The 43700-nt window shown below is 68.9% G+C and carries 36 protein-coding genes and 1 pseudogene; 18 read left to right on the top strand and 19 right to left on the bottom strand.

The genetic code is table 11. The features are described from left to right. From FAZ79_RS08130 to FAZ79_RS08100, 7 genes are all read right to left on the bottom strand, one after another. On the bottom strand, positions 1 to 723 hold a 723-nt coding region (locus FAZ79_RS08130), incomplete at its 3' end, for a helix-turn-helix domain-containing protein (protein ID WP_136867477.1). After that, complete coding sequence (pilW, locus tag FAZ79_RS08125) at positions 720 to 1499, bottom strand: type IV pilus biogenesis/stability protein PilW (RefSeq protein ID WP_136867476.1); 780 nt, start codon at positions 1497 to 1499, stop codon at positions 720 to 722. The genes FAZ79_RS08130 and pilW, both read right to left, overlap by 4 nt. After that, positions 1496 to 2626 carry a 23S rRNA (adenine(2503)-C(2))-methyltransferase RlmN gene (gene rlmN, locus FAZ79_RS08120; RefSeq protein WP_136867475.1) on the bottom strand — a complete coding sequence of 377 codons (1131 nt, stop codon included), beginning with the start codon at positions 2624 to 2626 and terminating at the stop codon, positions 1496 to 1498. The genes pilW and rlmN overlap by 4 nt, the downstream gene beginning before the upstream one ends. 40 nt (positions 2627 to 2666) lie before the next feature. Then, positions 2667 to 3092, bottom strand: a complete 426-nt coding sequence (gene ndk, locus FAZ79_RS08115; protein WP_136867474.1) for a nucleoside-diphosphate kinase — start codon at positions 3090 to 3092, stop codon at positions 2667 to 2669. Between the two features lie 189 nt (positions 3093 to 3281). Continuing rightward, positions 3282 to 3782, bottom strand: a complete 501-nt coding sequence (locus tag FAZ79_RS08110) for an Rrf2 family transcriptional regulator (protein ID WP_136867473.1) — start codon at positions 3780 to 3782, stop codon at positions 3282 to 3284. Positions 3783 to 3908: 126 nt separating this feature from the next. Next, the gene (gene cysE, locus FAZ79_RS08105; RefSeq protein WP_136867472.1) at positions 3909 to 4745 is read right to left on the bottom strand and encodes a serine O-acetyltransferase; all 837 of its coding nucleotides are present in this window, start codon (positions 4743 to 4745) and stop codon (positions 3909 to 3911) included. A 24-nt stretch (positions 4746 to 4769) separates the two neighbouring features. Continuing rightward, complete coding sequence (locus FAZ79_RS08100; protein ID WP_136867471.1) at positions 4770 to 5588, bottom strand: RNA methyltransferase; 819 nt, start codon at positions 5586 to 5588, stop codon at positions 4770 to 4772. 174 nt (positions 5589 to 5762) lie between these two features. On the opposite strand from FAZ79_RS08100, the gene FAZ79_RS08095 reads away from it, so the two are divergent. Then, a complete protein-coding gene (locus FAZ79_RS08095) occupies positions 5763 to 6587 on the top strand; it encodes an inositol monophosphatase family protein (RefSeq protein ID WP_247709528.1) in 825 nt (274 codons plus the stop codon). A gap of 81 nt (positions 6588 to 6668) precedes the next feature. On the opposite strand, the gene secF is transcribed toward FAZ79_RS08095, so the two are convergent. The 6 genes from secF to FAZ79_RS08065 form a co-directional block, all read right to left on the bottom strand. Continuing rightward, positions 6669 to 7613, bottom strand: coding sequence for a protein translocase subunit SecF (gene secF / locus FAZ79_RS08090; protein ID WP_136867470.1), 945 nt, complete (start codon positions 7611 to 7613; stop codon positions 6669 to 6671). A gap of 40 nt (positions 7614 to 7653) precedes the next feature. Continuing rightward, a complete protein-coding gene (secD, locus tag FAZ79_RS08085; RefSeq protein ID WP_136867469.1) occupies positions 7654 to 9519 on the bottom strand; it encodes a protein translocase subunit SecD in 1866 nt (621 codons plus the stop codon). 125 nt (positions 9520 to 9644) lie between these two features. Beyond that, positions 9645 to 9980, bottom strand: coding sequence for a preprotein translocase subunit YajC (yajC, locus tag FAZ79_RS08080; RefSeq protein WP_136867468.1), 336 nt, complete (start codon positions 9978 to 9980; stop codon positions 9645 to 9647). Positions 9981 to 10351: 371 nt separating this feature from the next. Beyond that, positions 10352 to 11497 (bottom strand): tRNA guanosine(34) transglycosylase Tgt, encoded by a 1146-nt coding sequence (gene tgt, locus FAZ79_RS08075; protein ID WP_136867467.1) that lies wholly within the window; start codon positions 11495 to 11497, stop codon positions 10352 to 10354. Next, positions 11494 to 12573: a tRNA preQ1(34) S-adenosylmethionine ribosyltransferase-isomerase QueA gene (gene queA / locus FAZ79_RS08070; protein WP_136867466.1), complete on the bottom strand. Its 1080-nt coding sequence runs from the start codon at positions 12571 to 12573 to the stop codon at positions 11494 to 11496. Before queA ends, tgt begins: the two co-directional genes overlap by 4 nt. A gap of 895 nt (positions 12574 to 13468) precedes the next feature. Beyond that, positions 13469 to 14311 (bottom strand): alpha/beta fold hydrolase, encoded by an 843-nt coding sequence (locus FAZ79_RS08065; RefSeq protein WP_136867465.1) that lies wholly within the window; start codon positions 14309 to 14311, stop codon positions 13469 to 13471. 243 nt (positions 14312 to 14554) lie between these two features. Here FAZ79_RS08065 and FAZ79_RS08060 point away from each other — a divergent pair, with 243 nt between their 5' ends. The 6 genes and pseudogenes from FAZ79_RS08060 (at position 14555) to FAZ79_RS08035 (ending at position 21056) form a co-directional block, all read left to right on the top strand. Continuing rightward, positions 14555 to 15886, top strand: coding sequence for an RsmB/NOP family class I SAM-dependent RNA methyltransferase (locus FAZ79_RS08060; RefSeq protein WP_136867464.1), 1332 nt, complete (start codon positions 14555 to 14557; stop codon positions 15884 to 15886). Positions 15887 to 15997: 111 nt separating this feature from the next. Beyond that, a pseudogene (locus tag FAZ79_RS11720) lies at positions 15998 to 16099 on the top strand (lipoprotein); the annotation flags it as partial. 62 nt (positions 16100 to 16161) lie between these two features. After that, positions 16162 to 17451, top strand: a complete 1290-nt coding sequence (gene lysA / locus FAZ79_RS08050; RefSeq protein WP_269321145.1) for a diaminopimelate decarboxylase — start codon at positions 16162 to 16164, stop codon at positions 17449 to 17451. A 319-nt stretch (positions 17452 to 17770) separates the two neighbouring features. Further along, positions 17771 to 18511: a glutathione peroxidase gene (locus FAZ79_RS08045; protein WP_136867462.1), complete on the top strand. Its 741-nt coding sequence runs from the start codon at positions 17771 to 17773 to the stop codon at positions 18509 to 18511. A gap of 169 nt (positions 18512 to 18680) precedes the next feature. Continuing rightward, positions 18681 to 20045 (top strand): glutathione-disulfide reductase, encoded by a 1365-nt coding sequence (gene gorA, locus FAZ79_RS08040; RefSeq protein WP_136867461.1) that lies wholly within the window; start codon positions 18681 to 18683, stop codon positions 20043 to 20045. 84 nt (positions 20046 to 20129) lie between these two features. Then, a complete protein-coding gene (locus FAZ79_RS08035; RefSeq protein WP_136867460.1) occupies positions 20130 to 21056 on the top strand; it encodes a LysR family transcriptional regulator in 927 nt (308 codons plus the stop codon). Here FAZ79_RS08035 and FAZ79_RS08030 read toward each other — a convergent pair. Then, on the bottom strand, positions 21031 to 23676 hold the full coding sequence (locus tag FAZ79_RS08030; protein ID WP_136867459.1) for a diguanylate cyclase: 2646 nt from the start codon (positions 23674 to 23676) through the stop codon (positions 21031 to 21033). The genes FAZ79_RS08035 and FAZ79_RS08030 overlap by 26 nt on opposite strands. 338 nt (positions 23677 to 24014) lie before the next feature. Here FAZ79_RS08030 and FAZ79_RS08025 point away from each other — a divergent pair, with 338 nt between their 5' ends. The 4 genes from FAZ79_RS08025 (at position 24015) to FAZ79_RS08010 (ending at position 28567) form a co-directional block, all read left to right on the top strand. Further along, positions 24015 to 24968, top strand: a complete 954-nt coding sequence (locus FAZ79_RS08025; protein ID WP_136867458.1) for an aldo/keto reductase — start codon at positions 24015 to 24017, stop codon at positions 24966 to 24968. Between the two features lie 7 nt (positions 24969 to 24975). Then, positions 24976 to 25596, top strand: coding sequence for a DUF6064 family protein (locus FAZ79_RS08020; RefSeq protein WP_136867457.1), 621 nt, complete (start codon positions 24976 to 24978; stop codon positions 25594 to 25596). A gap of 95 nt (positions 25597 to 25691) precedes the next feature. After that, positions 25692 to 27836 (top strand): VTT domain-containing protein, encoded by a 2145-nt coding sequence (locus FAZ79_RS08015; protein WP_136867456.1) that lies wholly within the window; start codon positions 25692 to 25694, stop codon positions 27834 to 27836. Continuing rightward, on the top strand, positions 27833 to 28567 hold the full coding sequence (locus tag FAZ79_RS08010) for an endonuclease/exonuclease/phosphatase family protein (protein WP_136867455.1): 735 nt from the start codon (positions 27833 to 27835) through the stop codon (positions 28565 to 28567). Before FAZ79_RS08015 ends, FAZ79_RS08010 begins: the two co-directional genes overlap by 4 nt. An 11-nt stretch (positions 28568 to 28578) precedes the next feature. Here FAZ79_RS08010 and yihA read toward each other — a convergent pair whose 3' ends face one another. After that, positions 28579 to 29217, bottom strand: a complete 639-nt coding sequence (gene yihA / locus FAZ79_RS08005) for a ribosome biogenesis GTP-binding protein YihA/YsxC (RefSeq protein ID WP_136867454.1) — start codon at positions 29215 to 29217, stop codon at positions 28579 to 28581. Positions 29218 to 29772: 555 nt separating this feature from the next. On the opposite strand from yihA, the gene FAZ79_RS08000 reads away from it, so the two are divergent. The 7 genes from FAZ79_RS08000 (at position 29773) to FAZ79_RS07970 (ending at position 38594) form a co-directional block, all read left to right on the top strand. Then, positions 29773 to 30408 carry a c-type cytochrome gene (locus FAZ79_RS08000; protein WP_136867453.1) on the top strand — a complete coding sequence of 212 codons (636 nt, stop codon included), beginning with the start codon at positions 29773 to 29775 and terminating at the stop codon, positions 30406 to 30408. A 139-nt stretch (positions 30409 to 30547) separates the two neighbouring features. Further along, positions 30548 to 32617: a cytochrome c biogenesis protein ResB gene (locus tag FAZ79_RS07995; protein ID WP_136867452.1), complete on the top strand. Its 2070-nt coding sequence runs from the start codon at positions 30548 to 30550 to the stop codon at positions 32615 to 32617. A 34-nt stretch (positions 32618 to 32651) separates the two neighbouring features. Beyond that, positions 32652 to 33860 carry a c-type cytochrome biogenesis protein CcsB gene (gene ccsB / locus FAZ79_RS11830; RefSeq protein ID WP_136867451.1) on the top strand — a complete coding sequence of 403 codons (1209 nt, stop codon included), beginning with the start codon at positions 32652 to 32654 and terminating at the stop codon, positions 33858 to 33860. Between the two features lie 140 nt (positions 33861 to 34000). Further along, positions 34001 to 34636, top strand: coding sequence for a thiol:disulfide interchange protein DsbA/DsbL (locus FAZ79_RS07985; RefSeq protein ID WP_169303648.1), 636 nt, complete (start codon positions 34001 to 34003; stop codon positions 34634 to 34636). A 31-nt stretch (positions 34637 to 34667) separates the two neighbouring features. Next, a complete protein-coding gene (locus tag FAZ79_RS07980; RefSeq protein WP_247709527.1) occupies positions 34668 to 36311 on the top strand; it encodes an acetolactate synthase large subunit in 1644 nt (547 codons plus the stop codon). Continuing rightward, the gene (locus FAZ79_RS07975; protein WP_136867448.1) at positions 36308 to 37147 is read left to right on the top strand and encodes an endonuclease/exonuclease/phosphatase family protein; all 840 of its coding nucleotides are present in this window, start codon (positions 36308 to 36310) and stop codon (positions 37145 to 37147) included. Before FAZ79_RS07980 ends, FAZ79_RS07975 begins: the two co-directional genes overlap by 4 nt. A 34-nt stretch (positions 37148 to 37181) precedes the next feature. Beyond that, entirely contained in the window at positions 37182 to 38594 is a 1413-nt protein-coding gene (locus FAZ79_RS07970) for a GGDEF domain-containing protein (RefSeq protein WP_136867447.1), read from the top strand. Between the two features lie 28 nt (positions 38595 to 38622). Here FAZ79_RS07970 and ubiD read toward each other — a convergent pair whose 3' ends face one another. The 4 genes from ubiD to FAZ79_RS07950 all read right to left on the bottom strand — a co-directional run. After that, positions 38623 to 40203 (bottom strand): 4-hydroxy-3-polyprenylbenzoate decarboxylase, encoded by a 1581-nt coding sequence (ubiD, locus tag FAZ79_RS07965; protein ID WP_136867446.1) that lies wholly within the window; start codon positions 40201 to 40203, stop codon positions 38623 to 38625. Next, entirely contained in the window at positions 40193 to 41515 is a 1323-nt protein-coding gene (locus tag FAZ79_RS07960) for a heme biosynthesis HemY N-terminal domain-containing protein (RefSeq protein ID WP_136867445.1), read from the bottom strand. The genes ubiD and FAZ79_RS07960 overlap by 11 nt, the downstream gene beginning before the upstream one ends. Beyond that, entirely contained in the window at positions 41512 to 43089 is a 1578-nt protein-coding gene (locus FAZ79_RS07955; RefSeq protein WP_136867444.1) for a uroporphyrinogen-III C-methyltransferase, read from the bottom strand. Before FAZ79_RS07955 ends, FAZ79_RS07960 begins: the two co-directional genes overlap by 4 nt. 56 nt (positions 43090 to 43145) lie before the next feature. Next, a partial coding sequence (locus FAZ79_RS07950) for a uroporphyrinogen-III synthase (RefSeq protein ID WP_136867443.1) occupies positions 43146 to 43700 on the bottom strand: 555 nt, incomplete at its 5' end.

The following is a 43700-nucleotide window of genomic DNA, read 5'->3' as shown; positions in this document are numbered from 1 at the left end:
CTCGCTCCGGGTCGCGGTATCGATCGCGGCCAGCCGCTCACCGGGCAGCGCCAGCGTGGCGGTCGAGCCCTCGTCCTGGCTTGCGGCAGCCTGCTCGGCGGTCGGGGGCGCGGGCGGCTCGTCGAGGGCACCCTCGATGGCCGGCCGCGAGTCTGACGCATCGGCATCCTCGGCAGACGGCGACTCGGTAGCGGTATCGGCGGGCGATTCGCTGTTCGCGCCGCTCAGGTCGGCCCACCAGGCCTGGACGCGGTCGGCATCCAGGCGCGACAGGGCCAGCACCACGATCGCGATGACGACCAAGATGCCGACCCAGCCCAGCAGACGACGGCCCAGGCCGCCGCCCTTGGGTTCCATCACGTCGAGCGTCGGGTGGATGCCCCCCTGCACGCCGCCGTTGTCCGGGGCGTGCTGGGCGTTGTACTGGGCGATCAGCTCGTCACCGTCGAGGTCGAGCTGACCGGCCCAGGTACGCAGGTAGGCCAGGATGTAGGGCCGGCCGGGGACGGCGTCGAGCTGATCTCGCTCGATGAGCTCGATCACCTTGAGGTCGAGGTTGAGCGGCTGAGCGAGGTCGGCCGCGCTCAGGCCGGCGGCCTCGCGCCCCTTCCGAATTCGTTCGCCGACCGTGGGGCCGGAGGCCTCCTGGCCGAGGGTGATCGCCTCGTCGGTCTCGCCGGTCGTCGCTCCGACCGCGGGTTCACGCCGCTCCTGCTCGCTCATCGACTGCCTCCCTGTTCCAGTGCCTGTGCCTCGGGCGAATCCGGGAAGCGGCCGCGCAGGATCAGGCGGTGATTCTTCAATGCTTGCTCGTCACCCACGGCGCGATCGATCGCGATCGCCACCCCGAGCGAGCGGGCCGTGTGCCGGTGACGCGACTCGTAACGACGCATCGCCTCGGCGGCCTCGTCCGCCTCACCGGTCTCGAGCAGGGCCTGGGCAACGCCCAGCAACGCGCTCGGCTGGCGCGCGCCCTCGTCCAGGGCGCGGCGGAACTGGGCCAGCGCCTGGGCCTGGTCACCGGCCTGCTGATAGCAGCGCCCGGAGTTGACCAGGGCGTATTCCGGGGTCTCGTAGAGGGGGTCGTCGTAGGCGCGGCGGAACATCGCCTGGGCACGCTCGTAATCACCCTGAGAGCACAAAAAGCCACCGTAGTTGTTGGCCAGGTCGGAGTTGTCGCCATCGAGGCGCACGGCGCGGGCGAAGGCATCGCCGGCCTCGTCCGTCTCGCCCAGGCGCTGGAGCAGCAGGGCATGGACGTGGTGGGCCGGGGCGTAACCGCTGTCGAATCGGATCGCCCGCTTGATCTTCTCCATCGCGACCTTGAGCTCGCCCTCGCGCATGTAGCCGGCGGCCAGCTCGGTGTTGATCTCGGCGGCCTGGCGATTCTCGCCCACGTGGCGCTCGATCGAGTCACCGTCACCCCCCTGCATGCCGGTGGTGGCGCAGCCGCTCAGCCCCACGAGGATGACGGCGCAAAGCGTCAGCAGGCGGCTCATCGGGTCACCTCCACGACGCCACGATCCAGCCCCATCTGTGCCAGCCGGTCCTTGCGCCGGGACTTGTCGGCGACCTTGCCGGCGAGCTGCCCGCAGGCGGCGTCGATGTCGTCACCGCGCGTCTTGCGCGGCACGGTGTTGATCCCCACGGCCTTGAGTTGCGCCCGGAACCGCTCGATGCGGTTGCGCGAGGAACGCTCGTAACCGGAGCCCTCGAAGGGGTTGAAGGGAATCAGGTTGACCTTGACCGCGTCCTTGCGCGGGCCGAGCAGCGCGATCAGTTCGTCGGCGTGCTCGGGGGTGTCGTTGACGCCCTGGATCATCACGTACTCGTAGATGATCGCCCCGTGCGGCACGACCTTCGCGTAGCGGTCGCAGGCGGCCATCAGCTGATCGAGCGGGTACTTCTCGTTGATCGGCACCAGCTCGTCACGCAGCGCGTCGTTGGGCGCGTGCAGCGAGATCGCCAGCGAGATCGGCAGGCGTTCGCCCAGCCGGTCGATGGCCGGCACGATGCCGGAGGTCGAGATGGTCACGCGGCGCTTGGAAAGCCCGTAGGCGTGGTCGTCGAGCATCAGCTCGGCGGCATCGACCACCGCCTGCTCGTTCAACAGCGGCTCGCCCATGCCCATGAAGACCACGTTGCTGATCGCCTTGCCGGTCGGCAGGCGACGCTCGATCAACCGTTCGGCCAGCCAGAGCTGACCGACGATCTCGGCGGTCGACAGGTTGCGGTTGAAGCCCTGTCGGCCGGTCGAACAGAAGGTGCAGGTGAGCGAGCAGCCCACCTGGGAGGAAATGCAGAGGGTCGCGCGGTCGTCCTCGGGGATGTAGACCATCTCCACGGAGTTGCCGCCGCCCGTGTCGACGAGAAACTTGCGCGTCCCGTCCTTCGATTCCTGGTCGAGCAGGATCTCGGGGGCCTGGATGCAGGCGACTTCCTTGAGCCGCTCGCGCAGGCTCTTGGCGAGATCGGTCATCGCGTCGAAGTCGTCGACCCGCCGCTGATGCACCCACTTGAGCACCTGGTTGGCGCGGAAGGGCTTCTCGCCCATCTCGGCGAACCAGGCACGCAGGCGGCTGGGCGAGAGGCCCAGCAGGTTGATGCGTTCGTCGGTCGAGGTCATTCAGGCCACCGTACTAGTTAGCCCGAGTCGCCGTCAGCACTCAGCGGCTGCAGAGCTCGTCGGACTTGAAGAAGAAATCGATCTCGGTGCGCGCGTTCTCGGCACTGTCCGAGCCGTGAACCGCGTTGGCGTCGATCGACTCGGCGAAGTCGGCGCGGATGGTGCCCGGATCGGCTTCCTTCGGGTTGGTCGCGCCCATCAGGTCACGGTTCTTGGCGATGGCGTCCTCGCCCTCGAGTACCTGGACGAACACCGGGCCGGAGATCATGAAGTCGACCAGCTCGCCGAAGAACGGACGCTCCTTGTGCACCGCGTAGAAGCCCTCGGCCTGCTCGCGGGTCAGTTGCAGCATGCGCGCACCGACCACCGACAGACCGGCGTCCTCGAAGCGCGAGATGATCTGACCGATCACGTTCTTGGCAACGGCGTCGGGCTTGATGATCGAAAGGGTGCGTTCTACGGCCATGAAATTCTCTCCTGATCGGGCGGGATCGACCCACCCCGGTGAAACGTGAAAAAGAAAAGGGAAACAGGTAGCTGCCGCTCACCGGGGGGCGAGCGGCCGCAAAGCGCAACAGTTTAACGATTCACCGGAAAACAATCCACGCGAAGCGTGTGGGAATGATTTACCCACACCGTTCGTCAGGGCATTCGATCAGGGCCCGACGCCCCGCATGCCGGCCGCGACGGCCTCCGAGCGCTCGTCCCGGGCCGCTTGCAGCCGGTCGTCCTGGCGGGCGGAGACGTCGAGCACGTCGGGCTGCTCCACCAGGTCGGCCAGCGAGATGGACTCGAGGAACCCCTGGATCTGGGCCGACAGGCCCATCCACAGGTCGTGCGCGATGCACTTGCCGCCGCCCTGGCAGTTACCCTTGCCGCCGCAACGGGTGACGTCGACCACCTCGTCGACGGCGTGGATGATCTCGGCGATGTTGATCCGCGACGGCTCGCGGGCCAGCTGGTAACCCCCACCCGGGCCACGCACGCTACTGACCAGCTGACCACGCCGCAGCTGGGCGAACAGCTGTTCGAGATAGGAGAGCGACAACGACTGTCGTTCGGCGATGTCGGCCAGCGCGGTCGGCTGGCCACGATCATGGATGGCCAGGTCCAGCATGGCCGTGACGGCATAGCGGCCCTTGGTCGTCAGCCTCATTGCAAACCTCCCGGCAGCCCCAGTCCGGGCCGCCCCAAACGACTGAAACCCGAGCAGTCTTCTCGGGGATAGTGGCCCATGATAGTCCGGCGACCGGGCGCTGTATATGGTCCGCGATGCACCCGGTCAGTCCCGCGCCCCGGTTGTGTTCTCCGCGGTGTTCTCGGGGGGCTTCTCGCCGGTCGGCGCGCGGCCGCAGCCGGCGACACCGTCCTCCTCGTCCAGGTGGCAGCCATCCAGGCTCGGTCGACTGGGTCGGGACACATCCACGCCGAGCGAGCGCAAGGCATCGGCCATCTCGTCGAGCTGGCCGTCGACGGCCTGGACGTGGTCAAGCAGACGGTCGACCACGGTCGCCACCGGGTCGGGCATGTCGCGGGCCACGCCGTAGGCATCGAAGCCCAGTCGCTGGGCGACGCGTCGCTTGGTCTCGCTCTGCTCGGCGCGCTGCTCGACCACCCGCGCCGGGATGCCCACCAGGGTCGCCCCGTCGGGTGCGTCCTTGAGCACCACGGCATTCGAGCCGACCCGCACGCCCTCGCCGAGGGTGATTGGCCCGAGGATCTTCGCCCCGGCCCCGACCACCACGCCGGCACCCAGCGTCGGGTGACGCTTGCCCTCCCGCCAGGTGGTACCGCCCAGCGTGACGCCGTGATACAGGGTGCAGTCGTCGCCAATCTCGGCCGTCTCGCCGATCACCACGCCCATGCCGTGATCGATGAAAAACCGTCGCCCGATCCGGGCGCCCGGGTGGATCTCGATGCCGGTCAGCCAGCGACTGACGTTCGAGATCAGCCGCGCCAGCAGGCGCCAGTTGCGCCGCCACAGGGCATGGGCGACGCGATGCCACCAGACCGCGTGCAGGCCGGGATAGGTCAACGCGATCTCCCAGCGGCTGCGCGCCGCCGGGTCGCGGTCGAACACGCTGTCGACGTCATCGAGTATCGTTTTCCACCATCCCATGGACTCAGCTCCGCAATCTATCGGTCAATCCGCCCCGTCGCGCCGCTCCCGGGAGAGCGCGGTCAGCATGCCTTGCAGGATCTGCAACTCGTCGCGTCGCGGCTCAGCCCGGTTGAGCATGACGCCGATGCGCTGCATCAGGCGGCGTGCGTGCCGCGCCGTCTCGGCCGGCTCGTTGCCCGGGAAGTAGCCGCGTTCGGCCAGCGCGCCCTCCAGGCGAGCGCAGAGTGTAGCAAGCTCGCCCCGGGGGGCCGGGGGGTCGCCGCCGGCCTCGGACGGCTCGGGGGTCTGCGCGGCATGGAACAGCTCGTAGGCCACCAGCTGGACCGCCTGGGCGAGGTTGAGCACCGGGTAGTCGGGATTGGCGTGCAGGGCCAGCAGGTGATCGGCCACGCCGAGCTCCTCGTTGGTCAGGCCGGTGCGCTCGGCGCCGAACAGGATGCTGATCCGTTCGTTCGAGCCCTCGTCCAGCGAGCCGGCCCGCTGGACGATCTCGGCCGCCGCGGCCCGCCCGTCGAGCAGCGGCAGCGCGAGACTGCGCACGCGGGCACTGGTCGCCCAGACGGCGACCGAGTCGGCGACGGCTTGGTCGACCGAGTCGACGATACGCGCGGCATCGAGCAGGTCGGCGGCGTGCGTGGCCACCGCCCGGGCCCTGTCGTCGATGGCCGCGCGGTCGACTCGCGGCGCGACCAGCACCAGTCGCGACAGGCCCATGGTCTTCATCGCCCGCGCGGCAGCGCCGATGTTCTCGGCCATCGAGGTCTGGCAAAGCACGACCTCGATCCGGTCGAGAAACCGGGCGCGGGACGGGGTGGCGGCGGGAGGGGACGGTTGCGGCATGGCTGACACGGGGACGTTTACGCGTATAATTCCGGATCCGAGGAACGGGGCACATCAGCGCCCCGACCGGGCATCACGGTCCGATCGACCGGCCCGGACGCGCCAACGGCAGCGAGCAAACCGCCTGTCACGGCCCGTCATCCACCATTCGCTCGTCGAGCCGACCAGACCATTATGCCGCACCCCATGCTCAATATCGCCGTGCGCGCCGCCCGCGCCGCCGGCAGCATCATTTCCCGCAGCCACGACCGCGTCACCGATCTCACCATCGAGTCGAAAAAGCGCAACGACTTCGTCAGCGAGGTCGATCATCAGGCCGAGGCGGCGATTATCGACACGCTCCTGCGCGCCTACCCGGACCACGGCATCCTTGCCGAGGAAACCGGCGCAGGCGGACGGGAGAACGCCGAGTACCGCTGGATCATCGATCCGCTCGACGGCACCACCAACTTCCTGCACGGCATCGGCCACTACGCGGTCTCCATCGCGCTGGAACGCCAGGGCCGCCTGGAGCTCGGGGTGATCTACAACCCGGTCAACCAGGAGCTGTTCACGGCCGAACGCGGCGCCGGCGCCTTCCTCGACAACCGGCGCATCCGCGTCGCGCCGCGCAAGGGCCTCGACGGCGCACTGCTGGGCACCGGGATTCCGTTCCGCGACGACCAGAACCTCGAGCGCTACATCGCGACCCTGCGCGCGCTGCACGGTCCGATCGCGGGCATCCGCCGCCCCGGTTCGGCCGCCCTGGATCTGGCGTACGTGGCCGCGGGCCGGTTCGACGGCTTCTGGGAATTCGGTCTCAAGCCCTGGGACATGGCCGCCGGCGTGCTGCTGGTCCGCGAGGCCGGCGGGGTCGTCATCGACAACCAGGGCGGCGACGACTACCTCGCCAGTGGCAACGTCATCTGCGCCAACCCCAAGCTGGTCCACGCCATGCTCCAGGCCATCAGCAAGGGCGAGCAGGCCTGGCGTTCCGTGTCGCGACCCGAGACCGGCTGACACCTAAGCCCTGCCCGCAACCCGAAAACGAAAAAGCCCGCAGTCAATGCGGGCTTTTTGCTGTCGGCTCGACGCCTGCCATCAGGGCGTATTGCTGTCCTCGGCCTGCTTGAGCCGTTCCTTGTCGTCGATCTTGAGCAGGTCCTGGCGCTTGAGCCCCATGTCCAGGGACACCGCCGAGGCGACGTAGATCGAGGAGAACGTCCCGATCGCGATGCCCAGCAGCAGGGTCAGCGAAAAGCCGGACAGGGCCTCGCCGCCGAAGACGAACAGTGCCAGGGCCGTGAGGAAGGTGGTGCCCGAGGTGATCACCGTGCGCGACATGGTCTGGTTGACCGAGGCGTTCATCACCTCCTTCTCGGTGCCCTTGCGCATCTTCTGGAAGTTCTCGCGGATGCGGTCGAACACGACGATGGTGTCGTTGATCGAATAACCCGCCAGCGCCAGGAAGGCGGCCAGCACGGTCAGGTCGAAGCGCAGCCCCAGCAGGCTGACAATGCCCAGCACCACGACGAGGTCATGCGCCAGCGCGAGGATCGCGCCGCCGGCCAGCCGCACCTGGAAGCGAAAGCCGACGTAGACGAGGATGCCGGCCAGCACCACCAGCAGCGCGAGACCGCCGGCATTGAACAGCTCCTTGCCTACCGCGGGGCCGACGTACTCGACCCGGCGCATCTCCACGTCGGCGGTCTCGGACTGCATCGCGATCAGCAGTTCGTCCGCCAGCCGGCTGTGGCTGTCGTCGGTCGGCGGCAGGCGGATCATCACCGACTCCGAGGAGCCGAACAGCTGCGCGACGGCGTTCTCGAAGCCCTTGGCGTCGAGCGTCTCGCGCACGGCGTCGATGTCCGCCCCGCCCGGGTAGCCGAGCTCGATCACCACGCCGCCGGTGAAGTCGAGGCCCAGGTTCAGGCCCTTGGTCGCCAGCGAGCCGGCGGCCACCAGCAGCAGGATCGCCGACAGGGCGTAGGCGAAGTAGCGCTTGCCGAAGAAGTCGAATCGCGCGTCGGATGGGAACAGGTTCATGGTGTCACTCGTCTGATTCGAATGCCGGCACGTGACCGGCTCAGATGGAAAGTCCCTTCAGGCGCGCCTGGCGGCCGTAGACCAGGTTGGCCAGCGCGCGCGACAGCATCACCGCAGTGAACACCGAGGCCAGGATGCCGATCGACAGCGTCACCGCGAAGCCCTTGATCGGCCCGGTACCGAAGGCGAACAGCGCGAGCGCGGCCAGCAGGGTGGTGATGTTGGCGTCGAGGATGGTGGCGAAGGCCCGCTCGTAGCCGGCCTTCATCGCCGCGTGCGGCGTCATGCCGTTCCTGAGCTCCTCGCGGATGCGTTCGAAGATCAGCACGTTGGCGTCCACCGCCATGCCCACGGTCAGCACGATACCCGCGATGCCCGGCAGGGTGAGCGTGGCCTGCAGCATCGAGAGCACCGCGACGATCAGCACCAGGTTGGTGACCAGCGCGACCACGGCGATCACGCCGAACACGCGGTAGTAGATCATCATGAAGATCGCGACCAGCACGAAGCCCAGGATCGCGGCATTGACGCCCGCCTGGATGTTCTCGGCCCCCAGGCTCGGGCCGACGGTGCGCTCCTCGACGATGTCCATCGGGGCGCGCAGGGCACCGGCGCGCAGCAGCAGCGAGAGGTTGCGCGCCTCCTCGGAGGAATCGAGCCCGGTGATCTGGAAGCGGTTGGCCAGCTGGTCACGAATCGTGGCGACGTTGATCACCTCCTCGACCAGCTTCTTCTCCTCGATCAGCTTGCCGTTCTCGTCAACCTGGGTATCGATGCGGTTCTCGATGAACACCACGCCCATCTGCTGGCCGATGTTGTCGCCGGTGATGTCGGCCATGCGCCGTGCACCCTGGCTGTCGAGGTTGACGAACACCGCCGGCGAGCCCGAATCCTGATCGAAGCCCGAGGACGCCCCGGTGACGCGGTCGCCCGTGACGATCACCTGGCGCTTCAGGAGCACCGGGCCGCCATCGCGACGCTGGTAGAGCCGCGCCTGCGGTGGAATGCTGCCGGACTCGTCGGCGTCGACCCAGTCGGCGGGCGAACCGTGGACGAGCCGGAATTCCAGGGTGGCGGTCGCGCCGAGGATTTCCTTGGCGCGCACGGTGTCCTGGATACCCGGCAGCTCGACCACGATGCGGCTGTCGCCCTGCTGCTGGATCAGCGGCTCGGCCACGCCCAGCTCGTTGACGCGGTTGCGCAGCGTGGTGATGTTCTGCTCGAGGGCGGCGCGGCGCTCGGTCTCGACGCCTTCCTCGGTCATCGTCGCCGTCAGGTAGGGCTCGCCGTCGATCTCGGTCGAATCGAACTCGAGATCCTCGTAGCCTTCCGTCAACTGCTCGATGGCCTGGTCGCGCGACTCGGCGTCGCGGAACCGCACCTGGATGCGCTGCTCGTCGGTGACCTCGGCGGAGACGTAGCGCAGGCGCTCGCCGCGCAGGTCCGCCCGCATGCCGTCGACACGACGCTCGAGCGCGGTCTTGATCGCCGCGCCCATGTCCACCTGCATCAGGAAGTGCACGCCGCCACGCAGGTCGAGGCCGAGGTACATCGGCAGCGCGCCGAGGTCGGTCAGCCAGGTCGGGGCGGCCGGGGCGAGGTTGAGGGCGACGGGGTAGTCGCCGCCCAGGGCGGCACGCACCACGTCGACCGCCTCGAGCTGGTCATCCGTGGAGTTGAAGCGGATCAGGCCGGAATCGCCCTGGATCTCCGAGCGGCCGTACTCGATACCGGCCGCCCGCAGGGCGCTCTGCGCCTCGGACAGGGCGACCTGCTCCATGCTGCCGTCGCGCTTGGAGATCTGCAGGGCCGGCTCTTCGCCGAAGAAGTTCGGCAGGGCGTAGAACAACCCCACCAGCACGACAACGACGACGATCAGATTCTTCCACAGGGGGTAGCGGTTCATCTTCTAGGCCTTCGCGTGGAAAACGCCCCGTGGAGCGGGGCGCGGCCCGCCGACACGCATCCCTGGCCGGCGGGCGGATAAACGAGAGGGCCCGCCGTGGCGAGCCCTTGATACGGTGGCGAGGATCAGGCCTCGCGCGCGTCCTTGATGGTGCCCTTGGGCATCACGGTGGTGACGGCGAAACGCTGCACGACCACGGTGGTGCCGTCGGCGATCTCCAGCACCAGGAGGGTGTCGCCGACGTTGATTACCCGGCCCAGCAGGCCACCGGAGGTTGCCACCTCGTCGCCCTTCTCGATCGCCTCGACCAGCTTCTTGTGTTCCTTCTGACGCTTGATCTGCGGGCGGATCAGCAGGAAGTACATGACGGCAAAGATGAGCAGCAGCGGCAGGAAGGTCGCCAGCAGGCTCGGCTCACCGGCCCCTTCCGCCTGGGCCATGGCATCGCTGATAAAGAACATCGTGGTGGTTGCTCCCGGTTTTCGTGTCGTCTAGATGGTTTTCTAAAGGAAACTCTGCACGATTCGATGGCATCTCTGGTTCGCGGGTTTGTCCGCAATCAAGGCGCCGGACCGAAGACGGGGTCATTGCCCGTCGAGGGACGGCAACGCCGAGTGCGGACAAACCCGCGAGCCCCTTCCGGGCGGGCCTCCAAGGGCCCATCCGCGGCGTTGCAGCCCTTGTAAAGGGCGACGGCCCTTCACGGCGGACTGCGCCTTGCAGCTGGACCCTTGGAGGTCCCGCAGAGACGTCATCGAATCGTGCAGAGTTTCCTAAAGCCCCGGAGTATGCCACAAGCCCGCGCAATCTCGGTACGCACGGCCAGACACACTCAGACGCCGCGTTCGCGCTCGGCATAGAAGCGCGTCCGGAACGCCTCGAAAGCGTCGGCCTCGATCGCCGCGCGCATCTCGGCCATCAGCACCTGGTAGTAATGCAGGTTGTGGATGGTGCACAGCCGCGCGCCCAGCACCTCGCGTGCCTTGTGCAGGTGCTTGAGGTAGGCACGCGAGTAGTGCCGGCAGGTGTAGCAGTCGCAGTCGGCGTCGAGCGGGGCCACGTCGGTGGCGTAGCGGGCATTCTTCAGGCGCACGTCGCCGTAGCGGGTGAACAGGTGGCCGTTGCGCGCATTGCGGGTGGGCATGACGCAGTCGAACATGTCGATGCCGCGGGCGACCGACTCGACCAGGTCCTCGGGCTTGCCCACGCCCATCAGGTAACGCGGCCGATCACCCGGCAGCTCGGGCAGGGTCACCTCGAGCACCGCGTTGCGCTCGGCGAGCGGCTCGCCCACCGACAGGCCACCCACGGCGTAGCCGTCGAAGCCCAGCTCGACCAGCCCGGCGGCCGATTCGCGCCGCAGGGCCTCGTGCATGCCACCCTGGACGATGCCGAACAGCGCCCGGTCCGAGCCCTCGGGCTTCAACGCCTCGAAGGCGACCTTCGAGCGCGCCGCCCAGCGCAGCGACAGGCGCATCGAGGCACCCGCCACCTCGGGCGTGGCCGGGTAGGGCGTGCATTCGTCGAAGATCATCTGGATATCCGAACCGAGCTCGTGCTGCACCTGCATCGAGGACTCGGGGGTGAGCATCACCGGGTCGCCGTTGACCGGCGAGGCGAAGCGCACCCCTTCCTCCGTGATCTTGCGCATGTCGGCCAGCGAGAACACCTGGAAGCCGCCCGAGTCGGTCAGGATCGGCCGCTCCCAGTGCATGAAATCGTGCAGGTCGCCGTGGAGGCGGATGATCTCGGTGCCCGGGCGCAGCATCAGGTGGAAGGTATTGCCGAGCACGATCTGCGCGCCCAGGTCGATCAATTCCTCGGGCGTGACCGCCTTGACCGTGCCGTAGGTGCCCACGGGCATGAACGCAGGGGTGTCGATCACGCCACGCGCGAAGCGGATCTGGCCACGCCGCGGCCCGGCGAGTCGCTCGGCCTCGGTCTTGGCGAGTGTGCAGTCGTGCAGGTCGAACTTCATGCGGTCTCTGCGGCCTCGATGCCGGCGCACGCCTCGATGAACATGGCATCGCCGAAGGAGTAGAAGCGGTAGCCGCGCTCGATGGCCTCGTGGTAGGCGGCGAGCACCCGTTCGCGGCCGGCGAAAGCCGAGACCAGCATCAGGAGCGTCGAGCGCGGCAGGTGGAAATTGGTCAGCATCGCGTCGATCACGCGCAGGGGCTGGCCCGGGTACAGGAACAACTGGGTGTCGCCGACGAACGGGCCGATCTCGCCCTGCGTCGCCCGTTCGGGGTGCGCGCGGGCGGCCGTCTCGATCGCCCGCACGGCGGTGGTGCCGATGGCGATCACGCGACCGCCACGCCGCCGTGCGGCGGCCACGGCCTCGACCGCGGTCTCCGGCACCTCGGTCCACTCGCGATGCATCTCGTGCGCCTCGATGGTCTCGCTGCGCACCGGCTGGAAGGTGCCCGCGCCCACGTGCAGGGTGACGAAAGTGGTCTCGACGCCCTTGTCCCGCAGACGCTCGAGCAGCGCCTCGGTCAGGTGCAGGCCGGCCGTGGGCGCGGCGACCGCCCCTTCGCGGCGGGCAAACACCGTCTGGTAGTCGTGGCGGTCCTGGTCGTCGTCCGCGCGCTCGATGTAGGTGGGCAGCGGCATGTGGCCGTGCGCCTCCAGCCAGCCGAGCAGACCGCCCGGCGTGGCCGACTCGCGCAGCTCCAGCTCGAACAGCGCGCCAGCACGGCCGACCACCTCGAGCGTGGCCCCACCCTGCATGTAAAGGGTCGCCCCGACCTTCGGCGAGCGACTGCTCTTGATGTGACACAGCGCCCGGTCGGCATCCAGCAGGCGCTCGAGCAGGAATTCCACCTTGCCCCCCGAGGCCTTGTGGCCGTAGGCCCGTGCGGGGATCACGCGGGTATCGTTCAGGATCAGGAGATCACCGGGTTCGATCAGGTCGGGAAGGTCATTGATGGCCCGGTGCTCGAATTCGCCCTGCGCGGGCAGCACCAGCAGGCGCGCCGACTCGCGCGGCTCGGCCGGGCGGGCGGCGATCCGTTCGGGAGGCAGGTGGTAATCAAAGGCGTCGAGCTTCATGGCCGGCGCAGTCTACCCCGGCGCGCGAAGACAGGCCACCGGGGCGCAGAGGCCTCCTGCCTTGCGTGGCACGTGAAGCGCGACGGCCGGCCGTCGCCGAAGGGCTCACCTGCCGCGATCCGGAGAAACACGCGCACGCGAAAAACACCCGGTTCCGAATCGATCGGAGGGTGGCTGCGAATAAATCGGGTTGGTTCGTCGAGGACGAAGGAAAAAGGAGAAGGGCCGTCCTGGCCGGGAAACAATCCTGCCTTGCGGCATGGATGCGGCGCGTTGTCCCTGCGCGGAGTCGTGGGTCCCGATCCCTGGGTCCGGTGTGGCGAGTGCTTATCCCTAAGACGAGGGCAAATCCGTTGCCGGTCCTGTTGCTTCTTGTCTCGCCGCTGACCGTTCCTGCGGTTGCTTGTTGTTGCCGGCGTCTACCACCGTCTTTTTTTCGGCGATGCCATCCTGCATCGGGCGCGCATCCTGCGCGGAATCGTCCCTTGCCGTCCGTGGCAGCGCCCGTCCTGAGCGCTTGGCTAGATCCGTCTACCGGGCCCGGCATCCTTGCCGAACGCGCCGCGGCCTTCCTGGCGACCCGCAAAAAACCTGGACTCTATCCCGAGGTCCGGTTGTTTACGGTGCGCTTCCTTAAAAGAGCGCCGTGCGCGCGTCGGGCGAACCCGACCACCCGGTCTGGCAGATCCTCTGCCGGTGCATCCTGCGCGGACCTCCTGTCCGCCGTACGATCCCTCGGCCTCCTGGCCGGGTGGGCTTCCTGCCCCGTGCATCCAAGCACGGGGGCATGATGCGCCCCGGAACGCGCGGTGAATAGATGAAATCGCCGAAAGTTTCGTAGGAATTTTCCATTTCTCTTGTAGGAATTTTCCTACAAACGGCCCACTGGGCCCCGTCAGCCGATGGGGCGCGCCGGGAAATCCTGGCAGCCGTGGGCAAAGAAACGCGTGACGGCGTCGAGAAATCCGGCCGTGTCCTCGATGTGCGGCCAGTGGCGCGCCCGCTCCAGCGTGACGATGCAGCTCTGCGGGAAATCGCGTGCGATACGCTCCTCGTCGCCGGCCTCGATGTAGGCCGACTGGGCACCGCGAATGAACAACGCCGGCCCCAGGTAGAAGCCCGACAGCGCCGGCATGTCCGAGGTCTGCTCGTAGGCGGCCTTGAGCTCGGGCAGATTGAACCGCCAGCGCCACTGTCCGTCGACCTGCTCGAGATTCGCGGCGAGGAAGGCGCGCACCTCGGGCTCGAACACGTGCGCGGCCATCTGCTGGCGCGCCTGCTCACGCGACTCGAGCGCCTGGAGGTCGACGGCATCCAGCGCGGCGAAGACGTCCTTGTGCCAGGGCGGGTACCACTTCGGCGCGATATCGACCACGGCCAGTCGCGCGACCCGCTCGGGGTGACGGTCCGCCAGCACCATGCCGAGCTTGCCGCCCAGCGAGTGGCCGATCAGGTGGGCGCGCTCGACCCCGAGCCGATCCATCACCGCGAGAACGTCGTTGGCCATCGCCTCGTAAGAGAGACCGGGGGCGTGGGGCGACCGGCCGTGGTTGCGCAGGTCGACGTTGATGACGCGGTAGTTCGCGCTCAACGACTGGGCAATGCCGCGCCAGTTGGACAGCGAACCGAACAGGCCGTGCATGATGATGACCGGCAGACCGCCACCACGCTCCTCGAAGTGCAGGTCGACCGCCGCGTTCGGCGCCCCTTTTGCCGCCTCTGTTGCTTGCGTGCTCATTGAAATGACATGGTCCTATTAATGAAATCGGCCCCCAATCGGGGGCATGCGAGATCGTGAGATACTACCAAACGCGCCGGGAAGGGCCGCAGGGACCCGGTGCCGCGCCGCGTCCGCCCCCGGTGCGGCACCGTCTTGCCGTGACTACCGGCACGTCGGCGACGACGCCATGATCACGAACGACCCGCCACGCCAGAGATGCCATCGCATCATGCAGAGTTTCCTTAAGCGACCGCCGAGCCCATGACCCACCCCACCCCGACCCATCCATCGCCGGCCGGCGGAGACTGGCCGAGGCCCGACCTGCCTCGCGGCCGGACCTTCCCCGCGCAACTGCACCTGGCCGCGGAACTGCTCGAGCGCATTACCGAGGAGGGACTGCCGGCCGACCGCAGCCTGCAGCGCGAGCTGGCCGCCCGGCGCAAGATGGGGCGACGCGATCGCGAACGGGTCCGCGAGCTGACCCTGTTCGTGCTGCGCCAGCGGCGGGTGCTCGACTGGCTACTCGATGACGACGCGCCGAGCATGGCCGCCCGACTCGCCGCCGCGCTATCGCTGGCCGACGCCCTCGACCCGGTACTCGCCGAGGCAGCCGGACTGGCGGCCGAGACGACCACCCGGCTCGCCGCACGAGCCGCCGAGCCGTTCGACCAATTGCCGGACGACGTCCGCTTCAACCTGTCGGCAGCCGCCGCCGGCCAATGGCGAGCCTGGCAGCCCGACGATCCCGACACCCTCGCCCGGGCGCTGGACGCCCGCGCGCCGGTGGACCTGCACGCCAACCCGCGCCACGCGGATCGCGACGCGCTGATCGGCGAACTGGCCGAGGCCGACATCGAGGCGACCCCCATCGCCGGCTTGCCACTGGGTCTTCGCCTCGGGCGCCCGGCGCGCCTGACCCGCCTGCCGGCCTTCGAGGCCGGTGGCTTCGAGGTCCAGGACGCCGGCAGCCAATGGGTGGTGCGCGCCCTCGAGGCCCGGCCGGGCGAGCGGGTGCTCGATCTGTGTGCCGGCGCCGGCGGCAAGAGCCTCGGCCTGCTCGACGAGGCGCGCGGGGATCTGGCGCTGACCGCCTGCGATCTGCATGCCGAACGGCTCGAGCGATTGGCCCGGCGCGCCGCACGTCACGGCGACACGCGCCTCGACCAGCGGGCACTGGACGCCACCCGCCCCCTGCCGGCGGATCTGTCCGGCTTCGACCGGGTGTTGGTCGACGCCCCCTGCAGCGGCTCGGGCACCTGGCGCCGCCACCCGGAATTGCGCTGGGCACGCATCGACTGGGCGGGCCTGGCCGACACGCAACGACGGCTGCTCGAGCAGGCCGCCAACGCCACGCGCCCCGGCGGGCGGCTGGTGTACGCCACCTGCAGCCTGTGGCCCGTGGAGAACGAGGCCATCGTCGAGGACTTTCTCGCCCGCCACCCCGGCTGGCACGCTACCCGGCCCGCCCTCGACGGCCTGCCGGACGACGCCGTGACGCCCGCCGGATGGATCCGCCTGCGGCCCGACCGGCACGGTTGCGACGGCTTTTTTATCGCCTGCGTGCAGGCACCCGACGAGCAACCGACGGCCTGAAGGCGCATGTTCAGGCATAATCGAGCCCATCGAAACCAACCCGAACACGCTGCAACAACGGCCCTGAGCGGCCCCGGAGTCCGCATGCAACGCGCCTCATCGATCCCGACGCTGGCCCGCCACCTCGGCGCCGGCTTCCTGCTGGCCACGCTGCTGGCCGGCTGTGGCCAGAAAGGCCCGCTCCACCTCCCGGACGACGCGCCGTCGGCCGAGACCGACGCGCGCGCCGACGCCGAGACCACCAACACCAACCAGGACTGACCCGGAGCCCCACCGTGCCCCAGAGCGACCTGCCCCCCTTCTTCTCCCGCAACGACGCCGGCGACCTGCAGATCGAACAGGTCGACGCCAGCGAGATCGTGGCACGCTACAACTCGCCCACCTACGTCTACTCGCGTGCGGCGATCGAATCGGCCTACCGCGCGCTGAGCGAGGCCTTCGGCGAGCGTGCCCACCGCATCTGCTACGCGGTCAAGGCCAACAGCAACATCGGCATCCTCAGCGTGCTCGCCCGCCTGGGGGCCGGCTTCGACATCGTCTCCTACGGCGAGCTGGCGCGGGTCATGGCCGCCGGCGGCGACCCCGGCCGAACGGTGTTCTCCGGCGTGGGCAAGTCAGCCGCCGAGATCCAGGGCGCGCTCGAGGCCGGCATCGGCTGCCTGAACGTCGAGTCCGAGGCGGAATTGCGTCGAATTGCCGAAATCGCTAGCGAAATGCAGCAAAAAGCGCCGATTTCCCTTCGCGTCAATCCGGACGTCGATGCCCGCACCCACCCCTACATCTCCACCGGGCTCAAGGACAACAAGTTCGGCATCGCCATCGACGACGCGCTGCCTCTCTATGAATGGGCCCATGCCCACCCGGCACTCGAGGTCACGGGCATCGACTGCCACATCGGCTCGCAACTGACCGACGTCAGCCCGTTCCGCGATGCCGCCGAGCGCGTGATGGCGCTCGCCCACCGCCTGGCCGAGCGCGGCATCACGCTCGAACACCTCGACCTCGGGGGCGGGCTCGGCATCCGCTACACCGACGAGACCCCGCCGGCAGCCGCCGACTGGATCGAGGCGATCCGCTCGGTGGTCGACGCCGACCCGCTGGCCCGCGAGCTGCCCATCTGGATCGAGCCGGGCCGTTTCATCGCCGGCCCGGCCGGTGCGCTGCTCACCCGGGTCGAGTACCTCAAGCCCGGCGAGCACAAGTCGTTCGCCATCGTCGACGCGGCCATGAACGACCTGATGCGCCCGGCACTGTACGGCAGCGACATGGCGATCGTGCCCGCGGGACAGGCCCCCGGCGAACGCCAGCCCGGCACCTGGGAGATCGTCGGCCCGATCTGCGAGACCGGCGACTTCCTCGGCCACGAGCGCGCGATGGATCTGGCCGAGGGCGACCTGCTCGCCGTGCTGGGCGCGGGCGCCTACGGCTTTTCCATGGCCTCGAACTACAACACCCGACCCCGCCCGGCCGAGGTGCTGGTCGACGGCGGTACCTGCCACGAGATCCGCCGCCGCGAGCCGCTCGATTCCCTCTGGGCGCTGGAGCAGTTGCCCACCACCGACTGACCTGCCAGCTCGATCCCCGGCACCCCCCGCTGGTTACCGTCTTTTTGATAGCCAACCGCTATCAAAAAGATCGGGAAATTCTATTTCCCTTGATCGAAACCCTCGACTAAGCTGAAACCCATTCATAGCAATGCCGTCGGAGCATGCCCGCGGGGCATGTTCCCGGGCCTTCCCCAGGCACTGCCGGGGCCCCGGAGGCATTGCATTTGCGGGTTTCGACCCCAGAGTTTCCGAGCACCGGGTTGCCCGACCTTCGCGGCGCGGCCCGGTCGGATTCTTTCGTCCCGTTTTTCCTCTCACCGATATAAGGAGACTTTGCATGCTCGAGAATCGTGAAGGCCAGAAGGTACCCAACGTCACCTTCCGCACCCGCCAGGACCACGACTGGGTCAACGTGACCACCGACGAGATCTTCAAGGGCAAGACCGTCGCCGTCTTCTCCCTGCCGGGCGCTTTCACCCCGACCTGCTCGTCGAGCCACGTGCCGCGCTTCAACGAGCTGGCGCCGGTATTCAAGAAGCACGGCGTCGACGAGATCGTCTGCATCTCGGTCAACGATGCCTTCGTCATGAACGAGTGGGCCCTGGACCAGGACGCCGACCGCATCCGCTTCATCCCGGACGGCAACGGTGACTTCACCGAGGGCATGGGCATGCTGGTCGACAAGGACGACCTGGGCTTCGGCAAGCGCTCCTGGCGCTACTCCATGCTGGTCAAGGACGGCACGGTCGAGAAGATGTTCATCGAGCCGGAGAAGCCGGGCGACCCCTACGAGGTCTCCGACGCCGACACCATGCTCGACTGGCTGGCACCCAACGCCAAGAAGCCGCACTCGATCATGCTGTTCACCCGCAAGGGCTGCCCGTTCTGCGCCCGCGCCAAGGGCATGCTGCACGACGCGGAACTGGAGTTCGACGAGATCGTCGTCGGTGACGACGTGAACCTGCGCGCCCTGCGTGCGGTTGCCCAGACCGAGACCGTGCCGCAGTGCTACATCGACGGCAAGCACGTCGGCGGCAGCGAGGAAGTCGAGACCTGGCTGAAGCAGAACGGCTACTGATCGCCGTTCAGGCCGACGCCAACTCCGGCCCGGGCAACCCGGGTCGGCTTTCGACTGCCCCGCCCTCACCACGATGACCCGGTGATGGCCCGGCAGCCGAAAGCCGCATTGACACCACGAGGGGCACGACGCCCGCCCCCTTATTCGATATCCCTTTCTGGAGGCATCCATGAGTGGCAAGCATTTCGACATGATCGTCCTCGGCGGCGGCTCCGGCGGCCTCGCGGTCGCCGAACGCGCGTCCCAGCACGGCAAGCGCGTCGCCGTGGTCGAGCCCACCGCGCTCGGTGGCACCTGCGTCAACGTCGGCTGCGTGCCGAAGAAGGTCATGTGGTACGCCGCCAACCTCGCCCACGATCGGGCCGACGCCGTCGACTGGGGCTTCCCCGAGGCCCCGGGCACGGTGGACTTCGGCACGCTGACCAAAAAGCGCCGCGAGTTCATCGCCGGCATCACGAACTTCTGGAACGGTTACGCCAAGGACCTCGACCTCGAGGTGCTCGAGGGCTACGGCCGTCTGGCCGGCGACAACAAGGTGGATGTCGACGGCACCACCTACACCGCCGACCACATCGTGATCTCCACCGGGGGCCGCCCGCTGGTGCCGCCGGTACCGGGGGCCGAGCACGGCATCACCTCCGACGGCTTCTTCGAGCTCGACGAACTGCCCGAGTGCACCGCCGTGATCGGCGGCGGCTACATCGGCGTGGAGCTCGCCGGCGTGCTGCGCTCACTGGGTAGCGAGGTGACCCTGCTCGACATGCTCGACACGGTGCTTGCGCCGTTCGATCCGCTGATCCGCGAGACGGCCACCGAGAACCTGCACCAGATGGGCATCAAGACCCACCTGCCGTACAAGGTCTCGAAGCTGGAGAAGACCGACGAGGGCACGATCATCCACGGTGCGGACGGCGAGACACTCGGCCCGTTCGACCAGGTGATCTGGGCGGTCGGCCGCAAGCCGAACACCGACGACATCGGGCTGGACAAGGCCGGCGTTGAGGTGGAGAAAAACGGCATGATCCCGGTCGATGCCTACCAGAACACGAATGTTCCCGGCATCTACGCGATCGGCGACATCATCGGCAAGTACCCGCTCACGCCGGTGGCCATCGCCGCGGGTCGCCGCCTGTCCGATCGCCTGTTCGACGGCCAGAACGACGCGCACCTCGAGTACGAGACCATCCCGACGGTGGTCTTTGCCCACCCGGCACTGGGCACCGTCGGCCTGACCGAGCCGCAGGCGGTCGAGCGCTTTGGGAAGAAGCTGGTGACGGTCTACGAGACCACCTTCACGCCGATGCGCTACGCGCTCTCCTCGCACGGCTTCAAGACGGCGATGAAGCTCGTCTGCGTCGGCAAGGAAGAGCGCGTCGCCGGCCTGCACATCGTCGGCGACGGCGCCGACGAGATGCTGCAGGGCTTCGCCGTCGCGGTGAAGGCTGGCCTGACCAAGGGCCAGTTCGACGACACCGTCGCCCTGCACCCGACTTCGGCCGAGGAGCTGGTGACCCTGAAGACCCCGCGGGACTGACCGCGACAGCCACTCGCCACGCAACCCCATTGGCCGGCGCGGGACAACCCGGTCGGCCAATTTTTTTGAGCGAAGGCAACACCCATGTTCCTGGAACTGCGCCACCTCAAGACCATCCGCGCGATCGAGCAGACCGGCTCGCTGGCGGCGGCGGCCGACCGACTGCATCTGACGCAGTCGGCCCTGTCGCACCAGATCCGTGCGCTGGAGTCGTACTACGAGACGCCGCTGTTCTCGCGCAGCTCGCGCCCGATGCGACTGACCGAGGCCGGGCGACGGCTGCTGGCCGCGGCGGACACCGTGCTGCCCGAGGTGGATCGGCTCGACCGCGACCTGCGCCAGATCGCCGGCGGGGCGACCGGGCGGCTGTTCCTGGCACTGGAGTGCCACTCCTGCTTCACCTGGCTGATCCCGACCCTCGAGCACTACCGCGCGCAGTGGCCCTCGATCGAGACCGACCTGTCGATGTCGTTCAGCTTCGATGCCATCGACGCCCTGCGCCGCGGTCAGCTCGACGGCGTGATCAGCTCCGATCCGGTCGACGACCCGGAGCTGCACTTCGAGCCCTTGTTCCATTACCCGGTGGTGCTGGTGCTCGCCCCCGGCCATCCCCTGGCCGCCGAGACACGCATCACCCCGGAGATGCTTGCCGACCAGACCGTGATCGGCTACCCGGTCGAGCGCGATCGACTCGACATCTATCGCCGCTTTCTCGATCCCGCCGGGGTCGAGCCGGCCGGATCACGCCGATCGGAGCTCACCGCGATGATCGCCCAGTGGGTCGCCAGCGGTCACGGCGTGGCCGCCCTGCCCAAGTGGGCCATCAGCGAGGAGCTCACCCGGGGCACCGTCACCGCCCGGCCGCTGGGCGATGGCCTGACCGCGACCATGCACCTGGCGGTGCGCCGTGACGAACACCGGCTGGCCTACCTGGACGCCTTCCTGCGACTGGCGCGCGAACAGGCCGGCGAGCGGCTCGGCGACATCACGCTGGCCCGCCCCGGTCGCTGACCGTCGCCGGCACGACGGGCGGGGTGCTGCTTTCGCGGGCGAAGCGATAGCCCTGCATGAGATCGATCGCCAACCCGCGGATCAATTCCACCTGGGCGTCGGTCTCGACGTTGTGGGCGATCACGGTCACCCCCAGGGTCTCGGCGATGGTGAGTAGCCCGTCGATGAAGGCCCGGTCACGGCGACTGACCTTGCGATCGCACAGCCAGTCGGCCTCGATCTTGACGTAGTCGACCTCGAACCGGCGCAGGTAACTGAGCGTCTCGCGCCCGGAGCCGGCATGGTCGATCGCCAGACGCAGTCCGGCGGCCCGCAGATCGCCCAGCGGCCCGGCCAGCGCGCCGATCTCGCCGGCCAGCGGGCTCTCGCTGATCTCGACCACCACCTGCCCGGGGGCCAGCGTCGAGCGCTCGACCGCGGTCAGCAGGAAGTCGACGAACCGCGCCTCCATCAGGCTGGTGGGGGCGATATTGAAGAACAGTCGGCCGGCGAAACCGCGGATCGCCGGATCGCCCAGCACGCGTTCGACCACCTGCCGGTCGACGCGATCGATCAACTGGTCACGCCCCAGCGCACGCACGAAGTCGGCGGCCGGCACCAACCGCTCGCCGACGCGGGCACGGGCGAACACCTCGGCGCCGATCACCTCGCCATTCGCCTGCCGGATCGACTGGTAGACCACCGACACCGTGTCCGGATCGATCGCGGTGATCGCTTCCGCCGAGGCGCCCTCGACCTGCTCGACGGCCCGCACCTCGTCGCGATTGGCCACCGCCAGCCGGTTCTTGCCGGCGGCTTTGGCGCGGTACATCGCCTGGTCCGCCAACGAGAACAGCGCCTGCGCCGAGGCCGGGTCGGCCGCGTCCACCGGCCCCACGGCCAGGCCGATCGACAGCGACAGCCGCAACGACTCGCCGTCCGGTGCGGCGATCACCGTCTGCTGCGCGCGGGCGAGCAGGCGGCCGGCCACCTGGTCGGCGATGTCGTCGTCGGCGTCCGGCAGGATCGCGACGAACTCGTCGCCGCCGTACCGGGCAACGATGTCACCGTCGCGCAGGCCGTCGGCGAGCAGGTCGGCGACGCGGCGCAGGTAGTCGTCGCCGAAGCCGTGACCGTAGCGATCATTGACCCGCTTGAAGTCGTCGAGGTCGATCACCATCAGGCCGAAACGGTACTCGTGGCGCCGGGCGCGGCCGATCTCGTAGTCGAGCAGCGACCAGAACATGCGCTGGTTGTACAGACGGGTGAGCGGGTCGCGGGTGGCGAAGTACTCGAGGTCCTCGGTGTGGCGTTCGATCGCGCGCACCGAACCGACCACGTTGATCAGGGTGGAGAGGATCGACTCGATCACCAGCTTCTTCACCGGCACGCGCGCCTCGCCCATCGGCACGATCAGCCCGACCATGCCCCGCATTGGCGGCAGGTCCATCGACAGGATCTTGGTGTGCAGGTCGAGGCGACCGGCATCGGTCACCGGCACCCCGTCCTTGCCGGGGTGCTGGCGCGGGGTGACCTCGTGGGTCTGACCCCCCAGGCCATCTCCCAGGCCCTCGCCCACCTGTCGGCTGATCTCCTGGTCGAGCCGCGCGGCGACTACCTCGTCGACCGGGCCGTGCCAGAACACGTCCACGCCGATGGGCCGATCGGCGATCGAAAAGGCGGTGAACACGCCGTGGACGCTGAACTGCCGGTTGATCTCCTCGAGCAGGTCGCGCACGTAGCGGCGCCAGTCGCGCACCACGTCGGAGGTGATCACGAAGTGCTCGAGCAGGCCGATCTCGAACTCGAGCAGGTTGCGGTCGATCGCCACGTGGCGGACCTTGTCGGTCAGCGCGTCGACCCGCGAGAGCACCTCGTCGAACTCGGTGAACCCGGTCGAGGCACCGGCAAAGCGCAGGGCGGCCAGGTCCTCGACCCGGTTGACCTGCTCGACCGAGCGATTGAGCCGCTTGACCGAGCGCCCCAGCCGCCAGCTCAGCAGCCCCGCGATCAGCAGGGCGGCCAGCAGCGGCGCCGGCACGATCAGCATCAGCCGGTCGACCAGCTCGTCGTGCGCCTGCTCGATCATCGGACCGATCGGCTGGCGAATCGAGAGCACGCCGAGCACGTGGCCGGCATCGGCATTGACGTGGCACTGCAGGCACTCGGCGTTGGCGACCAACGGGCGGTCGTAGCGCACCATCTGGTCGCCGGCCTCGACGTGGGTCCGGCGCGTCTCGAAGGCGGCCATGGCGGTGGGGTCGGGGGCGGGCTGCTCGAGGCGACCGAACAGCTCGTTGACCCGCGAGCCGCGATAGACGTTGATCACCGCGCCGGGGTCGGCGCGCTGGTTGAGAGAATCGAGGAACTCGTTGAGCTGATCACGCGTCCAGCCCTGGCGCATGATCTGGTACATGGCGTTGAAGGTGCCGTCGGCCAACACGCGGGCGTTCTGCACCGAGGCGCGCTGCACCGCCTGGGTGAAGACCGATTCGGTGACCAGGTAGACCGCCGCGGTCACCAGCACCGAAACGACCAGCGCGACGATCAGCATCAGCGCGCGCAGCGAGCGCAACCAGCCGAACACGCGCCCGATCGGACCGGCCGGCTTGCCCCGCGGTGATTCCGTCGCGTTTTCCATCGGCCCTTTCCCTTCCCTGGTCCAGAAAGCCGCCAACCCGCTCGGCTGTTATCAAGTCGTCCCTGGGCCGCGTCCTGGCTCGCGACCACAAGACCACAAACCCCGTGTGGTCATTATTGGCACGCCAGCATAACGTCGTCAAAGCGGCGACTGAAATCAGAATAAAAATCAGCGTTATCAAATGTTTGAATATTCTGTTTTCAATAACCGAACCACGCCCAGCTTTTGCCCGACAACGCGCCGCGCGGAGATCGTCGAAATCGAACCAAAATGGCTGGCCTCTCCGGGTCGCGACGACTATGGTCAACCCAGTCTTTCCCTTCCACGGAGGCACGGCCATGGCGGAGACCGACCTGTCGCGACGCCGCGCGCTGCAACTGGCCGCCGCCGGCCTGGGCGGCACCCTCGGGGCCGCGCTGGGCTCCGGCTGGGCGCCCGCCTCCCTCGGCGCCGAGCCACTCGATGGAGAGTGCATCACCCGTCCGCTGCCGGATGGTCAGGATCTGCCCGCGATCGGCATGGGCACCTGGATCACCTTCAACGTCGGCTCGGACCCCGAGGCCCGGACGCAGCGCACCGAGGTGCTGCGCGCCTTTCTCGACGCCGGCGGCGAGCTGGTCGACTCCTCGCCCATGTACGGCTCGTCCGAGGCGGTGGTCGGCCACGCACTGGCCGAGATCGGCGGCAATCCGCCCGTGTTCGCCGCCTCCAAGGTCTGGACGCCGGACGGGGACGCCACCGCCGAGCAGGTCGCGCAATCGGAGCGCCGCTGGGGACTCGCGCGCATGGACCTGATGCAGGTGCACAACCTGGTCGCCTGGGAGCCGCACCTGGAGCACCTGCTCGACATGCGCGAGCAAGGCCGCCTGCGCTTCGTCGGCATCACCACCTCGCATGGCCGTCGGCACGCCGAGATCGAGCGGATCATGCGCGAGTGGCCGATCGACTTCGTCCAGGCCAGCTACAGCCTGGCCAACCGCGAGGCCGAAGAGCGCCTGCTGCCATTGGCCGGGGAGCGGGGTATTGCCTTCATCGCCAACCGCCCCTTCCAGGGCGGCCGGCTGATCGATCGGGTCAAGCGCCACCCGTTTCCCGATTGGGCGCTCGAGGCCGGGCTGACGAACTGGGCCGACTTCCTGCTCAAGTTCCTGATCGCCCACCCCGCAGTGACCTGCGCGATCCCCGCCACCAGCCGGGTAGAGCACATGCGCGAGAACATGACCGCCCTGCGCGGCCCGCTGCCCGACGAACGATTGCGCCGCCGCATGGCCGAGCACCTGCGGGCGCGGTAACGCACCGATGGACACCTGGCTCAGTTACCGCCCGACCGACCTGCTGATGTTCTCGCCGGGCAGCTACGCGCGGCTGTTCGAACGACTCAACGAGGCGATCTGGCCGGGCCACTGGCTGCTGGCGGGACTTGTCCTGGCGATGCTTTCGCTGGCCGCCTCGCGCCACGAGGCCGCCCACCGGGTGGCCGCCGCGCTGCTGGCCGCCGCCTGGGGCTGGGTGGCCTGGCGGTTTTTCGGGCTGTACGCGGAGATCAACCTGGCCGCGCCCTGGTTCGCCGGCCTGTTCGTCATCCAGGCGGCCGCCCTGCTGCTCCTGGCCTGGCCCGGCCCGGGCCTCGCGCTCGAGCCACCGGCACCACCCCGAACCCGCCACTGGCTGGGGCTGGGGCTGGCACTCTGGGGCCTGCTGCTCCACCCGTTCGCCTGGCTCGTGGCCGGACGGGCGCCGGCAGGCACGGAACTTGTCGCCATCGCACCCGATCCCACGGCCATTACCACCATCGGCCTGCTGTTGATGGCCCGGCTGCCACGGCGTCGCGGAGTGCTGCTGCGCGGCCTGTTGCTGACACCCCCGGCAATCTGGCTCGCGATCTCGGCGCTGACCTGGTGGGCCCTGCTGAGCGCCTGACGATCGCGGCGCCCGCCACGCGAGCCCGGCCAGGTGCACTACGATCGACGCACGACGCCCCCCTGGCCACCCACAACGGAGGCACGAACGCCCGCATGACGATGACCACCGGCAACGACGAGACCACCCCCGAGGGTTTCTGGCGCCTCAATCGTGCCGACCGGCTCGGGCTGGTCGTCGACGGCGAGCACTGGTTCCCGGCGTTCGCCGAGATGCTGGGAGCGGCCCGCCAGCAGGCGGTGATCCTCTGCTGGGACGTCGACAGCCGGGTCGAGATGCATCGCCCCTGCGAGGCCGGCCGGGCGCCCTGCCACCTGACCGCCGTGCTGCACCGCGCACTCGAGCAGAACCCGGGGCTGACCATCCACCTGCTGCCCTGGGACTTCGCCATGATCTACGCCTTCGAGCGCGAGTGGCTGCCGCTGTTCTCGCGCCCGATGGCCCGCCACCCGCGCCTGAAGGTGCAGTACGACGGCGAACACCCCATGGGGGCCTCGCACCACCAGAAGATGCTGGTGATCGACGACCGGGCCGCCCTGGTGGGCGGCTTCGACCCGTCCAAGTGGCGCTGGGACCGTCGCGCCCACGCCGCCGACGAGCCGCTGCGGCGCGACCCGGACGGCAAGCCGTTCCCCCCCTTCCATGACCTGGCCTTCGCGGTCACCGGGCCGATCTGCCGCGACCTGGGCGATCTCGCACGCGAGCGCTGGCACCGGGCCACCGGCGAACGGCTGGATCCACCCGGGCCCGTCGACCCGCCCGCCCCGTGGCCGGCCGAGCACGTCGCCGTCGCTCTCGACGACGCCCGGGTGGGCATCGCGCGCACCTTGCCGGCCTGGCGCGACCAGTCGGAGGTGCGCGAGATTGAGACCCGGCTGTGCCGACTGATCGGCGAGGCCCGCCACTGCCTCTATATCGAGAACCAGTACTTCACCAGCCACCGCATCGGCGAGGCGCTGATCGAACGACTCGAGGACGCGCACGGCCCGGAGGTCATCCTGCTGCTCCCGAGGGAAAAGGACGGCTGGCTCGAACGGCTGACCATGGACGTGCTGCGCGCCCGCCTGGTCGAGCGCCTGCGCGAGGCCGACCGGCACGGCCGGCTGCGGCTCTATTACCCGGCGGTGGCCGGGCTGGAGCCGGACATGGTCAGCCTGCACTCCAAGCTCGTGATCGGCGACGACCGCGAGATCAACCTCGGCTCGGCCAACACCTCGAATCGCTCGATGGGCTTCGACAGCGAATTGAATCTCTCCGTGCTCGGCGACGACGAGGCAAGCCGCGCGGCCATCGCCGCCATGCGTCGCGACCTGCTCGCCGAGCACCTGGGCTGCACACCGGCGGCGGTCGCCGCGGCCGAGGGCGAACACGGCTCGGTGAGCGCGGCCATCGATGCCCTCAACCACCCCGGGACCGAGCGCTGGCTCGAGCCGCTGACCATCACGCTCGACCCGGCCATCGACCGCCAGGTGCCCGACGCGGCGGTGATCGACCCCGAACGCGCCCGCCCGCCGGAGGAACTGATCGACATGTTCATCGAGAAGAAGGCGCGCCGCCCCGTGCGGCGCAAGGCCGCGGGCTTTGCCCTGTTGATCGCGCTGTTCGTGGTGATCGCCGGCCTGCTCAAGTTCACGCCGCTGGGCGAGGCGCTGGCCCCGGGGGAACTGCTCGACCGGCTGACCGCACTGCGCGACGCGGCCGGCGGCGCCTGGGCCTTCCTGGGCCTGGCGGTGGTCGGGCTCCTGCTGGGGGTGCCGGCCACGCCGGTGGTGGTGGTCGCCGGGTTGCTCTTCGGCGCCTGGGCCGGGTTCGGGCTGGCCTACGGCGCCCTGGTGACGGCCGCGCTGACCGGGTTTCTCGGTGGTCAGTTTCTCGGCGCCGAGGCCCTGCGCCGGCTGGCAGGCAGGCGCCTCGACCGGCTCTCGCGACGACTCGCCCGACGCGGCATCCTGACCGTGTTCTCGCTGCGACTGGTCCCGCTCGCCCCCTTCGCCGTGGTCAACCTGGTCGCCGGCGCCACCCACATCCGCTTCCGCGACTTCCTCATCGGCAGCCTCGCCGGCCTCGCGCCGGGCACGATCGCGCTGACGATCTTCTCCGACCAGCTCCTGCGCACCCTGCTCGAGCCCTCGGCGACGACCATCGGCCTGCTGGCACTGATCACCGCGGCGTTCATCGGCATCGGCTGGGGGCTGTCTCGCTGGCTGGCCCTGCGGGAGCAGGCCTCGGGGGGATCATGACGCACGGTGGACGTCGGCTGCGATTCGTCACGTGGAACATCCACAGCTGCATCGACCATCGCGGCCGCTACACCCCGGAACGCACCGCGCGGGTGCTGCGCCTGCTCGACCCGGACGTGGTGGCGTTGCAGGAGGCCAACCTCGCCGCCGACCCGGCCGACGACCGGCTGCTGCGGGCGCTTGCGCCCATCCTGCCGCACTGGCTGTTCGCCCCGACCCACGAGCGCGGCTGCCTGCACCGCCCCGGCGAAGTGACCGGGTTCGGCAACCTGATCGCCTCGCGCTGGCCGATCCACCCCGACGACCCGCTGGAGCTCTCGCACGTCAACCGCGAACCCCGCCAGGCGCTGCGGGCGCGTATCGACCTGCCGGAAGGCGAACTGCATTGCTGGGCGGTGCACCTCGGCCTGAGCCTGGTAGAGCGGCGCGAACAGGGCCGGCGCCTGGCCGACGCGCTGGTCCAACTGCCCGGCAGCGAGCCGTTGCTGGTGGCCGGTGATTTCAACGAGTGGCTACCGCGGGCGCGCAGCCTGCGGGTGCTGCATCGTGAGCTGACCCGGCTGCCGGCACGACGCACCTTCCCCGCGGGACGGCCGCTGCTGCCGCTCGATCAGATATGGATTCGCGGGCCGCTGCACGCCCGGTCACTCAAGGCGATCCGCGATCCGATCGTGCCGCGCATCTCCGACCACCTGCCGCTGGTCGCCGACCTGGCGCTCGAGACGCGCTGAGTCCGCCTGCGTCAGTCCGGCGCCCGGTCGAGCCAGGCGCTGATCACGTCGCGCACCTCGCGCACGTGCGTGCCCTTGGTGCCGGAGAAGGCCATCCACTCGCCATCGGGCAGGGGGTGCTCGCGGGCCAGCCGCGCGACGGTCTGCTTGGCCTGGCCGAAGCTGAGCTTGTCGGCCTTGGTCAGCAGGGCCAGCACCGGCAGGCCGCGCGCGACCGCGTAGTCGATCATCTGCTGGTCGAGCGCCTTGAGCGGATGGCGGATGTCCATGATCACCACCACGCCCACCAGCGACTGGCGCTCGGCGAAGTACTGCGCCATCGCCTCGCCCCAGGCACGGCGCACCCGCTCGGGCACCTTGGCAAAGCCGTAACCGGGCAGATCGACCAGCCGGCGGCGCGCGCCCTCCGTCTCGCCGCCCAGGCCGAACAGGTTGATCATCTGGGTGCGTCCCGGCGTGCGCGAGGTGCGCGCCAGCGCCTTCTGGCCGACCAGCGCATTGAGCGCGGTGGACTTGCCGGCATTCGAGCGTCCGGCGAAGGCGACCTCGGCGCCGATGTCCTCGCCGATGTCGGCCAGGCGCGGGGCGCTCTTGATGAAGGTGGCGGCATCGAACAGGCGGCGTTGGTGTCGAGTGGCGTCGTTGGTCATGCGGATCAACCCGGCGTTGCAGTAAGGAGAGTGAAGCGGAAGGGGGAGGGCGCCACGGACCCAAGCCCGTGTTTTCCCATTGGGGAAGGCCTGCACGGCTACCAATCCCTCTGGCTTGCCGGCGTGTTCGCCATCAAGGCGCCGGAAGGCTCCGATTCAAAGGCGGGCTCGTTGCCCGGCGAGAATCGGCAACACCGAGGGCGGGCACACCAACAAGCCCCGCAGGGCGGGACGCCAGACGCCCATCTGCGGCGTTGCAGCGCTTGCCAATGACGACGGCCATTGGGCGGCGCACTGCGCCTAGCAGCTGGACGTCTGGCGACCCGCAGAGGCGTTGGTAGCCGTGCAGACCTTCCCCAGGCATCCTGCCACGCCGCAAGGTTGCAAGCGAGTGACTTATGCGGTTTGATTACGGGTCGTTTTGATGGGGCTTCGAGCCAATCCGGGAATACCGCAGTGAATTGCTCGGCTGAATTCCTATACTCGGGGCGCTTCGAAACCCCTTTGATCAAGGCCAGGGCCGGCCGAACGCGAACCACAACGAGATTGTTAGCGATGATGACAGCAGTTCACCCGATGCCGCGTCGCGGCCGTTTCACCGCCGGCTTGCTTCTGGGGCTTACCTTCCTCGCCGGCGCCGCCCAGGCCAGCGAGGGCGGCTCGATCAAGGCCGGCCGCGAGGCCGCCCAGTCCTGCGCTGCCTGTCACGGCGACAAGGGCAACAGCAACAACCCGGCCTTCCCGTCGCTCGCCGGCCAGCCGGCCAAGTACATCGCCTCGCAACTGACCGCCTATCGTGACGGCAAGCGCGAGAACGCCATCATGAACGGCCAGGCCGCGGGCCTGAGCGACCAGCAGATCCAGGACATCGCCGCCTACTACGCCGCCCAGGAGCGCAAGGTGGCCAGCCCCGCCGCCGAGGGCTCCGCGCTGGGCGCGGACCTGTACCACCAGGGCCGCGAGAACGTCGCCGCCTGCGCCGCCTGTCACCACAGCGAAGGCCACGGCAACCAGCCGGCGGGCTTCCCGGCCCTGCGCGGCCTGTCCGCCAGCTACGTCGCCCAGTCGCTCAAGGACTACCGTGACGGCAAGCGCACCGCCGGCCAGGCCGCCCTGATGACGCCACTGGCCGCCGAGCTCACGGACGACGAAATCGACGTGCTGGCCGCGCACATCGCCAGCCTCGACTGAGCCGAGTCAGCCGGCACGCCGGCCCGAGCCCCGCCTGCCGGGGAACCCGGGCGGCATGCCGGCGTCTGAACATGCTGGCGAACGCATCTCGATGCCGACCGTCGCCACGAACCTACCCGAATCCCGCGAAGGCTAGCCGATGACCTCCCAGGCCCAAACCGCCCGCAAACGCCGCCGCAGCCTGAGCTCGCGCCTGTACACCTGGCTCACGTCGATGAACCTGGCGATCGCGCTGCTGTCGATCCTGGCGATCGCCTCGGTGATCGGCACGGTGCTGCAGCAGAACCAGCCGTTCAACGACTACCTGATCGAGTTCGGCCCGTTCTGGTTCGAGGTGTTCAACACCCTGGGGCTCTACGACGTCTACTCGGTGGGCTGGTTCGTCGCCATCCTGCTGTTCCTGCTCGCCTCGACCAGCGCCTGCCTGATCCGCAACACCCCGGGCTTCATGCGCGACATCCGGAGCTTCCGCCTCAACGCCCAGGACAAGTCGCTTCGGGCCTTCGCCCATTCCCGCCAGTACGAGAGCGGCCTGCCGGCGGCGACCATCGTCGAGCGCACCCAGGGCCTGTTCAGCCAGCTGGGCTACAAGGCACGGGTCAAGGAACGCGAGGGCGAGACCCTGGTGGCCGCGCGCAAGGGCGGCATGAACCGCATCGGCTACGTGCTCACCCACCTCGGGATGGTCGTGATCCTGGTCGGCGGCCTGATCGACAGCAAGATGTACCTCAAGACGCTCAACATGCTGGGCGTGGTCGAGGTGGAGACCCGCGACCTGCCGGTCAGCCAGGTGCCCGAGGAATCCCACCTGCCGCCGGGCGCGCTGGCCGGCTTCCGCGGGTCGGTCAATATCCCCGAGGGCAAGTGGGGCGACGTGGCCTTCATCGGGCTGAAGGACGGCTACGTGGTGCAGAACCTGCCGTTCAAGATCGAGGTGAACGATTTCCACATCGAGCACTACGACACCGGGATGCCCAAGTCCTTCAACTCGGATCTCACCCTGACCGACAAGGAAACGGGCGAGGTGATCGAGGAGACCATCCGGGTCAACCACCCGCTCAAGTACAAGGGCTACAACATCTTCCAGTCGAGCTTCGGCGATGGCGGCACGGAGCTCGAGTTCAACGCCTGGCAGCTGTTCGGCGACGCCGGCACCAAGCAGGCGCTCGAGGGCAAGATCAACCAGGAGCGGACCTTCGACTTCAACGGCGAGAAGTACACCCTCGAGTTCCGCGATTTCTCGCTGTTCAACGTAAACCCCACCGAGGGCCCGGACGGCAACCGCGAAAACACCAACTTCGGCCCGTCGGTCACCTTCCGACTGCGTGATGCCGCCGGCCAGGCGATCGAGTACGAGAACTACTTCCAGCCGGTCGAATTCGACGGCACCAAGTACTTCTTGAGCGGCGTGACCCCGGAGGTCGGGGCCCAGCAGCAGTTCCTGTTCATCCCCGCCGACCGCAACGGCTCGCTCGAAACCTTCATGGGCTTCTACGCCACCCTGAAGGACCGCGACGAGGTCACCCGCATCGCCGCCGACCTGGTCGCGCAGACCCCGCAGGGCGGCCAGGGCGGCGCGGCCCAGAGCGCCGCGGCCCGCTCGATCGCCGACATGGTCGGGACCTTCGTCGAGCAGGGCTTCTCCGCCCTGGGCGAGCAGGTCGACCGGCAGCTCGCCGAACGCGACATGCCGCCGGAGATGGCCGAGCAGGCCCGCGAGTCCTCGTTCCGCGTGGTCCAGTCGGTGCTGATGCGCGCCTTCATGGAAACGCTGCAAGCGCAGGGCATCGAGGAATTCACCGACCAGGACGCCGACTTCTTCGAGAAGGCGCTCGACGTGGTCACGGTCATCCCCAACTACGGCTCGCCGATCTTCGTCGCGCCCACCGGCTTCAATCACATCCAGTCGACCGGCCTCGAGGTAACCCGCGCGCCGGGCATGTTCTGGGTGTACCTGGGCTCGCTGATGCTGACGGTCGGCATCTTCATGCTGTTCTACATCCACTACCGTCGGCTGTGGGTGTTGATCAAACCCGCCGGCGTGAACGATGATGGCCAACCGACGCACCACCGGGTGGTGGTCGCCGGCACGGATGCCCGCAAGAACATCGACTTCGACCAGGCCTTCGCCCAGTTCAGCGATGAACTCATGCGTCAGACCGGGTCAAATGACCAGAATGACGCGTCCACGACGCCCGACAAGGGCTAGAGGCGCCGGACAATCCGCGCAGGAGAAAACGACGATGTCTGTCCCGAACGAACAGATGGTCAACGGCTATCAACCCACCTCCAACCTGCCGTCACCGCGACGCGTCGGCCTGGTCGACGTGCTGTGGACGGTGGCGATGCTGGTGATCGCCGGTATCGGCTACGTGCAGTACAGCGAGTCGCTGGACTTCTACACCACCGGCACCCTGTTCGGTACCGCCCTGGGCCTGGGCTTCCTTGGCTGGGTCTGGCCGGCGACGCGCTGGCTGGTGGGGATCGTGGCGATCATCTCCACCTACGCCGTCTGGCAGTACAACATCCTCGGCGCCGACGGGGCCATCGGGCGCGCCGCGCTGGCCGAGTTCCAGGAATCGACCTTCCTGTTCAAGTACTTCCTCTCCAGCACCTCGGCCACGATGTGGATGGTCGCGCTCTACTTCCTCGCGATCCCGACCTACTTCATCGCCACGCTGGCACGCTCGACGTACGGCCTGAAGGTCGGCTCGGCGCTGGTCTGGTCCGGCTCGGTGATGGGCTTCGTCGCCTTCTTCTCCCGCTGGCGCGAGGGCTACCTGATCAACCTCGACTACGGCCACATCCCGGTGAGCAACCTCTACGAGGTGTTCATCGTCTTCGCCGTGTTCACCGCGCTGCTCTACCTCTACTACGAGAAGCGCTACAACAACCGCAGCCTGGGCGGCTTCGTGATGCTGATCATCGGCATCGCGCTGGCCTTCCTGCTCTGGTACCAGTTCGACCGTGAGGCCCACGTGATTGAGCCGCTGGTTCCGGCGCTCAACAGCTGGTGGATGAAGATCCACGTACCGGCCAACTTCGTCGGCTACGGCACCTTCGCCATCGCCGCCATGGTCTGCATCGCCTACCTGATCAAGCACAAGATGGGCGGCGACGGCCCCAACGACCGCCTGCCCAAGCTGTCGGTGATGGACGACATCCAGTACAAGGCAATCGCGCTGGGCTTCGCCTTCTTCACCATCGCCACCATCCTCGGCGCCATGTGGGCGGCCGAGGCCTGGGGCGGCTACTGGAGCTGGGACCCGAAGGAGACTTGGGCCCTGATCGTGTGGCTGAACTACGCCGCCTGGCTGCACATGCGCCTGACCAAGGGCTGGCGCGGTCCGGTCATGGCCTGGTGGAGCATCGGTGGCCTGTTCATCACCAGCTTCGCCTTCCTTGGCGTGAACATGTTCCTCTCGGGCCTGCACTCCTACGGCGAACTCTGACCGGTACAGGCCACGACCAACCGATGGGGCAGCCGGCTGCAAACGCAGCGGGACTGCCCCATACTTCGTTCCGGGGTCCGGGCCGGTCCGCTGCCCACCCGCTACCCAACACCGACACGACCGACACACGGAGACGCTCCATGCTCGTCACACGCCTCAAGACACTGACCACCGCGCTGCTTGCCACCGCCGCCCTGATCCTGACCACGCCGGCCATGGCCGCCGAGGGCAACGGCTACCGCGAGGTGCAGACCGACGTCAGCTCGCCGGAAGGCAAGGTGCTGGTCCAGGAGTTCTTCTGGTACGGCTGCCCGCACTGCTACTACCTCGAGGGGGAACTCGAGCCGTGGCTCGAGGAACTCGACGAGGACGTGGTCTTCGAGCGTCGCGCCCTCGCCCTGGGCCAGCACTGGCTCCCGCTGACCCGCGCCTTCTACGCCGCCGACCAGCTCGACGCGGTCGAGAAAACGCACGCCAAGGTCTTCCACGCCATCCACGAGGAAGGCACCCGGCTGACCGACGCCGACTCGATCGCCGACTTCTACGCCGAGCAAGGCGTCGACCGCGAGGCCTTCCTCGAGGCCTTCAATGGCTTCGGCACGCAGAACGCCATCCGCCAGACCGGCCAGATCGCTCAGGCGGCCGAGGTGCGCGGCGTGCCCGCCCTGCTGGTCGATGGCCGTTTCCTGGTCACCGGCCGCCTTGCCGGCGGCAACGTGGAAATGCTCGAGGTGGTCGATTCGCTGGTCGAGCAGATTCGTGACGAGCGCCGCTGATCGCCCCCTTGATCGCCGCGAGGATCACCCCGTGAGCACCGGTGCCCAGCTGCTGCTGCGCTGCCTGGAGAACGAGGGCGTCCAGTACGTCTTCGGTATCCCGGGCGAGGAGAACCTCGATTTCGTCGACGCGCTCAACGAGTCCTCGATCGAGCTGATCGTCACTCGTCACGAGCAGGGCGCGGCGTTCATGGCCGACATCGTCGGCCGACTGACCGGCAAGCCGGGCGTGTGCTTTTCCACCCTCGGCCCCGGGGCGACCAACCTGGTCACCGGCGTGGCGGATGCCAACATGGACCACGCCCCGCTGATCGCCATCGCCGGGCAGGCGGGCATCGACCGGTTGCACAAGGAATCGCACCAGGTGCTGGACCTCGTGCGGATGTTCGAGCCGATCACCCGCTACGCCTCACGGATCATCACGCCCTCGGCCATCCCGGAAACCGTGCGCCGGGCGGCCAAGTTCGCCGAGGCCGGCAAGGGCGGGGCGAGCTTCATCGAATTGCCCGAGGACGTCGCCGCCATGCCGGTCGAATCGGGATTCGCCTCGCCCCTGCCGGTGACCTCGAACGGGGCGAGCCAACCGCGCGAGTCCAGCCTCGAGCAGGCCGCCGAGGCGCTGAGCGCCGCCCGCCATCCCATCATCCTCGCCGGCCACGGCGTGGTGCGGGCCGGGGCGAGCGAGGCCCTGGCGGCGCTGGCCGAACGGCTCAACATCCCCGTGGCCAACACCTTCATGGCCAAGGGCGTGATCCCGTTCCGTCACCCGATGGCGCTGGGCTCGGTGGGCCTGCAGTCGAAGGACTACGTCAACGTCGGCTTCGACCAGGCCGACGTGATCGTCTGCATCGGCTACGACCTGGTCGAGTACCACCCACAGCTGTGGCACCCCACCCGCGACCGGCAGATCATCCACGTCGACGCCGAGCCGGCCGAGGTCGACGCCCACTACCCGGTGGCGACCAGCATCGTCGGCGACATCAACACCGCTATGCAGCGCCTGGGCGAGCTGACCACCCCGCACGAGGGACCGGCCTTCCGCGACCTGCGCGAGGCGCTGATCGAGGACATGAACCGGCACGCGGACGACGACTGCCTGCCGATCAAGCCGCAGAAGCTGATCTGGGACCTGCGCACGGCGCTGTCCAGCCGCGACATCGTCATCTCCGACGTCGGCGCCCACAAGATGTGGCTGGCACGCATGTACCGCTCCGAGCGGCCCAACAGCTGCATCATCTCCAACGGCTTTGCCAGCATGGGCATCGCCCTGCCCGGCGCGATCGCCGCCAAGCTGCTCTACCCGGAACGCCACATCGTCGCCGCGACCGGCGACGCCGGCTTTCTGATGAACGTGCAGGAGCTCGAAACGGCCGTGCGCTGCAAGACGCCGATCATCGTGCTGATCTGGAACGACGGCGGCTACGGGCTGATCGACATGAAGCAGCGTCGCGGCTTCGGCCGCTCCACCGGCGTGCATTTCGGTAACCCGGACTTCGTCCAGCTCGCCGAGAGCTTCGGTGCGAAGGGCTACCGGGTCGAATCCGGCGACGGCCTGCTGCCGATCCTCAAGGAGGCGATGGCCAGCGAATCGGTCTGCGTGATCGACGTGCCGGTCGACTACCGCGAGAACGAGCAGCTCACCCGGCGGCTCGGCGAGACCCTGGTGGGCGGATGATCCGCCGGGCGGCCAGCCGACGCTGCCTGAGCTGCAGCCCGGCCACCGGCGGGCCCGACGACTTCACCGCCGTGCGGGGCCACCAGCCGCTGCGATTGCTCTCGCACAACATCCAGGTCGGCATCGCCACCCACCGCTACCGCGACTACCTCACCGGCGGCTGGAAGCACCTGCTGCCCAGCGCCGACCGCGCCCGCAGCCTGGCCGCCATCGCCCCGACCCTGTCGCACTTCGACATCATCGGCCTGCAGGAGGCGGATGCCGGCTCGATCCGCAGCCGCTTCCTCAACCAGGCCGAGCACCTGGCCGAACTGGCCGAGCTCTCCCACTGGGCGGTGCGCGTCAACCGCGACCTGGGCCAGTTCGGCAAGCACGCGCTCGGCCTGATCAGCCGCATCCAGCCACGGGACATCACCCAGTGTCCGCTGCCCGGGCGCATGCCGGGTCGCGGGGCGCTGGTGGCGGACTTCCGCTGGGACGGCCACCCGCTGCGCGTGATCGACACCCATCTGGCCCTGAGCCGTCGGGCCCGCCAGATGCAGTTCGACCAGTTGGGCGAGCTGGCCGACGTGCCGGGCTACGTGGTGGTGATGGCGGATTTCAACTGCGAGCCGGACGATCCGGGCATGCAGCAGTGGTGCATCGAGAACGGCCTGAAGCTGCCGACGCGCCCGCCGCTGACCTACCCGCGCTGGCAGCCGCAGCGGGCCATCGACCACATCGCGGTGAGCCAGTCGCTCGACATCCGCGGCACCGAGGCGCGCCCGATCGGCGGTTCCGACCACATCCCGGTGGCCATGAGCATCGCGCTACCATCGCCGCATAAACCGAACTAGTCTAGGCACTTGATCCCAGGGAGAGAACGCAACGATGGCCGAGGCACCGACCGCGTCGACGGAACAGGACGACTACCGCGAGCGCTACGAACAATTGCTGGGCGAACTCGGCCGACTCGAGGACCACGACCAGGAACTGGGTGGCCTGCTCAAGCTGACCCTCTCGCGGGTGCTGTTCGCCGTCGACAAGGCCTACCCGGAACTCGCCGACGCCGCCGCCCGGATACGCGACAAGGCGCGCAAGCAGGACGAGCACGCCTTCGAGGTCGGCCGGCTCAAGGGCGAACTCGAGGACCTGGCGCGACGGATCCGCGAGCTCGAGGCCAGCCAGCCCGACGTGGATGATCAGCCGGAACCCGCCCCGGCCAGCCACGGCACGCACAACGGCTCGGCCGCGCACGTGCGCGAGGTGCTGCCCCTGCTGCTCGACCGGATCGCCTTCGTCGACTCGCTCGAGGGCCGTCGCGCCCGCCTGATCGCCGCGATCGACGACCCCAGCGACCGCACCCTGCCCAGCATCCTGATCGACCGCGCGGCCACGCTGATCAACGACATGCGCCAGGCGATCGAGAAGGAAAAGGGCGAACTCACCCGCTTTCTCGAGCAGGTCACCGAGGCCCTGGCCGACATCGACCAGTTCAGCCAGGCCCAGAGCGACGATCTCGCCGTGCAGCGCGACGCGCGACTCAAGCTCGACGACTCGCTGCGCCAGCAGGTCGACGACATCGACGCCCAGGTGGAATCGGCCGACGACCTCGACGGCCTCAAGCTCGTGGTACGCGAACGCATCAATCGCATTCGCCAGCAGGTACAGGCCTTCCAGCAGGGCGAGGAGCGCCGCCAGGAAGACGTCGAGGCGGACAACGAGAAACTGCGGCAACGACTGGCGCGCCTTGAGGACCAGACGCGCATGCTCGAGGAGCAGCTCAAGCAGAGCGAGGCGAAGCTGTTCCGCGACAACCTCACCGGGCTGCCCAACCGGCTGGCCTTCGACCATCGCGTGCGCCTGGAAATGGCCCGCATGCGCCGCGACGAGACGCCGCTGACCCTGGCGATCTGGGATCTCGACCGCTTCAAGGAGATCAACGACCAGCTCGGCCACCAGGCCGGCGACAAGACCCTCATCATCGTCGCCCAGACCTTCATGAAGCTGATCCGCGACGTCGACATGATCGCGCGCTTCGGCGGCGAGGAATTCGTGATGCTGCTGCCGACCGCCGCCGGCGACGACGCCCTCAAGGTGGTCGAGCGCATCCGCGAGAAACTGACGCGCACCAAGCTGCGCTACCGCGGCCGCGAGATCGGCGTGACCGCATCCTGCGGACTGGCCGAGTTCGAGCCCAACGAGGAGATGGAGACGGTCTTCTCGCGCGCCGACGACGCGCTCTACCAGGCCAAGGAGCAGGGCCGCAATCGCTGCGTGCTCTCGGCCGACCCGGTCGACTGACCGCGCGGGCCCGGGCTGAAGCGGGAATTCAGTCCTTCTGCGCGGCCTCGGCCCGCGCCATCACCGACTCGAAGACCGAGGCCATCGCCTGCTCGGCCTGCCGGTCGGCGCGGATCGGCCGGCCCCATTCGCGGTCGGTCTCGCCCGGCCATTTCGTGGTCGCATCCAGCCCCATCTTGCCGCCGAGCCCGGAGACGGGCGAGGCGAAGTCGAGGTAGTCGATCGGGGTGTTCTCGACCAGGTGCGTGTCGCGCACCGGGTCCATGCGCGTGGTCATCGCCCAGATCACGTCCTCCCAGGAACGCGGGTCGACGTCGTCGTCCACCACGATGACGAACTTGGTGTACATGAACTGGCGCAGGAAGCTCCACACGCCCATCATCACGCGCTTGGCGTGCCCCGGGTACTGCTTTTTCATCGACACCACGGCCATGCGGTAGGAGCAGCCCTCCGGCGGCAGGTAGAAGTCGACGATCTCCGGGAACGGCTTCTGGATCAGCGGCACGAACACCTCGTTCAGGGCCACCCCGAGGATGGCGGGCTCGTCCGGCGGGCGGCCGGTGTGGGTGCTGTGGTAGATCGGGTTCTTGCGATGGGTGATGCGCTCGATGGTCATCACCGGGAAGGTCTCGGTCTCGTTGTAGTAGCCGGTGTGATCCCCGTACGGGCCCTCGACGGCCGTGTCGTTGGGATAGATGAAGCCCTCGAGCACCATCTCGGCATTCGCCGGCACCAGCAGGTCGTGCGACAGGCACTCGACCAGCCGGGTGCGCTCGCCGCGCAGCAGCCCGGCAAAGGCGTACTCGGAGAGGGTGTCCGGCACCGGGGTGACCGCGCCGAGGATGGTGGCCGGGTCGGCGCCCAGGGTCACGGCGATCGGGAAAGGCTCGCCGGGATGGGTCTCCTGCCAATGGGCAAAATCCAGCGCCCCGCCGCGATGCGCCAGCCAGCGCATGATCACCCGGTTGCGGCCGATCACCTGCTGGCGATAGATACCCATGTTCAGGCGCTCGCGGCCGGCGGCCGCGGCATCCTCGGGGTTGGACTCGAGCCCGCCGCCCTTGCGCGGCCGGCCGCGCGTGGTGGTCAGCCCCCAGGTGATCAGCGGCGCGGCATCCTCCGGCCAGCAGGTCTGGATCGGCCACTGGGCCAGATCGACCTCGTCGCCCTCGATCACCACCTCCTGGACCGGCGCCTTCTTCACCCGGCGCGGCGCCATGTCGAGCACCTTCTTGAAGATCGGCAGGCTCCGCCAGGCCTCCTTGAGACCGGCCGGCGGATCCGGCTCCTTGAGGAAGGCCAGCAGCCGACCGATCTCGCGCAGGTCCTCGAGCGTCTGACCACCCATGCCCTGGGCCACGCGCTCGGGCGTGCCGAACAGGTTGAGCAGCACGGGCGTGTCGAAGCCGACCGGGTTCTCGATCAGCAGCGCCGGGCCGCCGGCGCGCAGAACGCGGTCGGCCAGCACGGTCATCTCCTGGTCGGGGTCGACCGGCTCGGTCACCCGGACCAGTTCACCCTGGCGCTCGAGCTGGTCGAGAAAGCGCCGCAGGTCGGCCAGCGCCCCCTTGGACGCCTTGGCCGCCTTGGCCGCCCGATCAGCGGCCATCGTCGGTCGCGGACGGTTTCACGGGTTGCGGGGCCGGACTCGTTTCCAGGCCCGCGCGAGCCAGGGCGCGCTCGTAGAGCAGCGCGGCCTCGTTGCTGTCGCGCAGACGGGCGTGCACCCGCGCCGCGACGGCGAGATAGCGCAGCTCCTGGTCGAGCGGACCCAGCCGGCTCACCCACAGCTGGGCGGCGGTGGGATCGGATTCGGCCAGGGCCAGGCGCGCCATCGCGTAGGCGAACGCGGCCCGCTCGCGGGCGCGGCCCACGTCCGGGGCATTGGCCGGTTCACTCCAGTCGTCCGGCACCAGCTTGAGCAGGCGTTTGCGCGCCTCGACCGGCTTGTCGTGACGCAGCTCGGCCCAGGCATGCAGCGTCTGTGCCTCGAGTGTGCGCCCGAGCCGCTTCTCCAGCACGCGGGCGGCGGCGTCTTCGGCCCCGCCTCGGGCCAGCGCCTCGGCGTAGGCGATCGTGACCGACGGGCTGTCGACCACGTTGCGCCCGGCCTCCGACCACAGCCGCGAGAGGGCATCGAGGTCACGCGATCGCGAGGCGGCCTCGATCCGGCCGAGCAGCACCACACGCTCGATGCGCAGCAGCTCGTCGGCGGTCAGGCGCTTGTCCTTGATGCGGCGCAGGGTGGGCAGCAGTCGCGCGAGGTCCTCGTACTCGCCGGCCATCTCGAGCAACTGCGCCCGGATCAGCAGGATGGCCTCGTCGCGCGGATGGGTCTCGACCAGCGGCTCGACCATGGCCCGCGCCCACTCGACCTCTCGCAGCGCGATCAGGCGCTGGACGATGTGCAGCCGCAGGAACTCGGCGAACTTGGGAAATCGGCGCCCGACGGTCTCGAACAGGTCGCCGATCTCCTCGCGGGTCTCGGCACGACCGCGCGGGGCGGCGCCCTGGCGTGACGGGTCAAGCCCGTCGAGCAGGGCGTCGATCGCCACCTGGAAGTGCATGGGCGGCAGGCTGCCGTCCTCCACCCCGGCCAGCGCGTAACGCTGCGCCAGTTCGGTCTGACGACGCTGACGCTCGGCCCAGGCGCGCAGGAGCTTCTCGTCCGCCGCGCGACGGCGCTGTTCGGCCGACCGGCGGCTCAGGCGCGCCGGCAGGTGCAAGACCCCGGCAATCAGCCGCCAGAGCAACTGCAGCACGATCAGCGCGACCAGCACCATCAGCACCAGGCCGATGGCGGTGGTCTCGACCCGCCAGCCGGCGAACTCGAGCATGGCCACGCCGGCACCCGGCAGGAAATACACGGCCGCGGCGACCGCGGCGGCCAGCAGGACGATCCAGACGATCAGGCGCTTCATGACGGGTCCTCCTTGCCGGTCTCAGCGGTCACGTCGACCGAGTCGGCGCGAGCCTTCTCGCGGGCGTTGGCCCGCTCCCAGGCGTCGAGCACGGCGTCGATCGACGGGAAGTCGCGGCTGGCGAACCGCTCCCGGGTTTGCTTGAGTGCCTCGAGGGCCTTGGCCGGTCCGTCCGCGTCGGTCGCGTAGTGCGACTCGAGCCAGCCGCGCGCCTCCTCGAGCGTGGTGGAAAGCGCGTCCTGGTCGCGCGAGAGCAGGGATTCGCGCACGGCGGTCAGCCACAGGCGCATCTCGCGATCGGTGGCGACGCGCTCGCGCAGCTGGGTCGGGGTGTCCGAGCGGGTCACGCTGACCTGGCCGGCGACCCAGCCGCGGGTGGCCGCCCAGGCCTTCTCGTACCAGGCCGCGTCTTCCGGCAACGACTCGCCTGGCTCGGGGGTTTCGGCAGCGGCCTCGGCCGGCTCGCTGTCACCAGTGTCGGCTTCGTCGGCGAGCGGCCAGTCCTCGACCCGGTCGGTCAGGCGGCGCAGCGCCAGGGCCTGCCCCACGCGGTCGCCTTCGCCGGTCGCCTCGATCTCGGTGATGGCATCGCTGATCGCCGAACGCAACGGCAACCAGTGCGGGCGCGACAGCGCCGCGACACGCTGGTCGGCCAGCCTCAGGGCAAGCATCGCCCCGTCCGGGTCACGGCCAATCGTCAGCCGCTCCTGGGCGCGGGTGAGCAGGAAACCGATCTCGGCGGTCTTCCAGGCGATCTCGCCACGCGACAGGCGATCGTCGATGCGCGCGATCCGCTCATCGAGGTGGTCCTGTCGCTCGGCGAGCTCATCCTGCTGCGCCTGCAGGCCGGACTCGACCTCCTCGCGGATCGCATCGCCGCGATCCTCCAGCGCCGAGACTGCCGAGCGGGTCGAACCCAGCTCGTCGTCCAGGCGCGCGACCTGTTGTTCGAGCTCCTCGCCCAACGCCTGGCCCTGCGCTGCCTGCTCGCTCGCCTGCGACTGGACGGTCTGCTGAAGCTGCCACAGCTGCCATCCGCCGACGGCGGCCAGCGCGAACAACACCAGCAGGCCGATCACCAGCCACGGCGTGGCCGACCGGCGGGGCCGGCCAGCGGAGGCGGTCACCTTGGCTCCGCCCGATTGCTTGCCGCCCCCGTTCGCGCCCTTGCCCTTGGCGGTTTCGCCAGCGGAGGCGTCCGACTCGCTTGTCTGGGTCGGCGAGACGTCCTTCGGCTTGTCCCCGGCGGTCTTGTCACCGCCAGTCGTCGAGGGGGGTTCCGATTTGCCCGAGGCGGCGGGCTTCTCGCCCGGCTTGGCCCCACCCTTTGCGGTCGGCTTCTGGGCGGCAGCCTTCTGGGCGTCGCCCTTGCCGGACTGGCTCTTGTCCCCCGGGTTCTGGCCCTTGTCCTTGTTGCCCGCCGTGGCAGACGATGTCGAGGCGTTGGACGAGGCCGATGTCTTGCCCGCGCGGGCAGACGTCCCGGCCCCGGTTTCCTTGGCCTGGCTTTCCTTGGCCTGGCTTTCCTTGGCCCGGGTTTCCTCGGCCTGCTTGTCGTTGTCTTTCTTGTCCATGCTCATCCCCAGTCTGGATGCGATCGGATGGAGGCGGTCATGCGCACGGCGCCCGCTCAATGTCTCGGCGGCGTGGCCGTCTGCCGATCGGCCCGGTCGGCAATCAGCCGCCAGGTCGCTCGGGCCAGGGTATCGACCCCGGGGCCGCCGGCCAGGGCGACCGGGCCGCGGAAGCCCAGCGCCCGCGCCCGCTCGCGCGCACGTTCGTTGATGACCAGCAAGGAGGAGTCTAGCAGCCCCGACTCGCTGCCATGCGTGCCGGCGGCGAGCCGCGCGAGGCAGTCGAGTGCTTGCGGGGCGGTGATGATCCAGAGGCTGGCCGGCCCGGCCGGCGCCGCTGCCGGCGGCTCGGGGCATTCACGCCGGTAGACGGCGACGAAACGCGACTCGGCACCGCGTGCCGCCAGGGTGTCGGCAAGCAGTTCCCGGCCGGTCTCGCCGCGGACGATCCACACGCGCCGGCCGTTCATGGGCGCCTCGCGCAGGCAGTCGAGCAGCCCCTCGCTGTCCTCGGAGGAATCGGGCAGGAAGGTGGCGGGTCGACTGGCCTCGGCCAACGCGCGCCCGGTGGCCGCCCCCACGCCGCAAACTCGCGCGCCGGCCACTCGGTC

Source organism: Guyparkeria sp. SB14A, assembly GCF_005096345.1.
Lineage (GTDB): Bacteria > Pseudomonadota > Gammaproteobacteria > Halothiobacillales > Halothiobacillaceae > Guyparkeria > Guyparkeria hydrothermalis.
This window is presented reverse-complemented; position numbering and strand designations above follow the sequence as displayed.

What these genes read in the sequence shown, in the direction of transcription:
- yihA (WP_136867454.1), bottom strand. Translation starts at nt 29,217, where the DNA reads ATGACCAACGACGCCACTCGACACCAACGCCGCCTGTTCGATGCCGCC.
- FAZ79_RS07955 (WP_136867444.1), bottom strand. Translation starts at nt 43,089, where the DNA reads ATGGACAAGAAAGACAACGACAAGCAGGCCGAGGAAACCCGGGCCAAG.
- FAZ79_RS07960 (WP_136867445.1), bottom strand. Translation starts at nt 41,515, where the DNA reads ATGAAGCGCCTGATCGTCTGGATCGTCCTGCTGGCCGCCGCGGTCGCC.
- cysE (WP_136867472.1), bottom strand. Translation starts at nt 4,745, where the DNA reads ATGGGATGGTGGAAAACGATACTCGATGACGTCGACAGCGTGTTCGAC.
- tgt (WP_136867467.1), bottom strand. Translation starts at nt 11,497, where the DNA reads ATGAAGTTCGACCTGCACGACTGCACACTCGCCAAGACCGAGGCCGAG.
- FAZ79_RS08100 (WP_136867471.1), bottom strand. Translation starts at nt 5,588, where the DNA reads ATGCCGCAACCGTCCCCTCCCGCCGCCACCCCGTCCCGCGCCCGGTTT.
- FAZ79_RS08010 (WP_136867455.1), top strand. Translation starts at nt 27,833, where the DNA reads ATGACGCACGGTGGACGTCGGCTGCGATTCGTCACGTGGAACATCCAC.
- FAZ79_RS07985 (WP_169303648.1), top strand. Translation starts at nt 34,001, where the DNA reads ATGCTCGTCACACGCCTCAAGACACTGACCACCGCGCTGCTTGCCACC.
- pilW (WP_136867476.1), bottom strand. Translation starts at nt 1,499, where the DNA reads ATGAGCCGCCTGCTGACGCTTTGCGCCGTCATCCTCGTGGGGCTGAGC.
- secF (WP_136867470.1), bottom strand. Translation starts at nt 7,613, where the DNA reads ATGAACCTGTTCCCATCCGACGCGCGATTCGACTTCTTCGGCAAGCGC.
- FAZ79_RS08065 (WP_136867465.1), bottom strand. Translation starts at nt 14,311, where the DNA reads ATGAGCACGCAAGCAACAGAGGCGGCAAAAGGGGCGCCGAACGCGGCG.
- ccsB (WP_136867451.1), top strand. Translation starts at nt 32,652, where the DNA reads ATGTCTGTCCCGAACGAACAGATGGTCAACGGCTATCAACCCACCTCC.
- FAZ79_RS08035 (WP_136867460.1), top strand. Translation starts at nt 20,130, where the DNA reads ATGTTCCTGGAACTGCGCCACCTCAAGACCATCCGCGCGATCGAGCAG.
- ubiD (WP_136867446.1), bottom strand. Translation starts at nt 40,203, where the DNA reads ATGGCCGCTGATCGGGCGGCCAAGGCGGCCAAGGCGTCCAAGGGGGCG.
- FAZ79_RS08015 (WP_136867456.1), top strand. Translation starts at nt 25,692, where the DNA reads ATGACGATGACCACCGGCAACGACGAGACCACCCCCGAGGGTTTCTGG.
- FAZ79_RS08045 (WP_136867462.1), top strand. Translation starts at nt 17,771, where the DNA reads ATGCTCGAGAATCGTGAAGGCCAGAAGGTACCCAACGTCACCTTCCGC.
- secD (WP_136867469.1), bottom strand. Translation starts at nt 9,519, where the DNA reads ATGAACCGCTACCCCCTGTGGAAGAATCTGATCGTCGTCGTTGTCGTG.
- FAZ79_RS08060 (WP_136867464.1), top strand. Translation starts at nt 14,555, where the DNA reads ATGACCCACCCCACCCCGACCCATCCATCGCCGGCCGGCGGAGACTGG.
- FAZ79_RS08030 (WP_136867459.1), bottom strand. Translation starts at nt 23,676, where the DNA reads ATGGAAAACGCGACGGAATCACCGCGGGGCAAGCCGGCCGGTCCGATC.
- rlmN (WP_136867475.1), bottom strand. Translation starts at nt 2,626, where the DNA reads ATGACCTCGACCGACGAACGCATCAACCTGCTGGGCCTCTCGCCCAGC.
- FAZ79_RS07975 (WP_136867448.1), top strand. Translation starts at nt 36,308, where the DNA reads ATGATCCGCCGGGCGGCCAGCCGACGCTGCCTGAGCTGCAGCCCGGCC.
- FAZ79_RS08095 (WP_247709528.1), top strand. Translation starts at nt 5,763, where the DNA reads ATGCCGCACCCCATGCTCAATATCGCCGTGCGCGCCGCCCGCGCCGCC.
- FAZ79_RS08020 (WP_136867457.1), top strand. Translation starts at nt 24,976, where the DNA reads ATGGACACCTGGCTCAGTTACCGCCCGACCGACCTGCTGATGTTCTCG.
- ndk (WP_136867474.1), bottom strand. Translation starts at nt 3,092, where the DNA reads ATGGCCGTAGAACGCACCCTTTCGATCATCAAGCCCGACGCCGTTGCC.
- yajC (WP_136867468.1), bottom strand. Translation starts at nt 9,980, where the DNA reads ATGTTCTTTATCAGCGATGCCATGGCCCAGGCGGAAGGGGCCGGTGAG.
- FAZ79_RS07995 (WP_136867452.1), top strand. Translation starts at nt 30,548, where the DNA reads ATGACCTCCCAGGCCCAAACCGCCCGCAAACGCCGCCGCAGCCTGAGC.
- queA (WP_136867466.1), bottom strand. Translation starts at nt 12,573, where the DNA reads ATGAAGCTCGACGCCTTTGATTACCACCTGCCTCCCGAACGGATCGCC.
- gorA (WP_136867461.1), top strand. Translation starts at nt 18,681, where the DNA reads ATGAGTGGCAAGCATTTCGACATGATCGTCCTCGGCGGCGGCTCCGGC.
- FAZ79_RS08000 (WP_136867453.1), top strand. Translation starts at nt 29,773, where the DNA reads ATGATGACAGCAGTTCACCCGATGCCGCGTCGCGGCCGTTTCACCGCC.
- FAZ79_RS07970 (WP_136867447.1), top strand. Translation starts at nt 37,182, where the DNA reads ATGGCCGAGGCACCGACCGCGTCGACGGAACAGGACGACTACCGCGAG.
- FAZ79_RS08025 (WP_136867458.1), top strand. Translation starts at nt 24,015, where the DNA reads ATGGCGGAGACCGACCTGTCGCGACGCCGCGCGCTGCAACTGGCCGCC.
- FAZ79_RS08110 (WP_136867473.1), bottom strand. Translation starts at nt 3,782, where the DNA reads ATGAGGCTGACGACCAAGGGCCGCTATGCCGTCACGGCCATGCTGGAC.